The organism is Microcoleus sp. T3_D1, from assembly GCF_036700405.1.
Classification (GTDB): Bacteria; Cyanobacteriota; Cyanobacteriia; order Cyanobacteriales; family Microcoleaceae; genus Microcoleus.
The window spans coordinates 1-56,446 of sequence record NZ_JAUBOV010000023.1 but is presented as its reverse complement, the minus strand read 5'-3'; the positions used below and the strand labels follow the sequence as shown (position 1 = coordinate 56,446).

The window sequence follows — 56,446 nt, the reverse complement described above, 5'->3', positions numbered from 1 at the left end:
GCTCGATCGACTCTATTGTTTCTGAAACTTCTAGATTTTCGACAATCGGTTCTGGTTGAGAATGCTCGATCGACTCTATTGTTTCTGAAACTTCTAGATTTTCGACAATCGGTTCTGGTTGAGAATGCTCGATCGACTCTTGTCTTTCTACACTTTCCAGAAACTCTGCCACTGGTTGCATTTCGGGTTCTAAATCGCTTATTTCCTCCGGTGTTTCTGTAATTGGTTCGGATTCTGGTTGAGAATAGTCGATCGACTCTTGCCTTTCTACAACAGGTTCGGATTCGGGTTGAGAATAGTCGATCGACTCTTGCGTTTCTACAACCAGCAGATTTTCGATAATCGGTTCTGGTTGAGGATGCTCGATCGGCTCTACTGTTTCTGAAACAACGGGCAGATTTTCGACAATTGCTTCTGGTTCATGATGCTCGATCGACTCTTGCCTTGCGACAACTGGTTCGGATTCGGGTTGAGAATAGTCGATCGACTCTAAGGTTTCTGAAACTTCTAGATTTTGGACAATTGGTTCTGGTTCATGATGCTCGATCGACTCTACGGTTTCTGAAACAACGGGCAGATTTTCGACAATCGGTTCTGGTTGAGAATAGTGGAGCGACTCTACTGTTTCTGAAACTTCTCGATTCTCGACAATCGGTTCTGGTTGAGAATAGTTGAGCGACTCTACGGTTTCTGAAACAACGGGCAGATTTTCGACAATCGGTTCTGGTTGAGAATAGTTGAGCGACTCTACTGTTTCTGAAACTTCTCGATTTTCGACAATCGGTTCTGGTTGAGAATAGTTGAGCGACTCTACGGTTTCTGAAACAACGGGCAGATTTTCGACAATCGGTTCTGGTTGATGATGCTCGATCGACTCTACTGTTTCGACAACTGGTTCGGATTCTGGTTGAGAATGCTCGATCGACTCTACTGTTTCGACAACTGGTTCGGAATCTGGTTGATGATGCTCGATCGACTCTTGCCTATCTGAAACTAGCAGATTTTCCACAATCGGTTGCGATTCCGATTGATGAGCATCCGCGATCGACTCTTGAGTTTCTGCTGCTTCTTGCAGATTTCGATCGACCTCCGGTTCGCTGTGAACCAGATTTTCTTCCGGTTTCTTTTCAGCCGCTGTCAGCCTTAAAAACACATCTTCGAGAGTAGCGCGAGAGCGGCGCATTTCGCACAGTCCAAATCCAGAGGCGATGATAGCTGTAGCAATTTCTCGTCCGGGTTCTCTTTCCTGTTCGCACAAGGCCCGCAGGCGGTAGCGATTCACTAAAAATTGCTGGCTTGGAATCAATTCGATCGATCGAACTCCCGGCACATTTTCCAAAGAAGGCAACAGCAGACTGTTTACCAAATCCGCCTCGCCTTCAACTTCGAGTTCGTAACCCTCTCCGACAGCCAACTCTCCCATCAAATTTTCGGGAGTACCCGCAGCGACGATTTTTCCGCGATTGATGATGGTGACGCGGTTGCAAGTCATGCTGACTTCCGGCAGAATGTGCGTGGAAAGGATGATTGTGTGCTGGCCGCCAAGACTTTTGATTAAATTGCGGACTTCGATGATTTGTCGCGGGTCGAGGCCGACGGTTGGTTCGTCTAAGATAATGACCGGCGGGTCATGGACGATCGCCTGCGCGATACCGACGCGCTGCCGAAATCCTTTAGAAAGCTTGCGGATTAAAACTTTGCGTTTATCAACCAGGCCGCAGCGTTCGATCGCGGAGGTAACTCGTCGCGCGCGATCGCCCGCAGGCACTTGCTTAATTCTGGCGACAAAAAACAGAAACCCTTCCACACTCATTTCTGGATACAGTGGCGGGTTTTCCGGCAGATAACCGATGCGCTGTCTGACTCCCATCGAGTTTTCGTGAACGTCAAGGCCGGCGATGCGGGCCGTACCGCTGGATGCCGGCAAATATCCCGACAAAATTCGCATGGTTGTGGTTTTGCCAGCGCCGTTTGGCCCCAAAAACCCCAGAATTTCTCCTGATTCGACCGAAAAAGACACGTCCGCGATCGCTGCGGTCGAACCGTAAGTTTTGCTTAAGTGTTCTACTTCAATCATTTGTCAGAAGTGACGCGATTTTAGGTTTGAGATTTTAGATTTACTTTGCCAACCACAGGCGGGACGCCTGTTCCACGAAGGGGAGAGTCCCGCCCGATCGGCGGGTCGATCGAATTGGGAGCATCTCAGTTTTGCATTTACAGTGCGAGCGTCCCCGCTCGCGTGTACAATACGCGAGCGGGGACGCTCGCACTACAATAAAAAAAATGCTTTTTACAAAACTGAGATGCTCCCATCGAATTTATGGCGAAATTTTTAATTTGATTTTGTCTTCCAGTGTAGTCTGGCAAGAACCAAATCTATCATAAGTGTCGATCGGACTTTGAAGCAAAATGCTAGGTAGTAGGGTGCGAAGCCCGGAAATGAGTAGCCCCTGTACATCGAATCGCTACCAACCGACGCACCCTACCAGTAGGTTCTGTGCCTACCCGAACCCTCAACTAGCTGCCTTCGATGTTGTTAGGCGCTGTTTCTAGGTTGATATCGGCATTAAAAACAATCACAAATTGAGCCTTGGGGATTAACTGCCGGACGATCCGCAGATAGCCGTCAGCATCGGAATGCCTGAAAAAGTGGGCCACAGTGATTCGCTGCATATTGGGAAGCAGGCGAACAACCAACCACCTGTTAAGGCGCTGTTTGTAGGGCATAATTAAGTTTGTCTCCATTCAGTGTTGGAGTTGGACTTGCATAGGCAAAAAAATTACTAAACTTAGTAATACTTAACTTGACTGATTAACATTGTGGGCGGTATGATTACACCAATGCCTAAAAAAGGCTTAATTATCTGGTTTGTAAACCACAGTTTTGTCAAAACTGACCAGCCTGTAAAAAGGTCGAACGGGAGTCCGCGTTTCGTTAAATTGGTTGAAAATAGTGGATGACTCATGGCTAAAAGCTTCAACTAAAATTAACTCAATTAGGGTGGGCTACACCCGAATTAACGCCTGTGGACAAGTTGCGAGCCGACTCCCTTGGGTGAAACAGGAAGCAGACCCTTCAGGAGCAATCCTGATTGAATGGTGAGACTTAAATAAGTTTAGCCAAGTTTTGTGTAGCAGCCAAAGCCAGTTCAATGCTTGTCGAGGGCGCGGACTGGCTTTTGATTTGTTTCAGGCTTTGCACACAAATTTCCTAATTCCATAGAAGGCTAGAGAAATTAGGTTATTTATAACTATTATTTTTACCAAAACTTTGAATTCTAGTCAATAGTTGTTTATAAAAATTGTCTAAAATAATCAACTAAATATAGTCAATTGACTGTATATATTCAGTTAAATACATATAGTCAACTGAATACATATAGTCAACTGAATGAGGCATAGATAATAACGCTGGGGCAAAAACTAAGAATACGACCCCAAAGTTTAAATCTAACCCGAATACAAGTGGCAAGAGCGTGTAATGTGGTGGAATCGACAGTCATCAACTGGGAAACCGACAGACACGTCCCCAAGCTATACCCAGCACAGATGAAAGCCCTGTGCGACTTATTGAAGTTCACGATCGAAGATTTAGTAGTGTAGCTTGGGGAGTTAAGATCAAGTAGGTTGGACGATCGCGCTTTTTTGCAGAGAGGGCTATCGCTTTCTATTTCGATTACTGCTGCTGAAATTGAGCCAACAACCAAGCCCCTACCTGTGCCTGATCTTCAGTGCGACTCCGCTGCAAAGCCTCTTCCAACACAGCAATAGTTAATCCCGGCAAAACTTCCGATTGAACAAGCCGCCGACTGCCATTATCAGCAATAATAGCAAAGGCAATAATTTGAGATTTCTGCACGTCTACTACCCAATATTCAGCGACTTTTAACTCTTCGTAAAGCAACCGTTTTTCACCGATATCATCAGCCAAAGTAGAGTCAGCAACTTCTATGACTAAATCTGGCGGTGGGGTAACGTCAAGACTTGCGATCGAAGTTCCTTTAGGTGCTAATTGCGCTCTTTCTCCAATGTAGTAAGATACGTCGGGCTGAGACTCTCGGACTCCTGTTTTACGGTAGCTACAGTTATCCAAACCATTTAAAGGGATAGCTTTCGCAATACAGAACAGACTCACGCCTAAAAAAATACTTCCATTGTCTCTAGCATGATCTGGCCCTACTGACATAGTTTCAATCCTCATTTGTCCGTTGCGGTAGTAGCATTTTGCTTTATTGTAAGCTGGGTCATCTGCCATCGCGATGAATTCTTCCCATGTCGCTACCACCCAGATATCAGTTGGCAATTTAGTCTTTAGTCCACTCATTTTTTTATCCCAAATATCTCGATCGTATAACACCACTCAATCAAATGCAAACCCTGTTCTCTCTACTCTTCCTCTGCGCCCTCTGCGCCCTCTGCGGTTAAATCAAAAAAATCTCAACTCCTTTTCCAAATCTTAATTTCCCCCAACCAACCCGCACTAACAATAGTCTTCCCATCGCTGCTAATCGCCACAGCACTAACATAGCCAGAATGCCCGCTCAAATTACCTCTCAAATCCCCCGATCGCACATCCCAAAGCCTCACACTCTTATCCCAACTCCCAGTAACCAGCGTAGTGCCATCCCGACTGAATGCCACCGACCAAACTCCGTCAGTATGCCCGCTTAAACGCCGAATTAACTGCCCGTTTCCGGCATTCCACAACCCAACAGTGCCATTGCTGTTTCCCGCCGCTACACTCTTGCCGTCGGGAGTAAAAGCTAGCGACAAAACAGCCAAGTTTTTGCCGCCAATCGTGCGAATTGCTTGACCTGTAGCTAAATTCCACAACCTAATTGAACCGTCTTTGCTGCCGCTAGCTAAAGTTTTGTTGTCGGGACTAATTGCCACAGCATTCACCAACCCAGAATGCCCGGTCAAAGTCCGCAGCAATTCCCCCGTTTTCGGGTTCCAAATCTTAATCGTTTTGTCCCAACTACCGCTGGCTACAAATTGACCATCAGGACTAACGGCAACGCTCGAAACTGCATTGGAATGCCCGCTCAAAGTCCGTACAACCGCGCCCGTTTCTAAATTCCAAATTTTCACAGTTTTGTCGTCGCTGCCGCTAGCTAACACCCTGCCATCCGCACTCGCGGCCAGTGCGTTTACGGCTTCCGTGTGTCCTTGCAGGGTAGTTTTTAATTGCCCGCTGGGAAAATTCCAAACTGAGATAGTGCCGTTGCTATTTCCTGTGGTAAAATAAGCTGAAGCTAGGGCAAGGGAACTGACAACTTCCGAAGGCCCTTTGAGGGTATTTGTGGCAGCAAAGGCGATCGCACTTGCGGGCGTGCGGGGCGCATTATTCGCTGGAGTTTTAGGGTTTCCGGCAGTAGGAGATTGGGGAACTACTGGCAGGGAAATAGTCGATCGCCATTTCATAAAAGTATTAATTTCTATCCCCGCCGCCACGATTTTATCGGAGTTTTCCTCTAACCTGACAATGCCGTTAATTGCGACAACTCGCCCCGCATCGTCGAGCACCGGGCCCCCGCTCATGCCCGCTCTCACTAAGTTGTTGTATACCAAAGTATAGCCGTTCCAGGGAGTTTGGCGGCCGGTAAGCTGACCTTCCGTGGCGAGGAAAATCGGCTGTCTCAGAGAACCGCCGGATATCGGCCAGCCCGCCACATAAGCCTTGTTTCCCTTAGTTGCTGCGGAATTGGCTAATTGAGCCAGGGGGTAGCTTTGAGTGCTGCTGAAGGGCACGATCGCCAAATCCGCACCGGGCATTCGCCGCACGAGGCTATAGTATACAGAGTGAGCTTTGCCGTCGGGAGTTACGACCTCGTAATCGCCGGCTTTATCGACAACGTGCCAGTTTGTGAGAATATAGTATGTGCTGCCTTGTTTCTCTAAAATTACTCCCGAACCGCCTTTTGCCCCCTGGATGCGAACAGTAATTTGTTGGGCAACGGTTTTAACTTTGTCGGCGGTTAATGCGAGGGCGATTTGAGGTGATGTGAGTGGGATGAGGGCGATCGAACTCAGGGCGATCGTAGCACTCAAAATAGCCGGAATTGTTCTGCTGTAATTCATTATTTTGTCAATTTAACATACCCACATATCAACAGACGCATAACTTTTCCGGTTTGTGGCATATTTACGACGCGAAAATGCCTGCGCGATCGAACTTTCGACATTCGCACAAGCCTAAAAATATTTGACACAGCCCTCTGGCTAGCAGAAAAATTTAGAATCGGGAACCGCACCTAGCCTCAACAATTGCAACTGGCTGATCTCTATTTTGTTGTTGGCAAATGATAAGTTTAGCAAAACGCTGCTGGGAATATTCCCCATTAGCCATCCAGCCGATGGGTGCGCCTGCGATCGCGCCGACTGCTAAACCAGTGATGAGGCTCCAAACAAGATGCTTTCGGGCGATCGGCTGTTGTTCCATAAAAATTTATCCTAAACATTTACCCTTACCAGAAATACCACACATAAAAGTTAGTTTCTTCCTCCTATGTACTTATTTCCTAAGTAGTAAGCCATTATTAAGTATCATGTCCTTCACAGTCCGCTTAACAGAATCCCATGCAGCAATAATCAACTATCCAAACTTAACAAAAGCGATGGCAAGAAATATATGGTATTTAGAAACTGGAACAAAGAGTTAACTGAGGAAAATCTCCGAGAGCAAATAACCAAAGCCAAGCAAGCATGGAAAAACGCTGAGGCTACAGAACCCCGCGCCGAACCCGTGTATTACAATCAGTCTGAAAATTTAATAGCGATCCAACTAAAAAACGGTGCTATTTTCTGTTTTCCTCCAAGCCTTGCACAAGGCTTAGAAGGCGCTTCACCAGAACAGTTGGCTGATGTTTGGCTACCTCCTTCCGGTAGCAGCGTGCACTGGGAAAGCTTAGATGTTGATTTTGGTATTCCCGAACTTTTAGCAGGTATTTTTGGAACAAAATCTTGGAGGGCTGATTAATTTTTTAGTCCCCCTATACTCGGACTTTGTTTGTGTAGTAGCGGTTTCAACTGAGATGTTACACCATTCTCAATAAGCTTTTTATGAACAGGCAAGATGCCTGTTCCACAAAGAGTGAATTTTCTTGTGGAACAGGCATCTTGCCTGTTCTTGAGAATGGTGCAAGATGTGAGTTTCAACCGCCGAGTAATTTCCAATCCCCGACTTTTCCAATAAATCGGGGATTTCGCATTCAATTCTATGCCAAATCAAACAACAAAAATTCAGCATCTTCCGTAGCTTCAATCACCACCTCAGCCTCCCCGCTAACCGCCGCAGCGTCGCCATTTTCCAAAGGCAAACCGTTCAGCCAAACCGAGCCGCGAGCCACTTGCACCCAAGCATGGCGATTCGGCTGCAAAGCATGAGAAACCTGCGAGTCTTTATCCAAAACAGCCGCATACAAATCAACATCTTGATGCACTTTCACAGCACCATCTCTCGCATCACGTGCCGCCACTAAGCGCAGTTTTCCGTGCCTTTCTGCTAGGGGAAACTCCCGCTGCTCGTAACTCGGAGGCAATCCCTTTGTATCGGGTAACAGCCAGATTTGCAGCAAATGAACTGGGTCTGTTTGCGAGTTATTGAACTCGCTGTGCTGGATACCCGTACCTGCACTCATCCGCTGCACTTCACCGGGTTTAATCACTGCACCAGTACCCAAACTATCCTTGTGTTCTAATGCTCCTTCTAATACATAAGTAATGATTTCCATGTCGCTGTGCCCGTGAGTGCCGAAACCTCTGCCGGGGCTAACGAAATCCTCATTAATTACCCGCAAAGAGCGAAAATTCATATAATTTGGATCGTAATAGCCGGCAAAAGAAAATGTGTGGTAACTGTCCAGCCAACCATGATTAGCGTGTCCTCTTGCTTCACTTTTTCTGACGGTAATCATCTTGTCCTCCTAATTTAAAAACAATCAAAACTATGGTGTTTGTTTAGCAGTCCTGGACGTAGAAACCGGGTTTTTTAGGATAATAGTGCATCGCAGCTTTAATATCGGTGAAAAACCCGGTTTATTTGGTATTGATGCCTAAGTCCTATTTAGTTGTAAAATCAAACCCAAAGCGGTGGGTGCACGATTGGTTTATCCTTGATTATTGCTGCCTTTAAAGTTTGCTATGAGCGCCGTCGCAAAATGGAGAATTTGCGGTATACTTGCAGTTGCACATCGCCACAGTTTTTTTCTCAGTTACTTCAAAAGCTAACGGCACAAATTCGCTACCTTTATGGGAACCGTCACAAAAAGGCTGATTCTTAGCTTGACCGCAGGTGCACCAGTAGTAAGTACCGGGTTCAAGTTCCATAACGGCGGGTTTTTTATCAGCAATCACAGGTTGGCTCATCGTGTTCTCCTTTTTGATTGATGCCAGATGCAGGAATATATTTATTGGTTTAGTTTGTTTGATTTCTGCGATGTTTCTACTTTAAACCGAGTCAAGCTATTATGGGAAGTACGCACTTAAAAGTGCGGTAGTTACCAAAAAGATACTATGCAAGTCCAAGAAGTAAAGGTCGATCGAGCAAATTGCCCTGTAGAACGCACTCTAGAGGTGATTGGCGGGCGCTGGAAAGTCTTGATTCTGCGGGAGTTGTTTCCAGGAGTGAAGCGCTTTAACGAGCTGCAACGAGCTGTCAACGGCATTACTCAGAAGATGCTGACGCAGCAACTGCGGGAAATGGAATCAGATGCGATCGTGCACCGGGAAATTTACCTGCAAGTGCCGCCAAAAGTTGAATATTCGCTAACGCCTTTGGGCCAAAGTCTCAAACCGATTATTAATGCCATGCACGAATGGGGAATTCAGCATATTAGCGAAGATGGAAAATGAGCGGTTTCTAGATGTTTTTTTTCCGTCTTCCGACAGATTTCAAATTTTCCACCTAGTTCAAGAATAATAATATGAACAACATAGAGCGTCTCGCCACCCTCAACCGCATCCGCAAACTCAGCCGCCTGATGGATACCGCCATTGGCATCCCCGGTACTAAATTTCGCATTGGTTTAGACCCGATTATCGGTTTAGTTCCGGGTGCTGGGGATATCGTAGATACCGCGTTTTCCGCCTACCTAATTTATTTAGCAACTCGATTCAACATTCCCCAAAAAACTCTAGGGAAAATGGTTTACAATATCGGTCTAGAAGCCGTTGTGGGATCAGTACCTTTAGTAGGAGATATCTTCGATGCTTTTTATAAATCAAACATGAGAAATCTCGCGCTTTTAGAAGAGCATTTAGAAGCAGTTGAACCAGAACTAGCCGCAGTTGCAGAACCTGTTCCTCAATCGATTAAATTGTAGGGGCGGGTTTCACAAACAATAATTGTAAATAACACACATCTTGCACCATTCTCAAGAACAGGCAAGATGCCTGTTCCACAAAGAGTGAATTTTCTTGTGGAACAGGCATCTTGCCTGTTCCTAAACAAATAATTGAGAATGGTGCAACATCTCAGAAATAACCAACAATCTCTCAAACCCGCCCCCACCCAACGAGAGATCACAATGTACATTTTCCGCATTCAATCCAAATTTAATGTTGATGTGGGTTATCTGTTGTGGGGGGCGGGTTTATCTAGATTGTTGGTACTCGTCAGATATTATTCGTGAAACCCGCCCCTACAAAATAATTACTGATGTCGTTTAACCGCTTCCACGAAAGCAATAACATCCGCTTCCAAAGTATTAAACGCCGTTACCAGTCTAACAGTACATTCATCCCACCTATAAAACAGAAAGCCCTCAGCTAAAACCGCTGTAATTATCGATTCGGGAAGTTGAATAAAAATCTCGTTTGCTTCCACTCGATGGCAAAACTTCGCTCCCTCAACTCCCGCCAAACCTTCGGCTAATTTGGCTGCCATATTATTGGCATGAGCCGCATTTTTCAACCACAAATCATCCGTTATATACGCTTCCAACTGCGCCGACAAAAACCGCATTTTCGAGAAAAGATGCCCGCTGCGCTTGCGGTAAAAAGGGAAAGTCTTTGCTAATTCTTGATTGAAAAATACCACAGCTTCCGCAGCCATTGCGCCGTTTTTTGTCGCTCCAAACGATAGAATATCTACACCGGCGCGCCAAGTGACATCAGCAGGAGAACAGCCAAGACTGGCGACTGCATTGGCAAAGCGAGCTCCATCCATGTGCAGGTGCAAATGGTGGCTGCGAACTACTTCCGAAATGTGGGAAATTTCTGCTGGATTGTAGACTGTGCCGGCTTCCGTTGCTTGAGTGATGCTGACGGCTGCGGGCTGTACGTGGTGGACGACACCTGCACCAGCGCGATCGAGTATTTTTCCTAAAGTCTCTGCCTCTATTTTACCATGATTTCCTGTTACTGTAACTAACTTTGCACCGCCTGTAAAAAACTCCGGCGCGCCGCATTCATCGAGATTAATATGAGATTCCGCATGACAGTAAACAGCGCCGTAAGGAGGAGTAACAACCGCAAGGGCCAGAGAATTAGCAGCAGAACCAGTTGCTACAGGAAAAACTGTCACCGATGTCTCGAACAAATCCGAAAATTTAACTTGCAAACGCTGTGTATATTCATCATCTCCGTAAGACATCACAGCACCGCAATTAGCCGCTGCAATCGCCGCCATAATCTCCGGCGAAACCCCGGTTGCATTGTCGCTACAAAAATTCATTAGAATAATTGGTAAATAGAATCTATAATATAACTCAACACTCAGCAGTCAACACTCAAGCATTAAACCAAGAGGCAGAATTATGGCAGAATACCGCCAAATAGAATACCGCATCGGCAAAGACGGCAAAATTACCGAAACCGTCCTCAACGCCACTGGTTCGAGTTGCACCGAAACCACCGCCGGAATTGAAAAGGCCCTCGGCCAAGTAGAATCTCAAGACTTGCTGCCAGAATATTATCAAGACGAAGAAAATTTGATCGTTGAACAAACGCAGACTTTAAAACAAGTTTAGAAAAATTAACAATGTTCTATCTCCTCGGTGCAACAGTTGATGTAACAACACTGCCTGCCTTCAGCTTCGCGCTGGCTATCGGGGGCATTTTTCTAATTTTAGTCTACGTTTATGCTGCATCTGAGGCGGGAGATGCGATCGAGTTTAAGTACGATACAATTCTGCGGGAACGCATGAATCAGCTAGACATTCTCGATTGGCAAGATTTAGGCGAAAAAGCAGGCTTAAGTCGCTTTGCGGTGCGCTTAGTGCGGCAGGGAGACGTGGGAAAACTCACGCTAGACCAACTGAGGCGGCTGGCAACAGTGCTGAATTTGAATTTTCAAGAGTTCGATCGCACTTTGCTCGCGCTGCCCCTATCGGCTACAATCACAACTAATCCCAGCGAAATTGAAGAATTGAGGCAGCAGTGTTTCCGCCTACGAGAAGAATTGCAGCAGCAAAAAGCTCAACTAACTGCCGATTTTCGCCGCGCTACCTTTGAACAGTTGCAAACTTTGTTAACCAACTATCCCGCCGCCCGCAAAATGGCAGAAGCCAAGCCGGATATGCCCGCCAAAAATCTCTCAGCTTTGTTTACTCCCTTAGAAAACCTGTTATCAAGCTGGGATTTTCAAACAATCGGTTCTGCGTGGGAACAAACTGCTTACAATCCGCAGTTGCACCAGCCGGATGTTGAGGATATAACCGAAGGAGAATTAGTTTATATTCGGTTTGTCGGCTATCGGGAGGGAGAGCGAATTCTTACTCCTGCTAAAGTTAGTCGCACCCTGCCAGCGGGAATGAAAAATTAAATTTTAAATTTTAAATCAACATGACTACAGTTGCCATTGACTTCGGCACCAGCAACACGGTTGTCTGCATTCTTAACCCGGATACGCAAACACCAGAAACTTTGAGATTGGGCGAGATGTCCCGCATTTTTAAAACGAAGAATTCGAGCGGAGATGTGCGAGAAGTATCTGTAGTGCCGACTTTAGTCTTTGTGAAAAATGCGGGAGAGTTGGTGTTGGGAGAAAAAGTGCGATCGCAGCGTTTGGGGCAATCCCAGCCAGACCGTTTTTTCAAAGCTTTTAAACGCAATTTAGCTGCCGACTTTCAGCCGCCGCCCCGCAATATCGACGGTGACACCTACACAGCCGAATCAGTAGCAGAACAGTTTATTAAGACTATTTGGAAACAATTATATTTACAAAATATACAGCCAGACAAAGTAATTTTTACAGTACCCGTAGGAGCATTTGAGCGATATCTAGATTGGTTTCGCGACTTAGGAGAAAGTTTGGGAGGTTCTGAAGTTCAGGTAATAGATGAATCCACAGCCGCCGCCCTAGGATATGCAGTAAAACGCCCCGGTTCTCTAGTTTTAGTAGTTGATTTTGGTGGCGGAACTTTAGATTTAAGTTTAGTTCGCACTGCTGTAACCCCCCCCTTACCCCCCCTTGGCAAGACCGGGCTGGGGGGGGTGCGTGCCGAAGTGTTGGCAAAATCCGATGCTTATGTCGGCGGCGAAGATATTGACATCTGGATTGTCGAAGATTATTTGCGACAAATTGGTTCGTCGCGGGCAGAAGTCGGCCCAGTTGGCTGGCAAAACTTATTAGAAATAGCGGAAAAATTAAAAATTCAGCTTTCTCAAGTTAATGAGGCGAAGGAAAGTTGGTTTGACGATGAAAATTTTATGTCTTACGACTTGCAGCTAAACCGAGAGAAGCTTGAGGAAATTCTCGAATCTAGGCAGTTGTTAGAACAGTTGCGAGAAGCTTTAGATGAAGTGCTGAGCATTGCACAGGGAAAAGGTATCGGCAAAGCAGATATAGAACAGGTTTTGCTGGTAGGAGGAACTTCTCTAATTCCGGCTGTATCTAATTTAGTGGTTTCGTATTTTGGGCGGCCAAAAGTCAAAGCTGACAAGCCGTTTGAAGCGGTGGCGCACGGTGCTTTAGCCTTGACACAATTAGCGAGTGTTGACGATTATTTGCGCCACAGCTATGCAATTCGCCTTTGGGAACCTTATGCTAAAGCTTATGCTTATTCGCCGATATTTAGCAAGGAAATGAAGTATCCCTGTCAAAGTTCCGAAGAGTTGACGTTGCAAGTGGCAATTGAAGGGCAAAGGGAAATTCGGTTAGATATTGGGGAAGTTGCGGAGGTATCGCAAGCGGAGGTTATTTTTAACGAAAAAGGGCAAATGACGAGCAGTTGGCTCAATAAACAGACGGATTTTCGCTCTCTGGAAAGCCAGCACCAGCAGGTTTGCGTAGCGCATTTGAATCCGCCTGGGGTATTGGGAATTGACAGGGTTTCGGTGAGTTTTGAGGTGGATGAGAGGCGGGTTTTGTTGGCGACGGTGCGGGATTTGGTGACTGGTAAGGTGTTGGTGGAAAAAGGGGCGATCGCCAAACTGCAATAATGATAAAATTTTTAGATAACATTTGGATCTTGAAATCGGTACTACACAAACTCTCGTCCGGATGGTGCGCGGACGGAAAAATATTTATTTAAATCAAATTTATGTCGCCATGAAAAAGCAACAAAATAAATTCAGCCACCTGACGGCAATCGAAAGAATTTATCTGTCATTTCCGGCAAGATTTTTATTAGATAAAAACTTGCTGCAAGGGAAAGTCTTAGATTTTGGGTGCGGTTTCGGCAGCGATGTTAGATTGTTGCAGCAAAAAGGCTTCGATATTACGGGTTATGACCCTTATTATTTCCCGGAATTCCCCGAAGATAAATTCGACACAATCATTTGTTTTTATGTTTTGAATGTTTTGTTTCCTGAAGAACAAGCTAATGTCCTGATGGAAGTGTCGCACCTGTTGAAACCGGGAGGGAATGCGTATTTTGCGGTGAGAAGGGATATCAAAAAAGAAGGCTTTCGAGAACATTATGTCCACAAAAAACCTACATATCAGTGCATTGTCAAACTTCCATTTAAGCCAGTTCACCTAGATGAGTCTTGCGAAATTTACAAATACGTGCATTACAACCATCAAAGGAATTCAACTAATCACTGCATATTTTGCAATCCCTATAAAAACCTAATTTTGCTAACTGAATCAGCAACAGCTTATGCGATGTTTGACGGTTATCCCGCCAGCAAAGGTCATGTTTTAATCATCCCAAAGCGTCACCTTGCTAATTATTTTGAACTGCCGTTTCGAGAGCAATCGGCTTGCTGGTTTATGGCTAATAAGGTACAAGAGATGTTAAGTAAACAATTTCAGCCTGACGGGTTTAATGTGGGAATAAATATTAATAAACAGGCTGGTCAAAGTCGCACTCACGCGGCTATTCATGTTATCCCCCGTTACCATGGCGATGCTGCTGGGAATAAAGGCGGAATTAGGTATGTGATTCCCAAGAGTGAAAAATAAAAGTTAGCCAATTGTGAAAGGAATTCTTTTTTACCGCAGAGGCGCAGAGAACACAGAGGAATAGAGAAGAGAGGAATTCATAATTTTTGTAAGGATTGTTATATTTGAGCAAAGGGCGAGCAAAATAGGGTTAAAATGTGTTTGCAAGGTCTAAAACTACACATTAGCAGTAATTTGGTGTTCTGTTTATGTCTAAGCGCAAAAAGCAAGAATGGCTCAAGGAAACTCTAGAGCTCAAAGAAGACCACAATTGGAAGTCAAAGCCTGGAACTCGAATTTTTGTAGCAGGAAGAGGTGCAGTCCGCTTTGATGTGCCGGAAGATTGGCATTTTGAACCCGATACAAAGTCGTTCCGATTTACGGATAAAAAGCCGCCGGATGATGATTGTTGTTTGGAGGTTTCGTTTAATTTGCTACCACCTGGTAACTGGGCAGATTTTCCGCTGGTGCCGCTATTACAGAAGGTGGTTGAAGATGATACGCGAAATCCGATCGCTCCTGGGGACATTATTCAATTGAAGCGGCAAACTGCCCGCATTGTTTGGACTGAATTTAAGTTTATCGACCCTCCAGAACAGCGGGAAGCTTATTCGCGAATTTGTATCGGATTGGGTTCTAATGTTCAGTGTTTGATTACTTTTGATTACTGGGTTGACGATGCTGAACGTTTGACTCCTGTCTGGGATACGGTGATGGATTCGTTAGTTCTGGGTTTGTTTATCAGCGACCCTCGAACGGGGTTCGCACGTCCAGACTAGACCGATTTTCATGGAAACTTTCAACAACTAATTTTGCTAAGTGTTGGATTGGCAAGCCACCAGTCAGTAAATTTAGAACATACATTAAACTTTACAACCGCTTTGCCATGAAAATATCTGGCTTGCCAATTCCGTTCGCGTCAGGCATCACTCCCACGATCGCAAAACCCATTTTTTGATAAAATTCGTAGGGATGACCGCGCAAATTTCTAATTTTGGCGATGTGTTCCCAAACGTTAGGATAAAGATTGATGCCTGAAAGAGTTGTTTGATTGTCTTCGTCGTCGGTGCCCACCCACAGCACGATCCCTCCCCGGTTTTTAGCTTCTGTTGCTAAATCAGCTACGAGCGATCGACCAATTCCTTGTCCGCGAAATTCTGTTCTCACTACCAGCGGGTGCAGTTCCCAAACATTACCGTCATACTGTTTAATCCCGCCAATCCATCCCAAAACTTGATTGCTGTCGGCCACAGCAATTCGACTGATGCGATCGGCTCCCAAAGATTCTTGCACTTCTTGCAAAGCAGAATTTATATCTGGCCAAGCATCGGGCCAATGCTCTTTAAAACCTTCAACTATTAATCTAGCTACCTGTTGAATTTTTGGCTCGTCAACCGCACGCAAATCTGTAATTTGTACGTTCATGAATTTACATACTAAATCAAGGATTACGGACTAATACGCTCACAAACTGGATTTTATAACCGGGGTAAACGGCAAAAACTAAGGATCGCGAATTAAATAACTTACAATTTTAATTGTTATTGTGGGATGGGCGTCTCGCCCGTCCAAAAAGGACGGGCGGGACGCCCATCCCACTTTCAAGAGTGGAAGTTATTTAATTCTCATTCCTAAATATTATTAATAGTCTTCACGCTCATTATGTTCCCAAAGGGAAAAGTTATTATTGGAAAGTTGCGTGAAGCGAAGCTATCCCGCAGGGAATCGCCCGCTCGCCAATTCGCCGCAAAATACTAACACAAGTGCCCTACAATTATCCCACCATCTGGCATCAACCAACCTGCTAACCCCATGCTTTGCGATTACTTAGTACAAATCCTCACCGCCCGCGTCTACGATGTTGCTCAAGAAACAGCCCTAGAATGCGCCCCGAATCTATCAGCACGGCTCAACAATAAACTTTTGCTGAAGCGAGAGGATATGCAGTCGGTGTTTTCGTTCAAACTGCGGGGTGCGTACAACAAAATGGCGCAACTGTCGCCGGATTTGCTAGCACAAGGTGTCATTGCAGCTTCCGCTGGGAACCACGCCCAAGGAGTCGCCCTCGCCGCCCGCCACCTGGGAACTCGCGCGATCATAGTCATGCCCGTAACGACGCCGCAGGTGAAGGTAAATGCGGTGATAGCCCGTGGTGGAGAGGTAGTCTTGCATGGGGATACCTACGACGATGCCTACGCCTTTGCGCGTCAATTAGAGGCCCAAAAAGGTATGACTTTTATTCACCCTTTTGATGACCCCTACGTGATTGCGGGACAGGGTACGATCGGCATGGAAATTCTGCGGCAACATCAAAAACCAATTCACGCGATTTTTGTGGCAATTGGTGGCGGTGGATTGATTTCTGGAATTGCGGCTTATGTCAAGCGGTTGCGGCCGGAAATTAAGATTATTGGCGTCGAACCAGTGGATTCCGATGCCATGAATCAATCGCTGAAAGCGGGTAAACGGGTGCGTTTGTCGCAGGTGGGTTTATTTGCTGACGGCGTTGCTGTGCGGGAAGTTGGGGAGGAAACTTTTCGGTTGTGTCAGGAGTATGTGGATGAGATTATTTTGGTGCATACGGATGATGTTTGCGCGGCGATTAAGGATGTTTTTGAAGATACGCGATCGATCTTAGAACCTGCAGGCGCTTTGGCGATCGCAGGTGCGAAAGCTTACGTCGAACGCGAACAAATCGCAGGAGAAACATTAATTGCTGTTGCTTGTGGCGCGAACATGAATTTCGATCGGCTGCGTTTTGTAGCAGAAAGAGCCGAGTTTGGCGAACGCCGCGAAGCCATTTTTGCAGTCACAATTCCCGAAAAAGCTGGCAGTCTCCGCAGGTTTTGCGAATGTCTGGGAAAGCGCAATTTAACTGAATTTAGCTATCGAATTGCGGATGAAAAAGAAGCACATATTTTTATCGGTGTACAAATTGAAAACCGTGCCGATGCTGTGAAGATAGCCGCAAGTTTTGAAGATTGTGGCTTCAAGACTTTGGATTTAACTGATGATGAATTAACGAAGTTGCACGTGCGGCATATGGTGGGCGGGCGTTCGATGCTGGCCAATCATGAATTGTTTTATCGCTTTGAATTTCCCGAACGTCCTGGTGCGTTGATGAAGTTTGTCGGTTCGATGAGTCCTAACTGGAATATCAGCGTTTTTCACTATCGAAATAACGGCGCTGATTACGGGCGAATTGTGGTGGGAATTCAGGTGCCGCCGGATGAGATGAAGGAGTGGCAGGCTTTTTTGGATACGCTGGGCTATCAGTATGGGGATGAGAGTCAGAATCCGGCTTATAAGTTGTTTTTGAGGTAGGTTTTATGACTTGGCGGCTTAAACCGCTTCTTGTCAAACGAAGTCTGCCTCCCCAGACTAAGAAAATGGACGCGAACAATGTCATGTCTGGTTTTCGACGCATCAAACTTCCGATCGCAAATTCCGCACATCCTGAACGCTAAGTCCGGTTATTTGGGCTATGGTTGCGTCATCTAGGCGATCGAGCAATTGCCGTGCGATCGCCAGCTTTTCTGCTTGAACGGCTTGGATTATAGCTCCTTGTTGGTCGTAAATAAACATTTCTCTGCGTTCGATATCTGCCAATTCATCAAGGGTTAAATTCACTTGATTGGCGATGTCAAAGGCTTGATGAATCTCTGGAACGCTATCCATTACTGCCGGGACATCCGTTATCGTCCTCGCATATTTCATGAAATATATCCATTTATCCGCAAGGGTTTCTAGCTGGTCTACTTCTTTGGTGAATTTAGGAAGTTCTACAAATACCAACTCGATGTTATTATCGGTATATGGGAGATTGCTCGTTACTTCTTTGTAGACAAATCTCGAAATTAGCTGTTCGCTATTTGGAAACATCTCGAAATCAGTCAGTGTTAAGGCAATCACGGGTTTGAGCATTCGGTAGCCTTCTCCTTTTTGCAATTGAAAGGCGTAAGTTTTGGCTGCGTTGTACAAAACTCTCTTGCCGAAAGACTCTACGTTTAATACCTGCATTTCAATAATGACTAGCCTACCATCAATTAGTTTGGCTTTGACATCTAAATAAGTATCTTTCAAGCCTTCGACTTTGGGCGGTAAGTTAGGGTCGATAATTTCTAAGTCTGCAATGGTAGGATTGCCATCGTAAATCATGGCGTTGAGAAAACTGATCAGAATGTCTTTGCTTTCTGAGGAGCCAAATATTCTTTTGAAGGCGTAATCGGTTTTGGGGTTGATGAATGTCATGGTTGGAATCGGGAATCACGACTGCTATTTCGATTGTATCAATAGGGCGATGGCTACGCCCCGGCCCCGGCCGACGAACTTGACGGGTGCGAGATCCCTTTTTGAAATAAATCTCATTCCGATCGCAAATTATGCACGTACTCAACGCTAAGTCCGGTTATTTGAGCGATTGTTGCGTCATCTAGGCGATCGAGTAACTGCCGTGCGATCGTCAGCTTTTCTTCTTGTCGGCCTTCTTGTCGGCCTTCTTGTCTGCTTTCTTGTCTGCTTTCTTGAACAGCATCTTTAACAGCTTTAATTATCGCTCCTTGCTGGTCGTAAATAAACATTTCTTGCCGTTCGATATTTGCTATTTCCTCCGGGCTTAAATTCACTCGATCTGCGATGTCAAAAGCTTGATGGATTTCGGGTACGCTATCCATTACTGGCGGGATTTCCGTTATCGTTACCGCGTATTTCATGAAATAGAGCCATTTATCTGCTAGAGTTTCTAGTCGGTCTACTGTTTTGGTAAATTTTGGTAATTCTACAAATACTAACTTTAGATCGTTATCGGGATAGGGTAAGTTAGAAATCTCTTCTTTGTAGACAAATCTCGAAATTAAGTTGTTGCTGTTTTTAAACATCTCGAAATCAGTTATTGTTAAGGCAATTACTGGTCTGAGCATTCGATATCCTTGTCCCTTTTGCAATTGAGATGCGTAGGTTTTGGCGGCGTTGTACAAGATTCTTTGTCCGAAAGATTCGACGTTTAATACCTGCATTTCAATGATGACTAAAGTACCGTCGGCTAGTTGGGCTTTGACATCTAAAGAGGAGTCTTTTAAACCTTCGACTTTGGGCGGGAGGTTGGGGTCGATAATTTCTAAGTCTTCAATGGTAGGATTGCCCTCGTAAATTATGGCGTTGAGAAAGCTGATCAGAATGTCTTTGCTTTCTGAGGAACCAAATATTTTTGTGAAGGCGTAATCGGTTTTGGGGTTGATGAATGTCATGGTGGGAATCGGGAATGGGGATCGCTATCTCGATTGTATCGGAAGGTCGATGGCTACGCCCCGGCCCCGGCCTACGAACTTGACGGGCGATCGCACGATTCCCAAACATCAGGTTTATGAAATGCGATCGCCCTACTCGTCAGTTGCCTCAATTCTTCTGCAACCATCCAAATCATATCCCAATCACTACATATGTGTAGTTATTTACGGTTGGGGCATCCCTTGGCATCATGGGGTGCATGGGAAAAGCTGGTCAAGTTCTGAGAGATGTGCTGAACACCTATGGCATTAGCCAAAACAAATTGGCGATCGCAATGGGCGTGCGAAGTTCTGTTGTCTATCGTTGGTTTAATGAGTTGATAGATCCAACTGGAGACACGCTTGTGAAGATGGTTGTGGCATTAAAGTTGCTCGATATAGATGCAGCGCGGGAGTTTGTGCAGCGCTATTTGGGTGAGATTTTGGAGGATGAGGGTGAGGGTGAGGTCGATCGATCTACAAACACAGAATAGAGTTAATGATAAAATTATGGCAGAGTGGCAATGACACCGAATTCAAAGCGATGACAGCAGCACTTCCCATTTCTCTCACTCTCGAAGCTTTCCTCAAACTACCGGAAACTCAACCTGCGAGTGAATTTATTAACGGACGCATTCACCAAAAGATTATGCCTCAAGGCAAACATTCTCGTTTGCAACTCAAGTTTTGCAACGCTGTTAATCTAGTTGCGGAAACAGAACGAATTGCTCTTGCTTTTCCCGAATTGCGCTGTACTTTTGGCGGGCGTTCTATTGTACCTGATGCTACAGTATTTGCTTGGGATAGAATCACTTTTGAAGCGGATGGCGAAGTTCCGAATTCCTTTGAAATTCATCCCGACTGGACAGTAGAAATTTTATCCCCAGACCAGAAAGCAACTAAGGTGATTAGTAATATTTTACACTGTTTGAAATACGGGACTCAGCTCGGATGGTTAATCGATCCAGAGGAACGGTTTATTTTAGCATTTATTCCCGGACGAGAACCAGTTGAGTTAACGGGACAAGATCGGTTGCCCGTGCCAAGTTTTTTAACATTAGATTTGACAGTGGAGCAGGTTTTTGGGTGGCTGAAAGCAGGTGGATAACTGGACTCTAATTTTGAGCAGATCGCAAATTCCGCACATCCTGAATACTGAGTCCCGTTGTTTGACCGATCGTTGCATCATCCAGGCGATCGAGCAATTGCCGCGCGATCGCATCTTAGTTGCGATCGGGCGGCGGTATGATATTCCTAATGTTGAAACTATTTGGTAGTTGCGGGCGATCGCACTTTTGTCTGGTTAGGGCGATCGCTTAAAACATAAAATTGCTATAATAACTTTTAGTAATTTGACACTAAAGAGGTAAAATCAAGGAGTACGGATGCCATATTTCAATATTGAACCCAGCAAAAAAATACCACCAAAACCCAATAGGTACGGAGAAAAATTTTGAATAGCCGAAGCAAGTTCCCTGCTGATTTCTATTCCTTTTGAATTAAAGATACTATCACCCTCTGTTACCAGGATACACGGTCTTACAAGAACTTCTGGAAAACACAACACTCGATCCTTGAAGAATAGACCAGCTCCGCCTATCATGACTGCCAGACTACTAAATCCTTGTAACCAGTATACTGGGTCTCTATATACTGGGTTTCTATGAAAAGTTATAGTAGTATATGTAGTATCGAACTCTCGGTCAGACATCCGCCAAAAGCGGATAAAATCGATCGCTGTTACAATTAATGCTATCCAATACAAACAAACTGTTGGAATCAGTACAAAATTTCTCGTCTGCTCAGACCACCAGAACCCAAAGAGACAGAAAAAGGGAATTATCAGTAATCTGCCTACTATAGTATCTCCAAGATATAATCGATGTAATCCTGGTATTGTAAAAAAGGCTATACCTGCGGCAATTAGTGCTTTTCTTCTTTTAGACATAATAGTTGATTGTGAAGTTACTCTTACTATTGAATACTTGGCTCTGCATAAACCGAACTCTGAGACAATAACAGAAGATCAATATCACGATTTTCCTAAGCGCAGATATTCCATATAGTAGAGTTCTCTCACCAACCCTGTAAAGCCAAAAAAGTTGGAAAAAGTGGGAACTTCCAACAATTGAGATCCAAGGTGCAAAAAGTTGGAAAAAGTTGGAAAAAGTTTGCTATAGTAACTAAAATTATCTCACCATCCCACCTATGGACAGTCCTCAGATATTGCAATTTGTCGATGAAGCTGTCTATACCAACACAGGTAAACGTCTAAATAACTTGCAGCGAAAAATTATTTCGGGAATACTGAATCGTCAAAGATATGCTGACGTTGCCGAAACTTATGATTATAGCTCCCAGCACGTTAAAAAGGCTAGTCACGAGCTTTTGCAAATGTTATCTGAAGTGTTTGGCGAACAAGTGAAAAAAAGTAATCTTGAATCCGTGTTAGAAAGGCATATAAATCTGAATATAACTTTTGGCAATGAAAACAATATTAATAAAAATATTATTGGTATTGGCTGCATAAATAATTGCCCTGAACCCTCTACTCCTACGCCAGATAAAAGTCAGCCGGAAAATCCCGACTTGCAGCAGAAAAGCAAAAATCAAACTAAGATTGAAACAATTGATAAATTACGGCAGTTTGGCTTGAGCGACGAACAAATTGCAGAAGCGCTAAATATACCTTTAGAGCAGGTTAAACAGGTGGACTTGGAGGAGTAAAGTCTGGTACAGTAATGAAGAGGTAAGTTTTGAGAATAAATTAGGAGAATCAATTGAAAATCAAAATTATCATTCACGAAGCAGAAGAAGGCGGATACTGGGCCGAAGTTCCTGCTATTCCTGGCTGTGCAACAGAGGGAGAAACCTTCGAGGAACTGCTGCAAAACCTCTATGAAGCAATCGAAGGTTGCCAAGCGTGTAGATATTGAATCCATCGAGACAAATGAGCGAGACAAAATTATGGAGATAGCGATATGAACTCCATGTCTGGCAAAGAGTTAGCAAAGCTGCTACAACGTAATGAGTGGATATTATTAAGAGTTCAAGGCAGTCACCACATCTAGGGGAAAGCAGGAAGCTCAATCCGAATCTCTGTGCCAATTCACGGTAATAAATCTTTAAAAGTTCGATTACTCAGACACTTGTTAAAACAGGCGGATTTATTGGAAAATATCCATCAAAATACCAGCACAGTTGAAGAGTCAAATAGTGACAATAAGGCGGCGAATGAATCTGATTTCTTCGATGAAGAAGAAGAATAAAATTGCCTCCATCTTGCGATGAAAGTAATAACCCAGCCTCCAAGCTATTTTGGGAAACGTTTATCGCAAATCCCTGCAATAAAAGTTTCGCCATCAATCGGTGGAGTATGTTCGGACATGGCAACAGCAGCATCTATCTTAACTCGTACACCATCGATCCACTGGCGATCGGCGAGAGCTGCTTGAAACTCATCAAGCCATTCGAGAAACTCTGCGAGTTCATTTTCTGGAAGTTCCCTTACTGCTGTCTTGAGTTCTGTAATGTTCATGGGTAATTAACTTTTTTTGCTAATAGCCGTTTACCTGTGTACTCCAACGCTCAAATTGTTCCCATGAAATAGGGGAGAAAATCTCAGACGCAACCGACAACACAAACTAGAATCATCGTGCAAACTCATAGGCAATATTCGTGATGCGGCCGCGCCAGTAGGGAAATAGCGAGCCATCAGGCAGTTGCCACGCCACCTCACCGCAGAGCGGAATCCGCATACCGTCTCGCAATTCGTAGTCCCAGAAACGGCCCTGCCAGGGCGCAAACACCAGCCCCCCGTTAACTGTACGGGCGCGGGCCTCGGCGCGGATACTGGCGATTAGCCCTGCTTCATCAAAGCGGAAATCCAGGGAAACAGCGGTGTCGCCATCCTGTAGCGTTGCTCTGGCCGAAGAATTGTCAAGAGCCTCCCAGCGAACACCCTGACTCGGAAGCAGTCTCGTCGGATACCAAGCCGCCTCCGCGAAAAAGCGCATCAGTTCCCCTTGGGCAGCTTCTGGAGTGCCGCGGATATCCGCCAGAGTCACTAGGCCCAGCAGCGCTGCATGGAGGATGCCTTCGCCAGAAATGTAGGCATCATGAACAAACGCATTGATACCGGGGATCATGGCAATTCGCCCCTCCCAGTCAAAGCCAGGGCGCTGAGTAATTACGAGTTGAGTTGAGGTGAAGGCGCTCCATTTTTCTGCGGTTTCGCTCATGTTAAATGTGCCTTCGTGGGAAACCCGCGCTGCTGCAATTAGCGGTTGTCCATCCTTGAGCACCGCGCGAAAGTAGCGCTGCACTGGCTGGGGTAAATCGGCGATTTCCCGCGCATCAAATGTGAGAGGTTTAATCGGCGATCGCGCAGCTTCCAGATTGGCTCGCAGTTCCGTGGTACCGAGATGCCAGCGGTATGTTCCAAGGGCGATCGCGCCAACAATGCCAACTACAAGCGCCAGGATGATTAGTACGATCGCCGATCGCCACATGGTGATTCCTCTTGATACCTAAAAACGAGTTAATCCAGAGCGAGTCTTAAACCCATCTACCCACTACAACTCTCAGCGTTCCATCTGCCAAAGTTTCCTCTTCTTCAACATGAAAACCCTCTGACTGCACCGCCGCCATCAAACTTTTGCGCGCGTATTGTTGACTAATTAAATTGACAAATTCCTGCTGATTAATTCGAGCGCCCCAAAAATCCGCCACCAATTCGTAATCCTCTCCGCTGCGGCGAAAACCCAAATCGTAACCGTTGGATTGCCGAATCACGTACTCCGCATTAGTTTTGTCACCCCGATAACCCCGTACCTGCACATTGGACTCTACTTGATAACCCAACTCTTCCAACACTTGATGTAGCAGTTCGCCGTTCTTGATCTGAACCTTGATCGTTGTGAAGTGTGACATATCACTTTCGGATTTTTGTGTGAAACGCTAATTTGATTATAATAGCATAAACAGCAACAGTCAAGAAGTTAGAACTTGTGATATTAAACCCGGTTTTAGCGCCCCCGAAAGCAGCCCGGTTACAAGCCCCCGGATTCATCTGTGCAGAAATTAAAAACATAGTATCCGATAACAATTGCCCCGATTTATCCGTGCGTGAGTTCCCTTTTTTCAATCCTCCAATTCTTCAATCTAAAATCTAAAATCTAAAATCTAAAATCGTATGATGCCCGACAATTCTAACCAACCCAGAGAATATGATGCCGTCCTCGGCGGCCAAAGTCAAATCCCGATCGCCGGCGCTGTTTTGGGAGGCATCGCCGGAGTCAAGCAGCGCTTCAACAGTCCTAGTATCGAGGCTCGGATGGCCGCTGTTAAAGACGCTCCTAAATACGGAGGCGCTGGTTTGAATTTAGCAATTGAGGCGCTGCTTGACCCCGCACCAGAAGTGCAGCGAGTTGCTTATTTAATTTTGCGATCGAGGACAGAACCTCTAGTGCGCCAAGCTTTAAAAGAATTCGTGCCTTACAAGCTTTTTGACTGCATCCGCACTGTCAAAACTGGCACAAATCTGGCGCTTAGTCCCGGAGGTGATCGCACGGCGAGTTTGCACGGGAAAATAATTAGAATTTGCGATGTAGAGACAGGAGAAATACTCTATACTGTTGACAAGTATCCCCGCGCTCAAGAAACTTTTGTCCTTTGCCAAGAAAGCGAACTTTTTGTGAGAAGCAGAAATACTCCGAAACACCGTGCGATCGAAATTTGGCAGGGAGGAGAATTGCGGCATACTTCCCTCGGACATGAAGGGGAAATTAGCGCAATTGTCATCAGTCCCGACAGTCAAGTTATCGCCACAGGTTCGGCAGATACTACTATCAAAATTTGGAATTTAGAGACGGGAAAGTTAATCTGTACTTTTGGCAGTCTTTTAACTTGGGGATCTCATAAAGCAGGAATTGTTAGTCTTGCTTTTAGCCCGATCGCACAAACTCTCGCTAGCAGCAGTTCTGACGGTACAATTAAACTGTGGAACCTCCGCAGCAGAGAATGCTTCCAAACAATTAAGGGTTACTCGAATTGTCTGGCTTTCAGCCCAGACGGGCAGACTTTGGCTACTGGCGGCTGGGACAGAAATATTCAACTGCGGCAGCTATCGAATCCAGATAGTTCAATCACTTTGGCAGGGCATTTTAACTCGATAAATGCGATCGCATTTAGTCCAGACGGACGCACTGTTGTCAGTGCTAGTGCGGATGGTAATATCAAATTTTGGAATGCCAGTACGGGCGAAAATATTCACACTCTCAGCGGACATCAAAACTCTGTTACTTGTCTTACTTTTAGCAGCGATGGTGAAACTATTATCAGTGGCAGCTTAGACAAAACTGTCAAAATTTGGGGAGTTAATTGAAGGAAGTTCGGCAACGAGCACTGTACAAGATGTAGCGGATGGAAGAAATAGGGAATAGGGAATAGGGAATAGGGCAGAAGGCAGAAGGCAGAAGGCAGAAGGCAGAAGGCAGAAGGCAGAAAGAAGAGGGAATCGACCTCATGATTTTCACAAATTAAGTACCTCCTAACCATTCAGGCGCTGCCTATATTTCAATTTTCCCGATTCCCGATTCCTCGGTGCGTGAATCTACGCAAACAAATATAATAAATTTACAATCCCAGTTCTTGTGCAAGCCGAGGATTGCGGAACTTCTTTTTGCATTACTACAAATAGTGACCGTAAAAATACCGACTGGCAGGCATTATTCAGCTTATTATCAATTTGTGAACTGTGGCCGGAAAGCCTGAGCGAGCCTCAATTTCTGAATGCTTTAAAGTAGCTTTAATATATCGCATCTTGGTCGGAGGAGTATTCCTGCTAATTGTAATATTGGACTTAAAAAGTTTATGCTTAAAAGATAGGCTGGGGTTAAATATACAGTGCGCCCTAGAGTAACCATGTCACACTGCAACCAATCCATCTGTCGTTCCCGCAATCTCGCAGAAATGTGCGCTACTGCTGCCAGTTGGCAGCAAAAAGCCGATCGACTAAGGGTAGAATTAAACACCACCCAGGATCTGCTTCACGCAGAAATCGATCGGCTCAAACAAGCCAACGAAACCCTTCAGGCCGCCGTCAGTTGTGCCCCCGTTTTCCTGTGGGCAACAGACAGAGAAGGCAAGTTAACTCTTGCAGCAGGGAAAGGATTAGAAAATTTGGGACTCAAACCCGGTGCAACTGTCGGGCTGTCGATTTTTGAAGTTTACAGCAGCCAGCCAGATATCTTAGAAAATATTGCTGAGGTACTAGCAGGAAACGATCGCACTTGGAATGCCCGACAGGGGCATTTTATTCACGAAATTCGATCGGCAGCCCTGCGAGATGGAAACGGCGAAGTTGTCGGCGCAGTTGGTGTTTCTACTGAAATTACCGAGCGCGAGCAGTCCATTGCCACTCTGGAAACGGCAAATCAAGAATTAGAAGACAGACTGCAGCAGCAGACGGCAGTCTTCAATGCAGCACTTGCCGAAAGCGAAAAAAAGTACCGCAACCTCGTAGAAACCTCCCAAGAATTGATTTGGTCGATCGATATTGAAGGCCTCTTGACTTTTGTCAATTCCGCCGCCAAACGCATCTACGGTTACGAACCGCCAGAAATGATCGGACGGCGCTTCACCGATTTTTTAGTTCCCGATCAAGAAAATAGACCAAGAGAAATATTTGCCCAACTTTTAGCAAAAACCAAAATTCAGCCGCAAACCGCTAATTCTCCTTACGAAACAGTACACATTCGCAAAGACGGTACTCCCGTCCACCTGCGCGTCAACAGCATCGTCAACCAAGCTGAAAACGGCGCTATTTTAGGGTTGTGCGGAACGGCGACAGATATTAGCGATCGCTTGCGATCGGAACAAGCACTCCAAGAAGCTACAGACCAACTTCGCGCCGTCTTGGATGCCGTACCCGGACTGATTTCTTGGATCAGTTCCGATTTGCGGTATATTGGAGTCAACCAGCACTTAGCAACCTCATTCAACCTGTCTCCTGAAAGCTTTGTCGGTCAAGAAATCAACTTTCTCGACAAAGGCTCGACTTTCGGAGAACTGATCCGAATTTTTTTTAACAGTTCATCTCAGCAAACCTGCCAAGAAATAGAAATAGAAATTAACGGTTTCGTCCGCAACTATTTGATAGTAGCTCAGAAATATCATCAGGGAACCGCAGCCGTTTCTGTAGGAATAGACATTACCGACCGCAAGCGTGCAGAAGCTCTCAAAAACCAATTGATCTGCTCGCTGCAAGAATCAGAACACAAATTTCGCAGCCTTTATGAAGCCACCAGCGACGCAGTAATGTTGCTTGACGAAAAGGAATTTTTTGACTGCAACCCCGCTACCTTAAAAATATTTGGCTGTAGCAACACCAAAGAATTTTACGGCAAGAAACTGAGCGACTTTTCCCCACAATTTCAGCCTAGCGGACAAGACTCATCCAGTCTAGCAATACAGAGAATATCCACAGCAATGCAAACAGGTAGCTGTCGCTTTGACTGGGTACAAAAACGACTCGACGGTTCAGAATTTCCCGCTGAAGTGCTGTTAAATGCAATGGAAATTAACGGACGAAAAGTAATTCAAGCAGTAGTGCGGGATATTACAGATCGCAAGCGCGACGAAGATGGCATCAAAGCATCCCTCGCAGAAAAAGAAGTTCTCCTCAAAGAAATTCACCACCGCGTCAAAAACAACCTCCAAGTTATTTCCAGTTTGCTCAAACTTCAGTCACGCTACATCCAAGACAGCCACGTTAGTGAAATGTTAAAAGAAAGTCAAAACCGAGTCAGATCGATGGCCCTGGTTCACGAACAATTGTATCAATCCAAAGACTTGTCAAACATTGACTTTGCTGAATACATCCAAAATCTCGCCCACAATTTATTCCAAGCTTATGAAAATCATGCAGAAGGCGTCAACTTGCAAACAAATATTGCGCCGTGTTCTCTCAATATTGATACGGCCGTTCCCTGCGGGTTAATTATCAACGAGCTTGTGACAAATGCCCTAAAATATGCCTTTAAAGGACAAGTTAAAGGTAAAATTAACATAGATTTCACTTTAGATAATAACAGAGTTTGCGTGCTAACCGTGAGCGACAGCGGAATTGGTTTTCCTCAAGACTTAGATTATCGCACAGCCCGAACCTTGGGTTTGCGACTTGTCGGGTCTTTAGTCAAGCAAATCCGGGGGGGAATAGAACTGTTAGAAACTGCTGGCACGACTTTTAGAATAACCTTTTGTCAACCCAAATTGCACTCTGAGGAGAAAAATTAGTGTCAAACAAAAAAATTCTGATAGTTGAAGACGAGAGCATCATTGCGGAAGACATTTCCGACAGTTTGATATCTCTAGGATATAGAATAACTGGGATGGTCTATTCGGGAGAAGAAGCGATAGAATCGGCAGCAAAATTGCGCCCGGATTTAGTTTTAATGGATGTTAATCTGCAAGGAGAAATCGACGGCATTACAGCCGCCGAAGAAATTCGCTTGCGCTTTCAAATTCCGGTAGTTTATCTGACAGCTTATGCCGATGAAACTACTTTGCGACGAGTCAATAGTACAAAACCGTTCGGATATATTGTCAAGCCATTTGAAGAAAAAAATTTGCACACAACTATTCAACTGGCACTCTACCGACATCAGTATGACAGCTTGACAAACCTGCCGAATCGTTCATTTTTGCGAGAAAAGTTAAGTCGAGAATTAGATGGTCAAAAAGAATTGTCAGGAGTCGTTCCAGTTGTCACGCTTAGCTTAGATAAAATCAACCGCATTAACAGTACCTGGGGACACGATATCGGCGACTCGGTGCTTTGCAGCATCGCCCAGCGGCTAACTAACTGCATGGAAAATATTAATATTGTTGCTCGTTTGGAAGCAGCCGAATTCGCGCTGATTCTCAAACCCGTGGCAGAAAAACAGGATGTGGCTAAGATTGCTCAAAACATTTTAGATACTGTATCCCAAGCTATGATTGTCAAAGATTGCGAAGTCTATGTCACTGCTAGTATGGGGATCTGCTTGTATCCCGGAGACGGCACTGACGGAGATGAAATGCTGAAAAATGCTTATATAGCAATGTATCAATCTCAGCAGAAAGGCGGCAATACTTATCATTTTTATACGCCCCAAAATGCTAGTTTATTTATTAATACACTTCTTCAAGAAACTTGCTTGCGCCATGCTTTAAAAAGCTCAGAATTTGAAATATACTATCAGCCGCAAATAGCCATTAAAACAGGTAAAATTATTGGTGCTGAAGCTTTAGTCCGCTGGAATCATCCAGAACGGGGGCGAGTTTCGCCTGGAGAATTTATTCCAATGGCTGAAGAAATGGGCTTGATTGCACCCTTGGGTGAATGGGTATTAGAGACTGCTTGCCGGCAAACTAAAACATGGCAAAGAGCAGGTTTGCCGCCCCTGCGAGTGGCCGTTAACGTGTCAGCCCGTCAATTCGAGCGCAAAAATTTCACGGAAAGAGTCAGGGAGATATTAACAGAAACCGATCTCGATCCCAAGTGTTTGGAATTAGAACTGACGGAAAGTCTTGTTTTGCAAGACGAAATTGCAGCCGCTAAAGCTTTTAGGGTGTGGAAAGATCAGGGGATTAGGATAGCAATTGATGATTTTGGGACGGGATATTCTTCTTTGAGTTATCCGAAACGCTTTCCGTTTGATGCGATTAAAATAGACAAGAGTTTTATTCGCAACATTGCAGACGATCGCCAAAATGCAGCGATAACAATAGCGATTATTCAAATGGCACACTGCATGAACATGACGGTGGTGGCTGAGGGGGTAGAAAATGAGCAAGAACTGGATTTTTTGTGCGAGTACGAATGTGACGAAATTCAAGGCCATCTTTTCAGCCCAGCTTTGCCAAGGGCGGAGTTTGAAGCGCTGCTGAAAAGCGATAAGTGCTGGGATTTAGATCGATTCCGGTTGGAATCCTCATGATTGTTGACTGTTGACTGTTGACTGATGACTGTTGACTGATGACTGTTGACTGATGACTGATGACTGTTGACTAATGACTGATGACTGATGACTGATGACTAATGACTGATGACTAATGACTGATGACTGATGACTTATTCAAAAGATACGATCGCCCAACCAACTTCCCAGCCACAGCCCAAAACCGGAAGTAGCCACCAACAGGATAAACGTATAAAGCCCGCTGCCGGTGTGGATCAACCTTTCTGCAGCTACCATCCGCGCCACAACTCCAGCAATAATGCCGATCGCAGCCCAAGCCCCATAAACAGTCTTAGACCCGGCGACAGCCAAAGCTTGGACGAGATCCCCCGAACCCGCCCCAGCAAAAACCCCCGCCCACGCCCCAATCCCCAGCCCGATCGCACCTCGGAGCCCGACGGGGCCGCCAGAATTGACGCCTACTTCCGTCGCCAGCCCGCACATCAAGCCGACAAGCGCCCAACACACGGCCGTCACCAACGCCTTAACCCAATTCCCAGAAACCGTTCCCGCCATCAATCCCACCACTGCCACCACTCCCCCTACAGCCAACACAACAGCCACAGCCCGATACTGGGCCTCAGAACTGGCGATCGCCCCCAAACCAGCCCCAACTGCTGCCCAAGCAGCCCCAGTGACCATTCCTCCCGCCTGAAAACCAGCGATCGACCCCCCCACCGCCCCAGCCAAAACTAACGCCGCCAGCCACACTCTAGGCATTGCCGAACCCTCCGCCAGCAAAATCGCAGCCCACAGCCAATCTGCACCGCAGATTAAAGCCCACATCCACAGCGGGGCCGCTGATTTCGTCAAAATCCAACCGGTCAAAGCGTAACTCGCCACAGCGATTGCCAGCGGCCACCAGGGGAAGCTTGAATAGTGTTGAGATGGCCGCACTTCCCTCGGCGGGATTCGTGGTTTTGAGTATTGAGTTGAAAATTCTGTTTTCCTTCTCGAAGTAAGCTTTCGATAGTTTTGAGATGGCCCTGCTTTCCTCGCAACGATTCGCCCTGGTTGCTTTGTGCCCCGCCACGCTGGGCTATTGTGAGTGGTAAATCGTTTCTTGCTTGAAGAGTTTTTTTGAGTTAGAAATTTTTTGGAGGCGGCTTTTGGGCGGGTTTGACGGCGCTGGGAACCAGGCTTGGGGGCTGATTTTGCAGAACGCCTTCTCAGCGGCTTTTCCGGCGCAGGGGGCGGTGGCTGCTGAAACTGTTGTTCGATCGACTTTGATTCAGGCTGACTCAGAAACAACACCAACTCCTGGTAAGCTTCATTAATTTCTGTTAATCGTTGTTGAGCTTTTTGTTGCAGGCGATCGTTGTGGGCAAACCGATCGGGATGCCACACAAACGCTAAATCCCTGTAAGCGCGCTTAATTTCTTCTAGGGAACTTCCTGGCTCAATTTCGAGGATTTCGTAGCATCGATTAATGTCAGCCATAGGCTTCGGGCAGGTGTTGGTAAATTCGCGTGAAGCGAGGCTATCCCGTAGGGAATCGTACTTAACTCAATTGGCGTAAGTCCCACGCTGTAATTGTACTCAATTGGGCGTTGGGATATAAGCTTTCGCAAGGTCTATGAAATAATCAAAAATTTCCTGCTTTCTCACAAAAAGATGGTAAGATATAAGTGGTTGCGACCCACCCACTCGGCTGCAAACAACAGGTCACAGTAGCAGTAGTATGCTTACCAAGGATAACTGCGAGAGAAAGGGGGAAAAGACAGACCGCTGGTTATTGGGATACGTCCTAATTTGAAATACAATCCAAGTTTGTCATACGGAAGAGTTTTTTGCCTTGGGAAACAGGGTTTCTGCGTGGGTTCCCTAGGTCGGGATAAAGGCTGCAAAGCCTTCTTATGCTGTGTAAGACTTGGATCGTCTTGAGTGACGAATATTCAGCAATGGATATCCCCAACAGAGCAACGGCAAATGAGACACGAAGCCTACACGCTCACCGCAAGGTTAGTGTTAGGTATTTCACCATCTTGTACTATTCTCAGCCAAGCTGCACACTAAGCCGAGATCCGATCGAGTGTCCAGCGTCCTCAAGTCTGCGGGCCATCCCTAGGGTCGATCAATGCAGGCGGACAACTGAGTACAATGAGAAAATCCTTTCGTGCGATCGGTATTTGTGTCTGTGTCGGCAAATCAAGCTCCCATCTTCATCTTAGTTGACGGCCACTCTCTGGCCTTTCGCTCCTACTTCGCCTTTGCCAAAAGTCGAGACGGAGGCTTGCGAACGACAACAGGCATTCCCACCAGCGTCTGTTTTGGCTTTCTCAAGTCGCTGCTGGAAGTTATGGCCGCCCACGATCCCCAGTACATGGCGATCGCCTTTGACCTCGCCACACCCACATTTCGCCACGAAGCAGACGACACCTACAAAGCCGGTCGAGCCGAAACACCCGAAGATTTTAAGCCGGATATCAAAAACCTGCAAGAATTGCTCACCTATTTGAATTTACCTGCAATAACTGCTCCGGGCTACGAGGCGGACGATGTTTTGGGAACTTTGGCAAACAAAGCCAGCGCGGCGGGTTATCAGGTCAAAATCCTCACGGGCGATCGAGATTTGTTTCAATTAGTAGAAACCGACAAACAAATCAGCGTATTATATTTGAGTACCGATGAACTCAGGCGATCGGGCAAAGGCAAATCCCAAGAATACGGCCCAGAAGAAGTCAAAGCCAAACTCGGTATTTTGCCCGAACAAGTAATAGATTACAAATCCCTCTGCGGCGACAAATCCGACAACATCCCCGGAGTCAAAGGCATCGGCGACAAAACCGCCCTGCAATTGCTGGAAGCTTACAATTCCCTGGATGGAATTTATGCTGCCATCGATGAGATTAAAGGAGCAACTAAGAAAAAGCTAGAAGAAGGCAAAGAAGCTGCTTACCATTCTCAACGCATGGCGACAATTGTCCAAGACGTGCCATTAGAAATCAACTTAGAAGATTGCCAGCTTATAGGTTTTGACGAATCAGCCTTAATTCCCATGCTGGAAAAGTTGGAATTTAAAACATTTTTAAGCAAAGTAAAGCAAATTCAAAAGCGTTTTGGTGGTGTAGAAGAACCATTGACAGACAGTGGAACAGGCATCTTGCCTGTTGCAAAGGGCGGGCAAGATGCCCAACCCCTACTCCCCACAATCAATTCAACAGACAGTGGAACAGGCAAGATGCCTGTTGCCGACAGTGGAACAGGCATCTTGCCTGTTGCCGACAGTGGAACAGGCATCTTGCCTGTTGCCGACAGTGGAACAGGCATCTTGCCTGTTGCAAAGGGCGGGCAAGATGCCCAACCCCTACTCCCCACAATAGATAAGTCACCTCAAACTTCTGAAATTTCAGAAGATGAAAGTGACACATTTTACAGTTTGGCAGAAACCCTAGCCGCCCAGCAGGAAAACAAATTACCAATTAAACCCCGAATAATTCAAACAACCGAAGAGTTAAACGAATTAGTCGAACTGCTACAAACCTTCACCGACAAAGCCTCACCCGTGGCGTGGGATACCGAAACTACTGCCATCGAACCGCGAGACGCCGAATTAGTCGGAATTGGCTGCTGTTGGGGAACCGCCGAAGAGGATCTCGCTTACATTCCCACCGGACATAAAACGGGCAAAAACTTGGACAAAGCCACAGTTTTAAAGGCTTTGCGTCCGATTTTGGAAAGCGAGAATTATCCCAAGGCGCTGCAAAATGCTAAGTTTGATCGATCGATCCTGCGTTGTCAAGGAATTAAACTAGCAGGAGTCATCTTCGACACCATGCTAGCCAGTTACGTACTTAATCCCGAAACCAGCCACAGTCTCAGCGAATTGTCCAAGAAATACTTAGGCATTGTCGCCAAAAGTTACAATGAATTAGTACCGAAAAACAAAACAATTGCTGACATCAGTATTCCGGCGGTAGCCGACTACTGCGGCATGGATGTTCACACCACATTTGGGTTAGTAAATAAACTTAGAGCAGAATTAAAGGAAGCTGATAAATCTAGCTTTCCCGGAAAAACTTTGGAGGGGTTATTGCTGGAAGTAGAACAGCCCCTAGAACCAGTTTTAGCAGAAATGGAATATTGCGGAATTCGCATTGATTCAGCATATCTGCAAGAACTATCGCAACAGCTAGAAAAGAGCTTAAAAGAAATAGAAGAAAAAACTTATCAAGCAGCGGGGAGAAAGTTTAATTTAGGTTCCCCAAAACAACTCAGCGAAATCTTGTTAGAAAAAATCCCCGATGAGTTTCAGAAAAAGTCTCGCAAAACTAAGACGGGATACTCTACAGACGCGGCTGTTTTGGATAAATTGCAAGGAGACCACCCGATTGTAGACGATTTATTAGAACACCGAACATTATCCAAGTTGAAATCAACTTATGTCGATGCTTTGCCGCAGTTAGTGCGTGCGGATACCGGGCGAGTGCATACAGATTTCAACCAAGCTGCAACTGGTACGGGAAGGCTTTCTTCTTCCAATCCCAATTTACAAAATATTCCCATCCGCACCGAGTTTTCGCGGCAAATTCGCAAGGCTTTTTTGCCGGAAGCAGGTTGGCTGATGGTGTCGGCTGACTATTCTCAAATTGAACTGCGAATTTTGGCTCATTTGAGTCAAGAACCTGTGTTAATTGAAGCTTATCAAAATAACAGAGATGTGCATACCGTGACGGCTCAACTGTTGTTTGAAAAGGAAGAAATAACTCCCGACGAGCGCAGGTTTGGCAAAACGATTAATTTTGGGGTAGTTTACGGTATGGGGGCGATCAAGTTTGGGCGATCGATGGGCAAAACTTCAGCAGACGGCAAAGAGTTTATTAAGCGATTTAACGAGCGTTACAGTAAAGTTTTTGAATATTTGGAGAAAGTAAAAAAAGAGGCGATCGCCCTCGGATACGTTACCACAATACTCGGCCGCCGCCGTTACTTAAACTTCGAGAGCGAAAGCCTCCGCGACTTAAAAGGCCGCAATCCCCAAGACATTCACTCCGATCGACTTAAATCTCTCAGCAGAGATGACGCCCAATCTTTGCGGGCGGCAGCCAACGCTCCCATTCAAGGTTCCAGTGCTGATATCATTAAACTTGCCATGATTGAGGTACACAAAATTTTGCAAAACTATCAGGCGCGGCTGCTGCTGCAAGTTCACGATGAATTAATCTTTGAAGTCCCTCCCCATGAATGGGAAGAATTGCAGCCGAAAATTAGAACTGCGATGGAAAATGCTCTGCCACTTACCGTACCCCTGATAGTTGACATCCACGCTGGGCAAAATTGGATGGAAACTAAATAAAAAAGAGAAATATGAACCAAACTAAAATCGCCATTTTCCCCAAAATAAAAACCCTAAGTGCAGTTGCTCTGCTATTGTTACTATTCGGGTGTCCACAAAAGTTAGCGCCCAACAACTATGCTGTCAAGCGAGTCAGCGACGGTGACACCCTTGTCGCCAGCGATGCCGCCGGGAAAGATATAAAAGTGCGTTTTGCCTGCATAGATGCACCGGAAGTCGCGCACACCAATGCTGAGAAAAATAGCAAAGCAGCAGCAAAGAAAAATCAATTTAAGTGGGGAAATCTAGCGCACCAAAGAATGCAGCAGCTTGTCAATCAAGGGGGCGGTCGCGTTGTTTTGACCGTCACCGATACTGACCGCTACGGCCGCCAAGTTAGCGAAGTTCGCTTGCCAAACGGTACATTTGCCCAAGAAGTTTTGACCCGCGAAGGATTAGCAATGGTTTACCGTCCTTACTTAAAAAACTGTCCGAGTGCAAGTATTCTGGAACAAGCGGAAGCCGAAGCTAAGAAAAATCGCCGCGGCGTTTGGGGAGATTCTAAATTTGTGCCAGCTTGGCAATTTAGACAGAACGGCAAATGAGCGAAATTTTGATTTTCTGGTAATTGTTCTTTATCTAAGAATCCCCATGTTAGAAATCACCGTAAAAAACAACGCTATCTGTTTCGGTAAACACTTCTCCCTGAATTTTGAACGCACTTTGCGGATACCCGACGACGGTAAAACCTATCCCTTACCGCCGGGCTTAGGCGAGTTTCCAGTCTGCAAAGTTGATGACTACATTTCTACAGTACCTGAAACTTGGAAAGAACACGGGGGCGTGTTTATTCCCATGTATCAACGGGAAGCTTTGTGGATTTATTTTAGAGGCGTTGATTGGCGGCCCAATGCTGTTAAAATTGCTGTTGGTAAAATCAATGCCGTTTCGGGCAAACCTTGGCAGCAAAAACTGCAAGCTAATGACCAAGATTATGTCATTTGTCCCGATCAACCCTGGTTAGATGGTATCAATTCTGGTGAAGGTTACATCCGCCAATTTGTTGCTATGCCTCTCGGTATGGGTTACACTGTCGAAGGACAAGTAACTGGTAAAGAAGAATTTGGTGGCATTCAAATCATTGTATTCGATCCGAAACCAGGGTTATTTCCAGAAGAACCGCCGCCCTCACAATTACTGAGAGGTAGAGGCTTTAGTGATTTTGCACCTATCGATTGTATCGCATTTGGTGGGGCGGAAATGGGATTAGCAGCAGGTGGTAAAATGAAACAAGAAATTTATCCCGATAGTTACGGTATCAACACCTGGGACGAGACAAATTTTGGCAGAGTATACGTCCACATTGTTAATAGCATGATGTATCGGGAAATCACTGGTAAAGAACCGCCAAACACGCCCGTTTCTGCCAAAACTTACAGTGAATACAATCTTCCTTGGTTCGAGCTTTACGACGAAGAAAAAGGATCTGTCGCACCCTCAACTATCCTTTCTCAAGTCAAGTCTGTCAAAGAGATGGACGAAAATCAGGGATTTGCACCGCAACAAGACGATACATCTGTTGACATTCCTCAAGCACAAATTAAAAAGCTCAAAGTCGATCCCGATGGAGTCAGAGATGGCAATTGGTAGTCTACTAGCCGAATCTCGATTGTATATAGGGACAATTAATCAATTGCCTTTGTAAATAGACAGTGCTGCATCAGGCCTGCTAAATTAGACACTACCTGTCGCAGTAAGGCGCGCCGAGACGTACCCTACCGATAGATTCTTTGTGCAAATCCAATCAATTAGCAAAAAATTAACCTTAAGGGACATCAATGAATTTCAAACATCTGGTTATTTCCGGCATGGCTCTGCTCCTCGGTACTGCAATCGTAGGAAATGCTATTGCTCAAGAACTGACCAACGACCAAAAAACGGTTGTTTGTCGCTTGAAAACAGAAGTTGACCAGCGGAAAGGCAACGGTCAAAAATTAGTATTTGTGCCGTTGCTGGGCCAAGTTCGCAAGCAAGTTTCATCTCCTTTTAGAGCGACGCTGCATCCTAATGTGGAGTATGTTTTTGTTGCCACTTGCGACGGAAATTGCCAGGATTTAAACTTATCTCTCAAGGATGCCAGCGGTCAGGAAATCGCTGTGAGTCAAAAAACAGGCGAACTGGCGTCAATCTCTTTTACTCCCCCATCCCAAGGCGAATATCAAATCAGTGCTAAGCCTGGGGAATGCAAGACGGCGGAGGGTTGCAGTTACGGCCTGGGAATCTTCGTTCCGGCAAGTGCTAGCGTACCTAATGCTTCAAGAATTCCTGCGGAGATAGCACAATTTCGACTTTGCCAATAGAGGAACAGCGATCGAGTTGTGGGTTGCGAGTAGAGTAGAGTTTTCAATCAGAAATCTAACTCATAACTTGCAACTTATAACTCGCGACTTATATCGCAACCACGCCCGACGGTGAGTAGGTTATTAATGACTTGAATTAGGGAGCATCTCAGTTTTGTAAAAAGCATTTTTTTTATTGTAGTGCGAGCGTCCCCGCTCGCGTATTGTACAATACGCGAGCGGGGACGCTCGCACTGTAAATGCAAAACTGAGATGCTGCCCTTGAATTATCTGAAACCATGCCTTTGAGTGGTGCTTCTTTCTTGCTTTTTTTTACTCTGAGCGGCTTGCCCTGCCCTTCGACTTCGCTCAGGAACCGCGACTTGCCCGATCGCATTGCCGAAGGGAAAAGAGCCGAAGGCAGCCGAAGAGCGTTATTCCTTATGCTATAATTTGTGACGCATAACTCCTCCAAACTCTCAAGCCGATCGAGCTGTGGAACCCTGCAAAGGCCCAATAACTGCCGAAAGCTGGCTTGAAGCCAGAACTTTATTTACCCTCAGACAGGCATCAATTAGAATATAGATGGTGCCTCTCAAAGGTGACGAGTACATTGCCCATGTCTTTAACCTTAGCTTTGAAAAATCAACTGCAGAACCGTCCTCAAATAGGGTTGAAAAGTCTGTTGGGCCGCTTAGGTATCAGGCAGAAAATCGGCTGCGGATACGCCTTGGTCATTAGTATTGCCGTTTTGGGTGCTGTGGCGGGACGGGGAGTAGAATCCTATCACAAACAGCAAGTTAGAGAAAAACTAGCGCTCGATCGAGATAAAGCGGAAATCCTGACAAACCTCAACAACACGGTGCAGGAAGTCAGAATTCAGCAGCAAGAGCTCGCCAGTCTGACTGCCCAACCGCAAATTTTCGATCGCCAACGCTCGGAATTCCTGACTCGCGTTGCTCAGATGAGCGGCATCCTCGAACAACTGCAAACCCTACCGCCGACGAAGAATGCCGAGGCTGCCCAAGACTACCAACAGCTTCAACAGTTCGCTCAAGCCAACGGCAAAACCGTAGAATCATACTTTCAACAAGTACAAAAATTGTTGGCTGCTGCCAAATTATCTGCTTTGAATCCGCAACAGCAGCAGGCTTTGGGGCGGAACTTGAACAATTTTGTGGCGGGCGAAACTGCTTTGAAACTCAAACAGTTTTCCGAGGATTCAGCCCAACTGGCCGTCAACTTTCGCGAGAAAGCAGACGAGGCATTGAGAACCTACGAAAATGCCGAAAAACTCGGAACTCTCATTCTCGTTTGCTCTCTCTTGATATCAGGTGCGATCGCAGCAATTCTAGCAGCATACACCAGCGGGGCGATCGCTCGCTCCTTAGAAGCCACCACCCTCATCGCTCAGCGAGTGACAGAAGAATCTAACTTTGATTTGCAAGTACCCGTCACTACTTCTGACGAAGTGGGAAGGCTAGCAATTTCCCTCAACGAACTAATCCAAAGAGTAGCCGAATACACAGAAGAATTGCACGAAGCAAAAGTAGCAGCCGAAGCTGCCAACCGCTCGAAAAGTGCATTTCTCGCCAACATGAGCCACGAACTACGCACCCCCCTCAACGCCATCATTAACTACAGCGAAATGCTGCAAGAAGATGCTCAAGATTCCGGTTCAGAAGACTTTCTCCCGGACTTAGAAAAAATTCAAACCGCAGGCAAACACCTGCTGGATATGATCAGCGACATCCTCGACATTTCCAAAATAGAAGCCGGTCACGTCACCCTTTATTTGGAAAACTTCGACGTGGCAACGATGATTGAAGAAGTGATGACTACTGCTCAACCGCTAGTAGAAAAAAAAGGCAATTCTTTAGCACTAAAAACCAAAGGCGAACTCGGCACAATGTACGCCGATCAACCGAAAGTGCGGCAAATTCTCCTTAATTTGCTCAGCAATGCTGCCAAATTTACCGAAAAAGGCGTCATTACTATCGGCGTGGAAAGAATTAAAATTGAAAAATCAAGACCGACCAAACAAAATAAAAATAATGATATTCACTCTGGTTCAAACTACACTTCTCAAGTTGTAATGTTTCGAGTCAGCGACACCGGCATCGGGATGACAAACGAGCAATTAGAGCAGATTTTTAAACCTTTTACCCAAGCTGATGCTTCGACTACCCGCAAATACGGAGGGACGGGTTTGGGATTGACAATTAGCCAGCGTTTGTGTCAAATTCTCGGCGGCGAAATTAGCGTTGAAAGCGAAGACGGTAAAGGTTCAACTTTTATTGTCAGTCTCCCGGAACGGGTAGTTATGCAGGCATGAAGTCAATCGATTTTAGATTTTAGATTTTAGATTTTAGATTGAAGCATTGACCCCACGGATAAATTCGGGGGCTTGTATGCTGGATGCTTTCGGTGAGGCAAGATATGGATTTTGACACGGCTACACGGATTAATTATTGAGCATTTGTCATATAATGTTCGGTCAATTAACCATGATTCCTGTAGGGGCGGGTTCGCCAAGATATTGAATAGAAACGGGAAAATCTGTAAACCCGCCCCGGCATTTAATCGCGGTCAATCGATCGGACATGATATCAATAGTCAGGAGGCAGATATTCAAGGAAAAAGAAAGAGGGAGGAAGGAAGAGGGAAATTTTAAAATGTATTGATATATCAATTATCACAATAAAGAATAATTAACAACCCGGACTAACGCACAGACTCTATCTGTAGGTGCGCCGTGTGCACCTTACAGATAGGGGTTCTGCGTAAGTTTTGATAATTCCCAGGTCAAAACCTGGGAATATAGCAAGCCTAAAGAACAAAGCCTTGTACAACAGTAGTTTTCAAGACTCCTTCAAAAGTGCGTTCTGTCTTGTCCACCAGGACAACGACATTGCGCCCGTTCGGAGACAAACGAACTTCTCGGATTGAATAAGAGAACACCCAATCTTGAAAATTGTTCAGCGATCCGAGGACACGCTGCCGGCCGTTATGATTAATTACAAGACGCATGGCCGCGCTTTCTCTGCCAGCCGAAGCATTTTTTTGCCGCTGTTCTAGGCGAATTTGTAAAGGCTTTGCTGTATTGACTCTGACGGCGACTGTCTCGCTTCCATTGGCTCCGGGAGTACGAGAAATAATGTTGAGTTTAGTTCCAGCTTGAGGAGGAGTTAACTTCAAAGTTTGCCTGCTATTCCAACTTTTTTTAAGCAAGTCATCTTCTGCCATTTTAGTGCTTTTATTGGAGTCGGGCTCGCCATATTTAGTTTCGATACACCCATTTCTGATGCAGGAATTTGCAGCAACTTGGACAATTTGCAATTCTGCTTTGGGAATTCCCGCTCCTGTATCTCTGGAACTTTCTAGATACAAGTAGTAATTGCTGTCGGCGGAAAAACCCGACATCCGGTGTGCGGCACGCCAGGTACTTGCCAAAGCTTCAGGGGCTAGTGCGATCGCGGCACTTGCTATAATACCTAACGAAATTAAAGGTAAAATTTTCATAGCTATATTTTCCAGGTGTGAGAGTTATAGCGGCTGTTATTGATGAGTAAAACAATAACGCTTTGGGTTTCGCTATAGGACTGTGACGCTTCTCAAGTCCTCTCTCCTATTTACATGAGTGTTTCTCCATTTTCCGTACCAGGAGACTGTTTAAGAATGTGCCGTTTTTTCAAGTGGCACTAAAAACATTTTTAATGTGAGAGTGGGTCTTATCTCACATCTTGCACTATTCTCAAGAACAGGCAAGATGCCTGTTCCACAAGAAGAAAATTCACTCTTTGTGGAACAGGCATCTTGCCTGTTCATAAAAGCTTATTGACAATGGTGCAACATCTCAGTCTTATCCAAGAGTCCAACTTTTAGGCGCGATAGTTGCCTTTTCCCTGCGAGAGACTGCTACACAGGACGGAAATACCTATATCAAGATAGGGGAACACCGATCCGCCCCCTCTCCGCAACTCCCTACAATGACAATTGTACGGGCGATCGAGCAATTGCCTCTACAGCAATCATCATTTTTAATGCAGGGAATTAAAATTTATGCAACCAAATAATCCAAACCAATTTACCGAAAAAGCCTGGGAAGCCCTCGCCCGCACCCCCGAAATCGTCAAAGCAGGTCAGCAGCAGCAGCTAGAAAGCGAACACTTGATGAAAGCTTTGCTGGAACAAGAATCGGGACTCGCTAGCAGCTTGTTTAACAAAGCGGGAGTTTCTGTAGCAAAATTGCGCGATCGCACTGATGAGTTTATCAGCCGCCAGCCGAAAATCTCTGGAAGCGGTGGCAACGTTTATCTAGGTCGTTCTCTCGACACTTTACTCGATCGCGCTGAAACTTATCGCAAAGAGTACGGCGATGAATTTATTTCGATCGAGCATTTGATACTAGGTTACGTTAAGGACGATCGTTTCGGCAAAAATTTACTACAAGAATTTAAACTAGATGAAGCCAAGCTCAAAGATATCATTACCCAAGTCCGGGGGAAGAACAAAGTGACCGATCAAAATCCAGAAGGCAAATACGAAGCGCTGGAAAAATACGGCCGAGATTTGACAGAAGCAGCGCGTCAAGGCAAACTCGATCCGGTAATCGGACGGGATGACGAAATCCGTCGCACGATTCAAATTTTGAGCCGTCGCACCAAAAATAATCCGGTATTGATTGGGGAACCGGGAGTCGGCAAAACTGCGATCGCCGAAGGACTCGCCCAGCGAATTATCACCGGAGATGTGCCACAATCTCTCAAAGACAGACAATTAATTAGCTTAGATATGGGCGCATTAATTGCCGGGGCAAAATTCCGGGGAGAATTTGAAGAACGCTTGAAAGCGGTGCTCAAAGAAGTGATGGACAGCAACGGCAAAGTCATCTTATTTATCGATGAAATTCACACCGTTGTCGGTGCCGGTGCAACTCAAGGATCGATGGATGCGGGCAACTTACTTAAACCCATGTTAGCGAGGGGAGAATTGCGCTGTATCGGCGCTACAACTCTCGACGAATATCGCAAGTACCTCGAAAAAGATGCGGCACTAGAACGCCGTTTTCAACAAGTTTATGTTGACCAACCGACAGTTGAAGATACTGTCTCGATTTTGCGGGGCTTGAAAGAACGGTACGAAGTTCACCACGGCGTTAAAATTTCTGACAGCGCCCTAGTGGCGGCCGCTACTTTGTCTACTCGATATATTAGCGATCGCTTCCTTCCAGACAAAGCCATTGACTTAGTTGACGAAGCAGCCGCTAAACTTAAAATGGAGATTACCTCCAAGCCGGAAGAACTAGACGAAATTGACCGTAGGATTTTGCAGCTAGAAATGGAAAGACTGTCGCTGCAAAAAGAAAGTAACGCTGCTTCGGTCGAACGCTTGGAAAGACTGGAAAAAGACTTAGCCAACCTCAAGGAACAGCAAAGCGCTTTGAATGCCCAGTGGCAATCGGAAAAAGGTGTCATCGGCAGCATTCAAAAGATTAAAGAACAGATTGATAAGGTGAATATTGAAATTCAGCAAGCTGAATTAAAATATGACCTCAACCGCGCTGCTGAGTTGAAATATAGCAAGTTAACCGAATTGCAAAAACAATTGCAAGAAGCTGAAGCTCAACTTTCAGCAACTCAAACCACAGGTAAAACTTTGCTGCGGGAAGAAGTCACGGAAGCTGACATTGCCGAGATTATTTCTAAGTGGACGGGAATTCCCATCAGCAAGTTGGTTGAATCGGAAATGCAGAAACTTCTGCACTTGGAAGATGAACTGCACAAGCGGGTAATTGGACAAGATGAAGCGGTGACGGCTGTTGCAGATGCAATTCAGCGATCGCGCGCAGGTTTAGCAGATCCAAATCGTCCGGTTGCCAGTTTTATCTTCCTCGGCCCCACGGGTGTTGGTAAAACTGAGTTAGCTAAAGCATTAGCGTCTTATTTGTTCGACACCGAAGAAGCGATCGTGCGAATTGATATGTCGGAATACATGGAGAAACACGCGGTTTCACGGTTAATTGGTGCGCCTCCGGGATACGTTGGCTACGATGAAGGTGGACAGTTAACTGAGGCTGTGCGCCGCCGTCCTTACTCCGTGATTCTATTCGATGAAATCGAGAAAGCGCACCCGGATGTATTCAACATCATGCTGCAAATTCTGGATGACGGCCGTGTTACCGATGCTCAAGGTCACACAGTAGACTTTAAGAATTCTGTGATTATTATGACATCGAATGTCGGCTCTCAATACATTTTAGATGTGGCGGGAGATAACGAACAAATGCGGAGTCGGGTGATGGAAGCGATGCGGGGAACTTTCCGCCCGGAATTCTTGAACCGGATTGATGAGATGATTATCTTCCACGGTTTGAGTAAGGCAGAACTGCGGCAGATTGTGCTGTTGCAAGTTAAGCGCTTGGAAAAACGGTTAGCCGATCGCAAAATGTCTCTGAAATTGTCGGAATCTGCGATCGACTTTTTAGCAGAAATTGGTTACGATCCCGTTTACGGTGCGCGGCCTTTGAAGCGGGGAATTCAGCGGGAGTTGGAAACGCAAATGGCGAAGGGTATTTTGCGCGGAGATTTTGCCGATGGCGATACCATTTTTGTGGATATCGAGAATGAAAGGTTGGCGTTTAAGCGGCTGCCGGCACAGTTGGTGACTGCGAAATAATTCGGGTAGGGTGGGCAGCAGCCCACCTTATTTTTTTGAGGCGATGGTTCTTTTTTTTACCGCAGATGTAGGCGGATAGACGCGGATGGACGCGGATGGGATTGGGGGCGATCGTTCTTAAGGGCGATCGCTTTCTGATTTATCTTTTTTCTGTTCTTGACGTTCTCTGACTGCTTTAGCTGCCACATGGGAAAGCAGGTTTGCGAGCGTTCTATCTTCCTCTTCGGCCCATTCGGACAAGGCTTGATGAACGTCTTCTGGAAGTGTAACTGTGACTCGCATTCGTGAAGGCATGGGCTGGCATGGTTTTACCGAGCGATTGGGTCTAAAGCCCCGTCCTTCTAAGACGGCTTTAATTTAGGCAATTTGTAAACAATTGTTAAATAGATACAGTTTGTAAATAAAAACTCTAGTAAAAACGATAAACTCTTCCCATGATAGTTTTAGAGTTCAAGTTAAAAGGCAAAGCGGAGCAATATCGGATCATCGACGAGATGATCCGGACAGCTCAGTTTGTCCGAAACAAAACTCTTAGACATTGGATGGAAAATCAAGGAATTAAGCTGGTTGACCTGTACAAACAATGTGCCGTAATGGCGAAAGAGTTTGAATGGGCAGGTAAACTTAATTCGACGGCACGTCAAGCTTCCGCTGAACGTGCCATTTTTGCTATTCAACGTTTCTTTGCTAATTGCCAAGCTAAAAAACCCGGAAAAAAGGGGTATCCACAGTTTAAGAAATACACTCGTTCCGTTGAGTACAAACAGTCGGGTTGGTCGCTTTCTGCCAACAAAAAATGCTTGACATTTAAAGACGGCTTTGCTGCTGGAAAATTCAAACTAATCGGTAGTCGGGATTTGCATTTCTATGCGCCTGATGAGATTAAGCGGATTAGAGTCGTGCGTCGTGCCGACGGATACTACGCCCAATTTTGCATCAATGTGGAACGGAAAGAGGAAGTTGTTTCCACTGGCAAATTCATTGGAATAGATGTCGGATTAAACCACTTCTCTACTGATAGCGACTGCGAAACAGTTCCTAATCCTCGGTATCTCCGCAAAAGCGAAAAAGCTTTGAAGAGATTGCAGAAGCAAATCTCCCGGAAAAAGAAAGGTTCTCAAAACAGAAAGAAAGCGATAAACAAGTTAGGAAGAAAGCACTTAAAGGTCAGTCGGCAGCGTAAAGACTTCGCCATAAAGACGGCGTTGTGCGCGGTAAAATCTAACGATTTTGTAGCCTACGAAGACCTTCAAGTTCGGAACATGGTTAAGAACCACAACCTTGCTAAATCAATTAGCGATGCAGCTTGGTCACAGTTTGCTCAATGGTTAGAGTATTTTGGGAAAGTGTACGGCAAAAAAGTTATTGCTATTGCTCCTCAATACACCTCGCAAAATTGTTCAAATTGTGGCTATCTGGTAAAAAAAACTCTATCAACTCGAACCCATATTTGTGGTTGTGGAGCGACACTAGATCGCGATCACAACGCCGCGAAAAACATTTTAGCAAAAGGCTTCAAAGAAGCAGGAATTAACTTTAATTCAAATACGGTGGGGCACACCGGAATCAACGCTTGGGGACAGACCGATCTCTACTCGCTGATGGCAGCATCAACGAGCAAATCGACTGGATGATCCAAGAATCCCTGCGCCTTCAGGCCAGGGAGTGTCAATTCAATTGTCTTCAATCTTACACTCCAACACCTTTCAGTATCGCGCCGTCTTCAACTCGGGCGATCGCTCCGGGATTCGTCCTTTTTCTGCTCTTGGCGCTCTCTAACAGATTTCGTCAGCAGGTAAGTTGTCAAACTGCTAACGGATCTGCTTTCTTCTTCTGCCCATTCTTCCAGAGCTTTTTGAATTTCCTCTGGTAGGTATGCGGTAACTCTTCCCCGTGAAGCCATTCGTTGCACTGCAAAACATCTCAACACAGTCCATCTTACGCTGTTTTGAGTTAAGACCGATAAAAATATTTCATTTTAAGTTATTTTAATTTATTGTACGTCATTATGTGTTATAATACGACCTGTAAACAGTCAAAAGCCAGCCCCTTACTGTGGAAGGTTCCGGGCTGGCTCTGGCTCCAAAAATATCAATGGAGACGAGTTCTATGTTGACATACAAAGACCGCTTGTGTTGTTGGGCGATCGCCCGTTTGTTACCCTCTGAGCAATGGATAATTGTTGCCCGCTTCCGCAGTCGTTCAGATGCAGACGGGCATTTTCAGTTTTTGCGACAAAGTATACCCCACGTTAAGTTTGAGGTTGTGTTCGATCGCAGTGGGGACAGTCACCGTTTATCCGCGTTGGGCCGCCCTTCCAATGCCGTCACCAGCGCGTTATAAATGGTAATTTTTGAGGCGGTTTCAGTTAACTAAACATTGGCGATCGCACTTTTTTTGATAAGTGCGATCGCTCCTAATTCTGGTCATAGCAATTCTGACAATTCTTGTTTGAGTTGTTCGAGCGAAATTCCACCTTCTGTTTTCAGTCTTGCCCTCGATTCTTGTAACATAGCGATAAAATTAGGATTCAAGCTGAGGCTGACTGTTTCCATATCAGCATCTCGAATCGACACCCAAACTGCCGCAAGTTCACCGTCAACGGTAAGAATGATTACCCATAAACTAGGTTTATTGCCGATCGCCAACTGGTAGGATGGCGTAAATAGGTCGATCGCACGCCTGTCGCGGGCTGCCCCCAAAAAGGTTACGGAGAACAACGCTTTTACTCTCAGTATTGGCGTATTAACATGACTGCATCAGGGCGTTATGAATTGTCGGTTCCCCAAAGTTACCAGTTTCGTCTCCGCGCCGATGGCTCCAGGTGGGATAATCGCCCTCGCGGGTTCAATAACCTCTACCTAACAGGCGATTCGATCGATAATAGTTTCAATTCTGGGTGTATCGAAGCGACTGCGATGGCCCGAATGCAAGGCCAGGGCAATTCTGCAACAGCAGTGCAGCCAGGAATATCATCGCCAGCAAATTATTGGCGAGAATGATGCTTGGCCTAAACCTCAATCGCTTAACTTCGCGATCGGGGAGGGAGATTAGGCAAAGAAGATACAGTAAAATTGATGCCGCAGGGGAAAAGTATTCAGATATAGCGCCGTATCTTGCCTGCGATAGTTCCCCATTAAGGTTTTTAAGGCAAGAGTTTTGGGAGTATTTCCATCTTAGCAGTTTGGAAATACTCCCCTTACACCTTACTCAAAAGAAATCAAAAATGATTAACATTGACGGCTACCAGATTCTCACTCAAATTTACGACAGTATCAACTCCACGGTTTATCGGGCTGTGCGACAACACGATAACCAACCCGTTATCCTCAAATTCCTCAAAGAAGACTATCCTACACCTTCGGAACTGGTTCGCTATAAACAAGAATATGAAATTACTCGCAATTTGAATCTCGATGGGGTGATTAAGGCTTATGAATTAAAACCCTATCAGCGGACTTTAGTCATTATCCTTGAGGATTTTGGCGCGTCATCTTTAAAACAGTTGATGAATGAGCGTAGGGAAGCAGGCACGCAGGCATTGCCCCTACAGGAATTTCTTAGCATTGCTATTAAAACGGCTGAGATTTTAGGCAGTATTCATGCCCAAAATATTGTCCATAAAGATATTAACCCCACGAATATTATTTTAAACCCCGAAACCGGGCAACTCAAAATTATTGATTTTGGTATTTCTACAGCCTTAACTCGCGAAAACCCCACCCTGAAAAATCCCAAGGTTTTAGAAGGTACTTTAGCTTATATTTCACCAGAGCAAACGGGAAGAATGAATCGTTCCCTAGATTACCGCACCGACTTTTACTCCCTCGGCGTCACTTTTTATGAGTTACTAACGGGACAACTCCCTTTTCCCACAAATGATGCCCTAGAATTAGTGCATTGTCATATCGCCAAAGTACCCGTAGCAACCGATATAATTAATCCAGAAATTCCCAAAGCCGTGTCAGATATCGTGATGAAACTGATGGCAAAAACCGCTGAGGATCGATACCAAAGTGCTTTTGCCATCACAATTGATTTAGCAGAATGTTTGCACCAGTTACAAACAAAAGGAAATATATCTGATTTATCTTTAGGGGCTCAAGACATTTCCGACCAGTTTCAAATTCCCCAAAAGCTCTACGGGCGCGAGGCGGAACTTGAAGCATTACTGACAGCTTTTGAGCGAGTAGCGGACAATTCCCAATCCCAAATAGAAATGATGTTAGTAGCGGGTTATTCTGGCATTGGCAAATCATCCCTAGTAGCCGAAATTCACAAACCAAATACCCGACTGCACGGCTATTTCACCGCAGGCAAATTTGACCAATTTCAAAAGAGTATTCCTTACTCCGCTGTAGTTAGCGCCTTTAAGGGATTAGTGCGGCAACTATTAACTGAAAGTGAAATTCAGCTTGAACAATGGCGAGAAAAACTTAGAGATGCTTTTAGTGTTAATGGTCAGGTGATTATTGATGTAATTCCCGAAGTAGAACTGATTGTCGGCGCACAGCCACCCGTGCCAGAATTAGGGGCAAGCGATTCGCAAAATCGGTTTAATATTGTCTTCAGTAACTTCATTCGAGCCTTTTGCACAAAAGAGCATCCCTTAGTCATATTTTTGGATGATTTGCAGTGGGCTGACTCCGCGACACTCAAGTTAATTGAATTGATGATGACCGATAGACATCTGCAATATCTGTTTTTGATTGGAGCTTATCGGGATAACGAAGTTAGCCCAACGCACCCCTTGATGATGACGCTGGATGGATTACGCAAAGAAGGAGCCACTATCAATTATATTACTTTATCAGCTTTAGCCCCAGAAAATATTAGCCAACTGATTGGCGATACATTATATAGCGACACGGAGACGGTAAAATCCTTGGCAGAACTGGTAATGAAGAAAACAGGAGGTAATCCGTTTTTTGTTAATCAATTTCTGAAAACTCTGGACGCGGAAAAGCTAATAACGTTTGATTTGGAATCTCATCAGTGGCAGTGGAATATTGCCCAAATTGAAGCACAAAATATCACAGATAATGTGGTAGAATTGATGGTAGGCAAGTTACAAAAACTGCCTCCTCTCACCCAACATGTTTTACGTTTAGCATCTTGTATCGGCGCATCTTTTTCCTTAAATATCCTGTCGATTGTTTGTGAAAAACCGCCTGAAGTGATTTTTTCTGATCTACTTGTAGCCATTCAGACCGGATTCATCTTGCCGACATCAGAGTTAGATGAAAACCTATTAATTCAAGATTATAAATTTCTGCATGACCGGGTACAACAAGCGGCTTATGCTCTGATTGATGACAATCAGAAAAAAGCGGTTCATCTTCAAATTGGGCGGCTGTTGCTAGCGAATGTATCTGATGAGCAACTACCGGAAAAAATATTTGAAATAGTCGATAATTTAAACTTAGCTGGGCCATTGATAACTGATGAATCGGAACGGGTGGAATTAGCACGATTGAACTTGGAAGCGGGGAGAAAAGCCAAAGCTTCAACGGCTTATGCCGCTGCTTTAGAGCAATATTTTACTAGGGGAATAGAGATGTTGCCGGGAGATGCTTGGCAAGAGCATTATGATTTGACTTTTAGTTTATATCGAGAACGGTCTGAATGTGAATATCTCTGCGGTAATTTTGACAATGCAGAAGAGTTATTTGATTTGATATTAACTCAGGCTCACTCTAATTTAGAACGAGCCGAAATTCAGAATATGCGCGTCATTTTATATGATAATACAGGCCAATATTTAGAAGCTATACAAATAGGTTCAGACGCCTTAAAAACTTTGGGAGTCAGTTTGCCCATCGCTAATAAAGCAGAAATTTGGTCAGAATTTGAATTAGAGTTACAGTTATACAGAGTTAGTCTCGAAAGAATCAAGATAGCCGAGCTAATTGATGCACCAAAGATGATTAACTCAGAAATAATAGCCTGTATGAAGCTTTTAGAAAATCTTAGTGGACCTACTTATTTTACTAACCAAGACTTGTGTGCTTTGGGTGCACTCAAAATGGTCAATCTTTCTATTGCACACGGCAACTCCGAGCACTCGGCTCATGGATATACTTACTGGGGAGTTTTGGGAGATCCAAGATTAGTTGATTATGAGGTTGGTTATGAATTTGGTCAATTAGGCATGAAGCTGGCCGAGCAGTTTAATAATGCTAGTTTATCTTGCAAAGTTCTCGAGATGTTCGGTGGTCATATTAATCCCTGGCGAAGCCATCTTAAAAAAGGTATTCCTATTCTTAGAAATAGCTACCAAATAGGTGCAGAAATTGGAGATATTTGGGCGGCTTATACTTCTTACCATTTGGTTCTCCAAAGAATTATAGCTGGGGAAAACTTTGACAGTATTCTTGATGAGTCTAAGAAATATCTTGAGTTTAACAAGCAAATCAAAAATTCTGCTTTGGTTGGAAGTCAGCAATTATATCAGTATTTTATCTTAAATTTACAGGGATTAACCAGGGACAAATTTTCTTTGAGCGATGAGGATTTTGATGAATATCAGTGCCTGCAAATGTGGGAGAAGAAAAATTTTATGACGGGAATAGTGCCGTATAACCTATTTAAAACACAAATTTTCTTCCTATATGGGGATTACAAAAATGCTCTGAAAACCGCCAAAAAAAGCGATGAAATTCTCGTTTTTATTTCAGGTATACCCAGTCAAGCCGACCATTATATGTACTATTCTTTAATTTTAACGGCTCTTTACCCAACTGCTACCAACTCGCAACAGCAGGAATATGAGGAAATCTTAAAACTCAATCAACAGAAGATGAAAAATTGGGCAGATAACTGTCCTGAAAACTTCCTGCACAAATATCTACTGGTAGAAGCGGAAGTTGCTCGCATTACTGGTAAAGAAATAGAATTAATATGGGACTTGTACGATCGCGCCATAGCTTCAGCTCATGAAAATGAGTATATTCAGAATGAAGCTTTAGGCAATGAACTAGCAGCCCAATTCTGGTTAGGGAAAGGCAAAGAGGAAATTGCCCAACTTTATATGAAAAAAGCGCATTATGGCTACCAACTTTGGGGGGCTAAGCGTAAAGTAGAGGATTTGGAGCAGAAATATCCGCAGTTAATCCCCAAGGTATCTGCCCCGAAACAAATTGATGTGCAGACTACTGCTATTGGCATAGATTCTTCAACAACTGGAGGAAGTTCAAATATAGACTTGTCCACAGTGCTCAAAGCTTCCCAAGTTCTGGCTGGTGAAATTGCGAGCAACAAATTGTTAGAGAAGTTAATGACACTTTTACTGGAAAATGGCGGAGCACAAAAAGGCTTTATTATCTTATCAAATAAGGATCAGTTAACCATTGAAGCTAGAGGTGAAGTTGATAAAGAACAAGTAGAAGTTGGGCAAAGTATTTCGATGGAAGGTAGCGATAATCTTCCTGTGGGGATGATAAAATATGTAGCGAGAACTCAGGAAGATGTAGTGCTATCAGAAGCTACGAAAGAGGGTGTCTTTACTAGCGAACCCTATATTATAAAAAATCAGCCTAAGTCAGTCTTATGCGCTCCTATTATTAATCAAGGTAAACTGATCGGCATTCTGTATTTAGAAAACAATCTGACTACGGGAGCTTTTACGCGCGATCGCCTAGAAATTCTCAAAGTCCTCTCTTCTCAAGCTGCGATTTCCATTGAAAATGCCCTGCTATATCGCACTTTAGAAGATAAAGTTCAAGAACGCACGGCTCAACTAGCTGAAGCGAATCAAAAAATTAGCACCCTCAATCAGAAATTAAAAGCAGACAATGTTCGCATGAGTGCAGAACTCGATATTGTCAAACAACTGCAACAAATGGTGTTGCCAAAACCGTCAGAATTAGAGGCAATTGAAGGCTTAGAAATAGCTGGTTTCATGGAAGCTGCTGACGAAGTTGGCGGCGATTACTACGACGTATTGCAACAAGATGGCCAAGTAAAAATTACCATTGGCGATGTCACGGGACATGGTTTAGAAAGTGGCGTGTTGATGATTATGGCACAAACGGCGGTCAGGACGCTTCAGAAAATGAACGAAACAGATCCAGTGAAGTTTTTGGATGTCCTCAACCAGACTCTGTATGGCAATCTCCAGCGCATGGACTCCTCTAAAAATATGTCTCTAGCTATCTTAGACTATGCCGGAGGTGTCCTGAAATTAAGCGGACAACATGAGGAAATGATTGTGGTGCGCGCTGATGGAAAATTGGAGTGCATAGATACAATAGATTTAGGCTTTCCCATTGGCTTAGTAGAAGAGATTGGCGACTTTATTGCTCAAACAGAAGTGCAGTTAAATCCTGGGGATGTGGTGGTGCTTTATACTGATGGAATTCCGGAAGCTATAGATATTAATAAAGCGCTGTACGGATTAGAAAGGTTGTGGCAAGTGGTGGTTGAAAATCGTCAGCGGTCTGCCCAAGAAATTCGGGAAGCTGTGATTGAGGATGTGCGGCAGTATATTGGCGCTCAGAAGGTTTTTGATGATATTACTTTGGTGGTGATTAAACAAAACTGAGGTTTTTTTAAAATAGTTCATTTTCTGTTTTTACGAGGAATATCTATAGGTAAAAATTCTGACAATATCCACTTCTGTTAGTTGTATTTATTGCTGGGAATTTACAGCAAATTCTGGTTTATTACCCCTAGGTCGGCGGTTTAAACCGCTACTACGGCAGTTACGCAGGCACGCTGCATATAGCGTGCCTGCGTAACTCCTGCTAATTCAATTCCGCACCATCACAGACTTAATTACAGCATTCGGCTGATACTTATTAGTCTGATAAAACCCCCCTTGACCAGCGCCATAAACTCCCGCAAATTGTTTGCCTTCAGCCTTGGGAACAAACATAATGTTTCTAGTGGGTTGCTTGGCAAATACAACCCCTTCTCTCATCTCATTATCCACGTTATAAGATAAAGTAGCCTTGCCGTAAATGGCCTCAGCTTGTTTCAGAGTCATTCCCGGCCCGACGCCCTGAACTGTTTTATAACTAGAATTCTCAGTCATCAAAAGTTCAATGACATCGGTATCTTTTAGCTTTGTACCCGCAGCGTAGATAATCCGATATTGCACTTTTCCCGATCGACTAACTGCCACAGCATCAAAGTCTACCATAAAAGGAGACTCTACCTTAAACTGCGCCGTAGAGCCCAGAGCCTTTTTCAATTGTCCGAAAGTCATCCCCACCTTCGCCGCTCCAATTGTGCGATCGGAAATTGTTAAACTTGCAGAAGGTGTTTTTTGAGCAGCATTTGCCGTTTCCCCCAGCTTATTTGCACCCCCAGGCGCAACAGCGGAACCCGGAACCGAAATTAAAGTGAGGTAACTGCCGATCGCCAACAAAACAGCTATCATTGATCCAGACAAAACTTTAACATTCAACATGACTAATTCTCCTAGATTTCAAATGCGACTATCTACCCGCATCTTTTTGACTATCCTGGGCCTCACCCTCCTAATTTGGATTCTGAGAGGTGTTGGGATATTGACATTCATTCCCGGTGGTGTGATCTGGATACTGATTTTGTTGTCTTTTGTTGCGGGTATCCTCAGCACTTTACTCCGTCGGTAAGCCAGCATCCGGCAAATAACAAATAAGAATTAACAATTAAAACTTAACAAATTATTTTAATTGTGATTGTTTCATTGCCTTTCCCACTGTCACATTTAACTGAGCGCCGATCAGCATCACCAAAGAAGAAAGATCGAGCCACAGCAGCAACACAATAAAAGTTCCGATCGTGCCGTAAGTCCAACTGTAATTGCCCAAGTGCAAAACATAAAACCGAAATAAAGCTGAAAATAGCGCCCACAAAATAGCAGCAAAAACAGCTCCCGACAAAATAGGAATATCTGGTTGACGGCGGCTAGGCCCGTAGCGGTAAACAAAGGCAAAGGCAAGTGATACAATTCCCAAAGAAATCGGCCACCGCCACAGCCGCCAAACACCTAAGAGTTGCGACTCCAAAGGGCAATTGTCGGCGATCGGCAAGCAATTTTTAACATCTTTTAAATCGCAAGTGGCGAGGGACTCCAGCAGGCAACTCTGGCGGGCAATAGCTTGCACAATTAAGTCGCTGACAAATACTACTCCCGATGCCAGAATTAATAGTATAATTGTGCCGATACTCAGCGCCAGAGAAATAAGTTTTGCTTTCCAAAATGGTCGAGTTCGAGCGATCGGGATGTCATGGATGCGATCGAGTGCAGCCATCGCCGCGCTCATTACTCCAGAAAATGCCCAAATCGCCCCAAGAAAGCTCACCGAAAACAGCCCTTTACTGCGAGTTAACAGAATTTCTTTGATTAAGCCACCAATCAACTTCCGCACGTCATCGGGTATAACTTCGCCCAAAAGACGGGCGATTTGATACAGTGTTGACTGCAAAGGTTCAAAGAGGGCGATCGCAGATAAGATAGCCAACAGCCCCGGAAACAGCGCCAGCATAGAATTGTAGGCCATTTCCGCAGACAGCCCCGGCAAGCGCTGTTCTCCCGCCTTCGCGCCGACTTCCTTGAGCGTGCCCCAAGTCAAACACCGACAAAACAGCCAAAACCCCCCAAATTTCCGTTTGAGAGCTCGAAGCAGCCTCAAAAATGCCTGAAACAAAGCTAAAATCAGGTAGCGCAACCAGTAAAAAATGTTCATAGCGCACAGGCAACGGGGCGAAAGATGAGGTACACAAGTCGTTAATTAATTAAGCCATTATCAACTCGCAATTGCCAATTCCCAATTCCCCAATCTAAAATCTAAAATCTAAAATCTAAAATCAATATTATGGCTCAGGATGTCAGACAGTGGTTAGATGAAATCAAGCGGCTGCAACAGCAGTTAACAGAAGTTTCGCGCGATCGCGATGACGCCGGTGAAAGTGCCGCTCAGTGGCGCCAACTCTACAATACTGAAGCCGAGCAGCGGCGGAATGATGCTAAATTAACTCAGCAAAGCATCGCTTCTCTGGAAGCACAAATAGAGCAATTACAAAATTTTTCCCCCATTATGCCCGAAGGCGACGATGCTGGGGTTGCTCGCCAGCAGGAAGTCGAACAACTGCAAACTGTAGGCGAACTTAAAGCTAAGTTAACAGAAGTTCTTCAAGAGCGCGATCGGGCGATCGAACAAGTGAAACAACTCACTCAAGCCCTCAAACAAGAAGAAGCCCGTCACGCCGAAACTAGCAAAAATTTAACTAGCGCCCTCGGAGATGCGGTTGACTTGCTCACGAAAGCCCAAAATCCTGCCCCTGCAAAAACGGAGACAGTCTATTCTTTAGAAATAGTACCTACTCGCACTGCAAATCCTGGCGAAACTGCTCTGGAAATCCGCCAAACTTCCGCCCCAGGCAAAAATCCCGCCCAGCTTCCACCTTCTAAAAATCAGTTACTCGATCTACCGCCCTTTGGGAATTAGGAGTTAAAAATTCAGGAATTGTCGGCATGGCGAGTCCCCTTATGATCGCGAATTAAATAACTTACAATTTTAATTGTTATTGTGGGATGGGCGTCCCGCCCGTCCTTTTTGGACGGGCGG

Annotated in this window: 50 protein-coding genes and 2 pseudogenes; 29 read left to right on the top strand and 23 right to left on the bottom strand. The window is 45.1% G+C overall.

All coding sequences use genetic code 11. From position 1 onward, the window contains the following. Positions 1-1,000: 1,000 nt before the first annotated feature. Together QT992_RS13015 and QT992_RS13010 are read right to left on the bottom strand one after the other, a co-directional pair. Positions 1,001-2,077: pseudogene (locus QT992_RS13015) on the bottom strand (ABC transporter ATP-binding protein); the annotation flags it as partial. A gap of 440 nt (positions 2,078-2,517) precedes the next feature. After that, positions 2,518-2,745 carry a hypothetical protein gene (locus tag QT992_RS13010; protein ID WP_332970605.1) on the bottom strand — a complete coding sequence of 76 codons (228 nt, stop codon included), beginning with the start codon at positions 2,743-2,745 and terminating at the stop codon, positions 2,518-2,520. 657 nt (positions 2,746-3,402) lie between these two features. On the opposite strand from QT992_RS13010, the gene QT992_RS13005 reads away from it, so the two are divergent. Then, entirely contained in the window at positions 3,403-3,603 is a 201-nt protein-coding gene (locus tag QT992_RS13005) for a helix-turn-helix transcriptional regulator (RefSeq protein WP_333377075.1), read from the top strand. Positions 3,604-3,676: 73 nt separating this feature from the next. On the opposite strand, the gene QT992_RS13000 is transcribed toward QT992_RS13005, so the two are convergent. From QT992_RS13000 to QT992_RS12990, 3 genes are all read right to left on the bottom strand, one after another. Then, positions 3,677-4,324 (bottom strand): Uma2 family endonuclease, encoded by a 648-nt coding sequence (locus QT992_RS13000; protein WP_333317544.1) that lies wholly within the window; start codon positions 4,322-4,324, stop codon positions 3,677-3,679. A 113-nt stretch (positions 4,325-4,437) separates the two neighbouring features. Next, entirely contained in the window at positions 4,438-6,081 is a 1,644-nt protein-coding gene (locus QT992_RS12995; protein WP_333317546.1) for a trypsin-like peptidase domain-containing protein, read from the bottom strand. A gap of 154 nt (positions 6,082-6,235) precedes the next feature. Then, entirely contained in the window at positions 6,236-6,442 is a 207-nt protein-coding gene (locus QT992_RS12990; protein WP_333317547.1) for a hypothetical protein, read from the bottom strand. 189 nt (positions 6,443-6,631) lie between these two features. Here QT992_RS12990 and QT992_RS12985 point away from each other — a divergent pair, with 189 nt between their 5' ends. Next, entirely contained in the window at positions 6,632-6,979 is a 348-nt protein-coding gene (locus QT992_RS12985) for a DUF2442 domain-containing protein (RefSeq protein WP_333340409.1), read from the top strand. 238 nt (positions 6,980-7,217) lie between these two features. On the opposite strand, the gene QT992_RS12980 is transcribed toward QT992_RS12985, so the two are convergent. Together QT992_RS12980 and QT992_RS12975 are read right to left on the bottom strand one after the other, a co-directional pair. Beyond that, on the bottom strand, positions 7,218-7,916 hold the full coding sequence (locus QT992_RS12980; RefSeq protein ID WP_333340411.1) for a pirin family protein: 699 nt from the start codon (positions 7,914-7,916) through the stop codon (positions 7,218-7,220). A 214-nt stretch (positions 7,917-8,130) separates the two neighbouring features. Further along, a complete protein-coding gene (locus tag QT992_RS12975; protein WP_333340413.1) occupies positions 8,131-8,367 on the bottom strand; it encodes a CDGSH iron-sulfur domain-containing protein in 237 nt (78 codons plus the stop codon). A gap of 147 nt (positions 8,368-8,514) precedes the next feature. On the opposite strand from QT992_RS12975, the gene QT992_RS12970 reads away from it, so the two are divergent. Further along, positions 8,515-8,853: a helix-turn-helix domain-containing protein gene (locus QT992_RS12970; protein WP_333106948.1), complete on the top strand. Its 339-nt coding sequence runs from the start codon at positions 8,515-8,517 to the stop codon at positions 8,851-8,853. A gap of 71 nt (positions 8,854-8,924) precedes the next feature. After that, on the top strand, positions 8,925-9,323 hold the full coding sequence (locus tag QT992_RS12965; RefSeq protein WP_333340416.1) for a DUF4112 domain-containing protein: 399 nt from the start codon (positions 8,925-8,927) through the stop codon (positions 9,321-9,323). Positions 9,324-9,652: 329 nt separating this feature from the next. Here the strand turns inward: QT992_RS12965 and QT992_RS12960 are convergent, their stop codons facing one another. Next, positions 9,653-10,675, bottom strand: a complete 1,023-nt coding sequence (locus QT992_RS12960; RefSeq protein ID WP_333340419.1) for a low specificity L-threonine aldolase — start codon at positions 10,673-10,675, stop codon at positions 9,653-9,655. A gap of 82 nt (positions 10,676-10,757) precedes the next feature. Here QT992_RS12960 and QT992_RS12955 point away from each other — a divergent pair, with 82 nt between their 5' ends. The 5 genes from QT992_RS12955 (at position 10,758) to QT992_RS12935 (ending at position 15,108) form a co-directional block, all read left to right on the top strand. Then, on the top strand, positions 10,758-10,970 hold the full coding sequence (locus QT992_RS12955) for a DUF2997 domain-containing protein (RefSeq protein WP_333340422.1): 213 nt from the start codon (positions 10,758-10,760) through the stop codon (positions 10,968-10,970). 11 nt (positions 10,971-10,981) lie between these two features. Further along, on the top strand, positions 10,982-11,764 hold the full coding sequence (locus QT992_RS12950; RefSeq protein WP_333377073.1) for an XRE family transcriptional regulator: 783 nt from the start codon (positions 10,982-10,984) through the stop codon (positions 11,762-11,764). A gap of 20 nt (positions 11,765-11,784) precedes the next feature. Further along, a complete protein-coding gene (locus QT992_RS12945) occupies positions 11,785-13,383 on the top strand; it encodes an Hsp70 family protein (RefSeq protein WP_333377071.1) in 1,599 nt (532 codons plus the stop codon). A gap of 109 nt (positions 13,384-13,492) precedes the next feature. Continuing rightward, a complete protein-coding gene (locus tag QT992_RS12940) occupies positions 13,493-14,350 on the top strand; it encodes a bifunctional class I SAM-dependent methyltransferase/HIT family protein (RefSeq protein ID WP_333377069.1) in 858 nt (285 codons plus the stop codon). A 188-nt stretch (positions 14,351-14,538) separates the two neighbouring features. Then, positions 14,539-15,108 (top strand): hypothetical protein, encoded by a 570-nt coding sequence (locus tag QT992_RS12935; RefSeq protein ID WP_333124450.1) that lies wholly within the window; start codon positions 14,539-14,541, stop codon positions 15,106-15,108. 91 nt (positions 15,109-15,199) lie between these two features. On the opposite strand, the gene QT992_RS12930 is transcribed toward QT992_RS12935, so the two are convergent. Continuing rightward, entirely contained in the window at positions 15,200-15,754 is a 555-nt protein-coding gene (locus tag QT992_RS12930; RefSeq protein ID WP_333340432.1) for a GNAT family N-acetyltransferase, read from the bottom strand. Positions 15,755-16,120: 366 nt separating this feature from the next. Between QT992_RS12930 and ilvA the strand changes: the two genes are divergently transcribed. Next, the gene (gene ilvA / locus QT992_RS12925; RefSeq protein ID WP_333340460.1) at positions 16,121-17,653 is read left to right on the top strand and encodes a threonine ammonia-lyase, biosynthetic; all 1,533 of its coding nucleotides are present in this window, start codon (positions 16,121-16,123) and stop codon (positions 17,651-17,653) included. Between the two features lie 102 nt (positions 17,654-17,755). Here ilvA and QT992_RS12920 read toward each other — a convergent pair whose 3' ends face one another. Both QT992_RS12920 and QT992_RS12915 read right to left on the bottom strand, forming a co-directional pair. Then, positions 17,756-18,580, bottom strand: a complete 825-nt coding sequence (locus QT992_RS12920) for an Rpn family recombination-promoting nuclease/putative transposase (protein WP_333317565.1) — start codon at positions 18,578-18,580, stop codon at positions 17,756-17,758. A 113-nt stretch (positions 18,581-18,693) separates the two neighbouring features. After that, positions 18,694-19,575, bottom strand: a complete 882-nt coding sequence (locus QT992_RS12915; protein ID WP_333340435.1) for an Rpn family recombination-promoting nuclease/putative transposase — start codon at positions 19,573-19,575, stop codon at positions 18,694-18,696. A gap of 239 nt (positions 19,576-19,814) precedes the next feature. Here QT992_RS12915 and QT992_RS12910 point away from each other — a divergent pair, with 239 nt between their 5' ends. Together QT992_RS12910 and QT992_RS12905 are read left to right on the top strand one after the other, a co-directional pair. Next, entirely contained in the window at positions 19,815-20,087 is a 273-nt protein-coding gene (locus QT992_RS12910) for a helix-turn-helix transcriptional regulator (protein WP_333243632.1), read from the top strand. Between the two features lie 5 nt (positions 20,088-20,092). Beyond that, the gene (locus tag QT992_RS12905) at positions 20,093-20,701 is read left to right on the top strand and encodes a Uma2 family endonuclease (RefSeq protein WP_333247200.1); all 609 of its coding nucleotides are present in this window, start codon (positions 20,093-20,095) and stop codon (positions 20,699-20,701) included. A 7-nt stretch (positions 20,702-20,708) separates the two neighbouring features. Here QT992_RS12905 and QT992_RS33600 read toward each other — a convergent pair. Continuing rightward, positions 20,709-20,813: pseudogene (locus tag QT992_RS33600) on the bottom strand (Rpn family recombination-promoting nuclease/putative transposase); the annotation flags it as partial. 152 nt (positions 20,814-20,965) lie between these two features. Next, a complete protein-coding gene (locus QT992_RS12895; RefSeq protein WP_333317571.1) occupies positions 20,966-21,541 on the bottom strand; it encodes a hypothetical protein in 576 nt (191 codons plus the stop codon). Between the two features lie 278 nt (positions 21,542-21,819). On the opposite strand from QT992_RS12895, the gene QT992_RS12890 reads away from it, so the two are divergent. From QT992_RS12890 to QT992_RS12880, 3 genes are all read left to right on the top strand, one after another. Next, on the top strand, positions 21,820-22,320 hold the full coding sequence (locus QT992_RS12890) for a hypothetical protein (RefSeq protein WP_333340442.1): 501 nt from the start codon (positions 21,820-21,822) through the stop codon (positions 22,318-22,320). 53 nt (positions 22,321-22,373) lie between these two features. Beyond that, on the top strand, positions 22,374-22,529 hold the full coding sequence (locus QT992_RS12885) for a type II toxin-antitoxin system HicB family antitoxin (RefSeq protein ID WP_333391067.1): 156 nt from the start codon (positions 22,374-22,376) through the stop codon (positions 22,527-22,529). A gap of 165 nt (positions 22,530-22,694) precedes the next feature. Further along, positions 22,695-22,862, top strand: coding sequence for a hypothetical protein (locus QT992_RS12880; RefSeq protein ID WP_333317574.1), 168 nt, complete (start codon positions 22,695-22,697; stop codon positions 22,860-22,862). A 44-nt stretch (positions 22,863-22,906) separates the two neighbouring features. Here the strand turns inward: QT992_RS12880 and QT992_RS12875 are convergent, their stop codons facing one another. The 3 genes from QT992_RS12875 to QT992_RS12865 form a co-directional block, all read right to left on the bottom strand. Then, a complete protein-coding gene (locus QT992_RS12875) occupies positions 22,907-23,131 on the bottom strand; it encodes a hypothetical protein (RefSeq protein ID WP_333317576.1) in 225 nt (74 codons plus the stop codon). Between the two features lie 112 nt (positions 23,132-23,243). Beyond that, complete coding sequence (locus tag QT992_RS12870; protein ID WP_333317577.1) at positions 23,244-24,104, bottom strand: DUF6920 family protein; 861 nt, start codon at positions 24,102-24,104, stop codon at positions 23,244-23,246. A 46-nt stretch (positions 24,105-24,150) separates the two neighbouring features. Continuing rightward, positions 24,151-24,525 carry a DUF1257 domain-containing protein gene (locus tag QT992_RS12865; RefSeq protein WP_333317579.1) on the bottom strand — a complete coding sequence of 125 codons (375 nt, stop codon included), beginning with the start codon at positions 24,523-24,525 and terminating at the stop codon, positions 24,151-24,153. Between the two features lie 262 nt (positions 24,526-24,787). Here QT992_RS12865 and QT992_RS12860 point away from each other — a divergent pair, with 262 nt between their 5' ends. The 3 genes from QT992_RS12860 (at position 24,788) to QT992_RS12850 (ending at position 30,575) form a co-directional block, all read left to right on the top strand. Further along, complete coding sequence (locus tag QT992_RS12860) at positions 24,788-25,978, top strand: WD40 repeat domain-containing protein (RefSeq protein WP_333377066.1); 1,191 nt, start codon at positions 24,788-24,790, stop codon at positions 25,976-25,978. A 539-nt stretch (positions 25,979-26,517) separates the two neighbouring features. Next, entirely contained in the window at positions 26,518-28,890 is a 2,373-nt protein-coding gene (locus QT992_RS12855; RefSeq protein WP_333377064.1) for a PAS domain S-box protein, read from the top strand. Then, positions 28,890-30,575, top strand: coding sequence for an EAL domain-containing protein (locus tag QT992_RS12850; RefSeq protein ID WP_333377062.1), 1,686 nt, complete (start codon positions 28,890-28,892; stop codon positions 30,573-30,575). Before QT992_RS12855 ends, QT992_RS12850 begins: the two co-directional genes overlap by 1 nt. Positions 30,576-30,713: 138 nt before the next feature. On the opposite strand, the gene QT992_RS12845 is transcribed toward QT992_RS12850, so the two are convergent. After that, the gene (locus QT992_RS12845; RefSeq protein WP_333340452.1) at positions 30,714-32,036 is read right to left on the bottom strand and encodes a J domain-containing protein; all 1,323 of its coding nucleotides are present in this window, start codon (positions 32,034-32,036) and stop codon (positions 30,714-30,716) included. A 676-nt stretch (positions 32,037-32,712) separates the two neighbouring features. Here QT992_RS12845 and polA point away from each other — a divergent pair. The 5 genes from polA to QT992_RS12820 all read left to right on the top strand — a co-directional run bounded on the left by polA (position 32,713) and on the right by QT992_RS12820 (position 40,545). After that, positions 32,713-35,892, top strand: coding sequence for a DNA polymerase I (gene polA / locus QT992_RS12840; protein ID WP_333340455.1), 3,180 nt, complete (start codon positions 32,713-32,715; stop codon positions 35,890-35,892). Positions 35,893-35,903: 11 nt separating this feature from the next. Then, complete coding sequence (locus QT992_RS12835; protein ID WP_333340457.1) at positions 35,904-36,476, top strand: thermonuclease family protein; 573 nt, start codon at positions 35,904-35,906, stop codon at positions 36,474-36,476. Between the two features lie 46 nt (positions 36,477-36,522). Beyond that, complete coding sequence (locus tag QT992_RS12830; RefSeq protein ID WP_333317594.1) at positions 36,523-37,521, top strand: hypothetical protein; 999 nt, start codon at positions 36,523-36,525, stop codon at positions 37,519-37,521. A 188-nt stretch (positions 37,522-37,709) separates the two neighbouring features. Then, positions 37,710-38,231 (top strand): hypothetical protein, encoded by a 522-nt coding sequence (locus tag QT992_RS12825; protein WP_333317596.1) that lies wholly within the window; start codon positions 37,710-37,712, stop codon positions 38,229-38,231. Between the two features lie 598 nt (positions 38,232-38,829). Then, entirely contained in the window at positions 38,830-40,545 is a 1,716-nt protein-coding gene (locus QT992_RS12820) for an ATP-binding protein (RefSeq protein ID WP_333317598.1), read from the top strand. Between the two features lie 494 nt (positions 40,546-41,039). On the opposite strand, the gene QT992_RS12815 is transcribed toward QT992_RS12820, so the two are convergent. Next, entirely contained in the window at positions 41,040-41,732 is a 693-nt protein-coding gene (locus tag QT992_RS12815; RefSeq protein ID WP_333342274.1) for a DUF2259 domain-containing protein, read from the bottom strand. Positions 41,733-42,272: 540 nt separating this feature from the next. Here QT992_RS12815 and clpB point away from each other — a divergent pair. After that, positions 42,273-44,888 carry an ATP-dependent chaperone ClpB gene (gene clpB, locus QT992_RS12810; RefSeq protein WP_333317604.1) on the top strand — a complete coding sequence of 872 codons (2,616 nt, stop codon included), beginning with the start codon at positions 42,273-42,275 and terminating at the stop codon, positions 44,886-44,888. Between the two features lie 117 nt (positions 44,889-45,005). Here clpB and QT992_RS12805 read toward each other — a convergent pair whose 3' ends face one another. After that, positions 45,006-45,182 (bottom strand): ribbon-helix-helix domain-containing protein, encoded by a 177-nt coding sequence (locus tag QT992_RS12805; protein ID WP_071883997.1) that lies wholly within the window; start codon positions 45,180-45,182, stop codon positions 45,006-45,008. A gap of 140 nt (positions 45,183-45,322) precedes the next feature. On the opposite strand from QT992_RS12805, the gene QT992_RS12800 reads away from it, so the two are divergent. Further along, positions 45,323-46,522, top strand: a complete 1,200-nt coding sequence (locus tag QT992_RS12800) for a transposase (protein ID WP_333342272.1) — start codon at positions 45,323-45,325, stop codon at positions 46,520-46,522. 89 nt (positions 46,523-46,611) lie between these two features. Here the strand turns inward: QT992_RS12800 and QT992_RS12795 are convergent, their stop codons facing one another. Beyond that, positions 46,612-46,791 carry a ribbon-helix-helix domain-containing protein gene (locus tag QT992_RS12795; protein WP_193973468.1) on the bottom strand — a complete coding sequence of 60 codons (180 nt, stop codon included), beginning with the start codon at positions 46,789-46,791 and terminating at the stop codon, positions 46,612-46,614. A gap of 191 nt (positions 46,792-46,982) precedes the next feature. Between QT992_RS12795 and QT992_RS12790 the strand changes: the two genes are divergently transcribed. Beyond that, a complete protein-coding gene (locus tag QT992_RS12790) occupies positions 46,983-47,231 on the top strand; it encodes a hypothetical protein (protein WP_333377060.1) in 249 nt (82 codons plus the stop codon). An 83-nt stretch (positions 47,232-47,314) separates the two neighbouring features. Here the strand turns inward: QT992_RS12790 and QT992_RS12785 are convergent, their stop codons facing one another. After that, entirely contained in the window at positions 47,315-47,608 is a 294-nt protein-coding gene (locus QT992_RS12785; RefSeq protein WP_333317607.1) for a hypothetical protein, read from the bottom strand. A gap of 30 nt (positions 47,609-47,638) precedes the next feature. On the opposite strand from QT992_RS12785, the gene QT992_RS12780 reads away from it, so the two are divergent. Together QT992_RS12780 and QT992_RS12775 are read left to right on the top strand one after the other, a co-directional pair. After that, positions 47,639-47,890 (top strand): hypothetical protein, encoded by a 252-nt coding sequence (locus tag QT992_RS12780; RefSeq protein WP_333342267.1) that lies wholly within the window; start codon positions 47,639-47,641, stop codon positions 47,888-47,890. 224 nt (positions 47,891-48,114) lie between these two features. Further along, complete coding sequence (locus QT992_RS12775; protein ID WP_333317612.1) at positions 48,115-53,430, top strand: AAA family ATPase; 5,316 nt, start codon at positions 48,115-48,117, stop codon at positions 53,428-53,430. A 207-nt stretch (positions 53,431-53,637) separates the two neighbouring features. Here QT992_RS12775 and QT992_RS12770 read toward each other — a convergent pair whose 3' ends face one another. Together QT992_RS12770 and QT992_RS12765 are read right to left on the bottom strand one after the other, a co-directional pair. Continuing rightward, complete coding sequence (locus tag QT992_RS12770) at positions 53,638-54,300, bottom strand: hypothetical protein (RefSeq protein WP_333317615.1); 663 nt, start codon at positions 54,298-54,300, stop codon at positions 53,638-53,640. Between the two features lie 238 nt (positions 54,301-54,538). Beyond that, positions 54,539-55,564: a YihY/virulence factor BrkB family protein gene (locus QT992_RS12765; RefSeq protein ID WP_333317617.1), complete on the bottom strand. Its 1,026-nt coding sequence runs from the start codon at positions 55,562-55,564 to the stop codon at positions 54,539-54,541. A gap of 129 nt (positions 55,565-55,693) precedes the next feature. Between QT992_RS12765 and QT992_RS12760 the strand changes: the two genes are divergently transcribed. Beyond that, a complete protein-coding gene (locus QT992_RS12760) occupies positions 55,694-56,326 on the top strand; it encodes a hypothetical protein (protein WP_333317619.1) in 633 nt (210 codons plus the stop codon). The last annotated feature ends 120 nt before the right edge of the window (positions 56,327-56,446 follow it).

Bases quoted from the DNA above. Each gene is read 5' to 3' on its own strand.
- QT992_RS13010 (WP_332970605.1), bottom strand. From the start codon at position 2,745: ATGGAGACAAACTTAATTATGCCCTACAAACAGCGCCTTAACAGGTGG.
- QT992_RS13000 (WP_333317544.1), bottom strand. From the start codon at position 4,324: ATGAGTGGACTAAAGACTAAATTGCCAACTGATATCTGGGTGGTAGCG.
- QT992_RS12995 (WP_333317546.1), bottom strand. From the start codon at position 6,081: ATGAATTACAGCAGAACAATTCCGGCTATTTTGAGTGCTACGATCGCC.
- QT992_RS12990 (WP_333317547.1), bottom strand. From the start codon at position 6,442: ATGGAACAACAGCCGATCGCCCGAAAGCATCTTGTTTGGAGCCTCATC.
- QT992_RS12985 (WP_333340409.1), top strand. From the start codon at position 6,632: ATGGTATTTAGAAACTGGAACAAAGAGTTAACTGAGGAAAATCTCCGA.
- QT992_RS12980 (WP_333340411.1), bottom strand. From the start codon at position 7,916: ATGATTACCGTCAGAAAAAGTGAAGCAAGAGGACACGCTAATCATGGT.
- QT992_RS12975 (WP_333340413.1), bottom strand. From the start codon at position 8,367: ATGAGCCAACCTGTGATTGCTGATAAAAAACCCGCCGTTATGGAACTT.
- QT992_RS12970 (WP_333106948.1), top strand. From the start codon at position 8,515: ATGCAAGTCCAAGAAGTAAAGGTCGATCGAGCAAATTGCCCTGTAGAA.
- QT992_RS12965 (WP_333340416.1), top strand. From the start codon at position 8,925: ATGAACAACATAGAGCGTCTCGCCACCCTCAACCGCATCCGCAAACTC.
- QT992_RS12960 (WP_333340419.1), bottom strand. From the start codon at position 10,675: ATGAATTTTTGTAGCGACAATGCAACCGGGGTTTCGCCGGAGATTATG.
- QT992_RS12955 (WP_333340422.1), top strand. From the start codon at position 10,758: ATGGCAGAATACCGCCAAATAGAATACCGCATCGGCAAAGACGGCAAA.
- QT992_RS12950 (WP_333377073.1), top strand. From the start codon at position 10,982: ATGTTCTATCTCCTCGGTGCAACAGTTGATGTAACAACACTGCCTGCC.
- QT992_RS12945 (WP_333377071.1), top strand. From the start codon at position 11,785: ATGACTACAGTTGCCATTGACTTCGGCACCAGCAACACGGTTGTCTGC.
- QT992_RS12940 (WP_333377069.1), top strand. From the start codon at position 13,493: ATGAAAAAGCAACAAAATAAATTCAGCCACCTGACGGCAATCGAAAGA.
- QT992_RS12935 (WP_333124450.1), top strand. From the start codon at position 14,539: ATGTCTAAGCGCAAAAAGCAAGAATGGCTCAAGGAAACTCTAGAGCTC.
- QT992_RS12930 (WP_333340432.1), bottom strand. From the start codon at position 15,754: ATGAACGTACAAATTACAGATTTGCGTGCGGTTGACGAGCCAAAAATT.
- QT992_RS12920 (WP_333317565.1), bottom strand. From the start codon at position 18,580: ATGACATTCATCAACCCCAAAACCGATTACGCCTTCAAAAGAATATTT.
- QT992_RS12915 (WP_333340435.1), bottom strand. From the start codon at position 19,575: ATGACATTCATCAACCCCAAAACCGATTACGCCTTCACAAAAATATTT.
- QT992_RS12910 (WP_333243632.1), top strand. From the start codon at position 19,815: ATGGGAAAAGCTGGTCAAGTTCTGAGAGATGTGCTGAACACCTATGGC.
- QT992_RS12905 (WP_333247200.1), top strand. From the start codon at position 20,093: ATGATAAAATTATGGCAGAGTGGCAATGACACCGAATTCAAAGCGATG.
- QT992_RS12895 (WP_333317571.1), bottom strand. From the start codon at position 21,541: ATGTCTAAAAGAAGAAAAGCACTAATTGCCGCAGGTATAGCCTTTTTT.
- QT992_RS12875 (WP_333317576.1), bottom strand. From the start codon at position 23,131: ATGAACATTACAGAACTCAAGACAGCAGTAAGGGAACTTCCAGAAAAT.
- QT992_RS12870 (WP_333317577.1), bottom strand. From the start codon at position 24,104: ATGTGGCGATCGGCGATCGTACTAATCATCCTGGCGCTTGTAGTTGGC.
- QT992_RS12865 (WP_333317579.1), bottom strand. From the start codon at position 24,525: ATGTCACACTTCACAACGATCAAGGTTCAGATCAAGAACGGCGAACTG.
- QT992_RS12860 (WP_333377066.1), top strand. From the start codon at position 24,788: ATGATGCCCGACAATTCTAACCAACCCAGAGAATATGATGCCGTCCTC.
- QT992_RS12855 (WP_333377064.1), top strand. From the start codon at position 26,518: ATGTCACACTGCAACCAATCCATCTGTCGTTCCCGCAATCTCGCAGAA.
- QT992_RS12845 (WP_333340452.1), bottom strand. From the start codon at position 32,036: ATGGCTGACATTAATCGATGCTACGAAATCCTCGAAATTGAGCCAGGA.
- QT992_RS12835 (WP_333340457.1), top strand. From the start codon at position 35,904: ATGAACCAAACTAAAATCGCCATTTTCCCCAAAATAAAAACCCTAAGT.
- QT992_RS12830 (WP_333317594.1), top strand. From the start codon at position 36,523: ATGTTAGAAATCACCGTAAAAAACAACGCTATCTGTTTCGGTAAACAC.
- QT992_RS12825 (WP_333317596.1), top strand. From the start codon at position 37,710: ATGAATTTCAAACATCTGGTTATTTCCGGCATGGCTCTGCTCCTCGGT.
- QT992_RS12820 (WP_333317598.1), top strand. From the start codon at position 38,830: ATGTCTTTAACCTTAGCTTTGAAAAATCAACTGCAGAACCGTCCTCAA.
- QT992_RS12815 (WP_333342274.1), bottom strand. From the start codon at position 41,732: ATGAAAATTTTACCTTTAATTTCGTTAGGTATTATAGCAAGTGCCGCG.
- clpB (WP_333317604.1), top strand. From the start codon at position 42,273: ATGCAACCAAATAATCCAAACCAATTTACCGAAAAAGCCTGGGAAGCC.
- QT992_RS12805 (WP_071883997.1), bottom strand. From the start codon at position 45,182: ATGCCTTCACGAATGCGAGTCACAGTTACACTTCCAGAAGACGTTCAT.
- QT992_RS12800 (WP_333342272.1), top strand. From the start codon at position 45,323: ATGATAGTTTTAGAGTTCAAGTTAAAAGGCAAAGCGGAGCAATATCGG.
- QT992_RS12795 (WP_193973468.1), bottom strand. From the start codon at position 46,791: ATGGCTTCACGGGGAAGAGTTACCGCATACCTACCAGAGGAAATTCAA.
- QT992_RS12790 (WP_333377060.1), top strand. From the start codon at position 46,983: ATGGAGACGAGTTCTATGTTGACATACAAAGACCGCTTGTGTTGTTGG.
- QT992_RS12780 (WP_333342267.1), top strand. From the start codon at position 47,639: ATGACTGCATCAGGGCGTTATGAATTGTCGGTTCCCCAAAGTTACCAG.
- QT992_RS12775 (WP_333317612.1), top strand. From the start codon at position 48,115: ATGATTAACATTGACGGCTACCAGATTCTCACTCAAATTTACGACAGT.
- QT992_RS12770 (WP_333317615.1), bottom strand. From the start codon at position 54,300: ATGTTGAATGTTAAAGTTTTGTCTGGATCAATGATAGCTGTTTTGTTG.
- QT992_RS12765 (WP_333317617.1), bottom strand. From the start codon at position 55,564: ATGAACATTTTTTACTGGTTGCGCTACCTGATTTTAGCTTTGTTTCAG.
- QT992_RS12760 (WP_333317619.1), top strand. From the start codon at position 55,694: ATGGCTCAGGATGTCAGACAGTGGTTAGATGAAATCAAGCGGCTGCAA.